Here is a 57,671-nt window from a genome sequence, read left to right as displayed (position 1 = left end):
CGCACCGCCGGGGTGCGGTGGGCGTTCTGCGCGAGCAGGGCGTAGAACTGGGGGATCTCGACGGCCGGTTCGGACAGCCGCAGCGGGCCGGCCGGCTGGCGCTCCAGACCCGTGGCGATCCGCCGCAGGTCGAGCCAGGGGATGCCGAGCCCGCCGCCGGGGGCGTGCGGGTTCAGCCAGAGACCGAAGTGGTCGGGGTAGAGGGTGCGGGCCACGTCGAGGCCGTCCACGACCTCGTACGAACGGTTCCAGCCGCTGGCCGAGAGCTCCTGGGCGGAGGTGACGCACGGCGCGTAGCCGTAGCCGTCGACCTCCATGTTCCCGTACTGGGCGTCGGGCGAGCCGGCCTGGCCGTGCCACAGCAGCATCCAGACCTGGCCGGAGGACGGGGTCGCGAGCGCGCGCAGCAGCGCCTCGTAGGCGTCGTAACGCCCGGGCGTCACCTGGCGCAGCATGTGCTCGACCTGCCCGGTCGCGGCAGTGCCGCTCGCGCTCACCCTTTACCGCCCCTTCGAGAAACGTGGCCTTGGATATGAAACCACCTTAGGCGGCGGAGTCGGCAACAGCCGCCCAGGAGTTCGCAGGTTGTTGCCCGGGGCCGGGACGGCCGGGGGACACCGGGGGCCGGTGGCCACTGGTCGGTGTCCGATGGCCGGTGGCCGGCGTCCGGTGTTCGAACCCGCGGTCAGTGGCCGCGCTGGTAGAACGGGCGGACCCGCTCCCGCATCCAGTCCGTCACCGGGTCCTCGACCACGTCGAGCAGGACGAGGTTCACCGGCCACCGGACGGCGGCCCGGGCCAGCGCCCGGCCGAGCGCGTCCATCGGCAGGACCCGCAGGTCGCCCTCCCACCGGGACAGCTCGACCCCGACGAACAGCACGGGCTCACCGGTCTCGACCTCGGCCAGACAGCGACGGGCCGTCAGGACGACCCCGGTGTCGGCGAACTCGGCCGAGGCCGCGGCGAGGAAGTCCACCGGGTCGTCCTGCCAGTCCGGCTCGAACAGCCGCACCCGGCCGCCGCTCGCGAACCCGTCCAGCGGGGTCCGCCCGCTGCGGCACAGTTCCGCCACGGCCTGCGGCGGCAGCGGGATGCCCACCACGCCGTCGGGGTTCACGATGAGGCCGGCCTGCGGCGGCAGCCCGCGGGCGAACTCCACCGCGGGCGCGACGGTGAACGACATGTGCGTGCCGACGACCTGGCGGAACTGCTCCTCGGAGCTGAAGACCGGCACGTACACCTGGCCCTCGATCTCCAGCGAGGGCAGGTCGAGGGGGCCGCTGTGCGGGCCGCCGCCGTTGGGCAGCGGCACCCAGACGAAGCTGCGGCCGAGGACCTCGAGGATCCGGCCGCCGGCCGTCGGGACGCCGAGCGAGGCGGAGAGCACCTCCTCCAGTTCGTTGCCGGGCCATCCGCCGTGCGGATGGGGGTGCGCCTGTGCGGGGAAGCCCGCGGGAAGGTCCGCGGGAAGGTCCGCCGGGAAGTCCATCTCTCTACCGCCTGCTGGGAACCGCTGCTGTGGCTGAAAGGCTAACCGGTACGGGCCCGCCCGGGATCGTCCCCGGGACGGATCGCCCCCGGGACCGGTCGACGGCGGCACCTGTCAGGGGGCGAAGTCGATCCGGCGCAGGACGTCCGCCGCGTCGCGGTCCAGCAGGATCGCCGAGGTGCAGCCCCCGGGCAGTGCGCCCTTCTCCACGGCGTGCAGCAGTCGGGCGGCCGCGCGGCGGTGGCGCAGGAAGGCGTAGCGCGACACACCGCGGCCCCGGTCGCGCTGGCCGGCCAGCGCCGCGGACGGGGTGACGTCGAGCAGCAGCAGGTGCAGGGTGCCGCCCCGGCGGCGGGCCGCGCGGGCCAGCCAGTCGCGCACCCAGGCCTGGGTGCCGCAGTCGTGCACGACGACTCCCCCGCCCGCGCGCAGGGCCCTGCGCAGTCCGGCGTAGTGGGCGAGGCGGACGAGCGGGCGGTAGACGGCGTACGGCAGGAAGCGCGGCGCCCGGTCGTCCCAGCGGTCGCGGGTGTCCTGGGAGTCGACGCCGACTCCCCGTACCGCCCGCCGCATCAGCGTGGACTTGCCGCTGCCGGGCAGGCCGGTGACCACGACCACGTCGTGGGGGCCGAAGACCAGTCCGTGCGGGCTGTGCCCGGAGCGCTCGCGCAGATCGCGGACGACCGGTGCGGGCCGCGGGGCGCGCGTCTCGACCGCCGGGGCAGCGGTCTGCTTGGGCAGCGCGGCGGCCGAGCCGGCCACGTACGCCGTGATCCTGTTCACCGTGATCGTCCTCCCCTGGGGTCAGGTAAGTCCTTTCCCCACTGAGCGTAAAGAGAAGGTAATGCGCGGCGCTTCGAAATTTCGTGCCCGTTCCGCCACAAGGCGGTCACAGCCGCCTCCCCGGCGGGCCCGCCCCCCGGGGAGGCGAGGCGGGCCTGCCCCCGGCGCGACGAGGCGTGCAATGATGTGCCCGCCAACTGCATACCGGCCGTTTGAATCCGCGCGGGAGAGTTCCCGGCAGCAGTGCTGCCCGGGGCGCCGAAGGAGCAAGTCCCTCCCTTGAATCTCTCAGGCACCGTTACCGCGTGGGCGAGGCACATCTGAAAAGCGGACCGTTGCGACAGCGGTCCCACCCAAGGTGCAAGTCGTGACCCCAGGTGGTCATGACGAACCTCTCAGGTTCCGATGACAGATGGGGAGGAACGACCTCGCCCTTCCCCGTGCTCGGATTCGCTCCCGCGCGGGGTACCCATCGCCCCGGGAGACGACCGTCCGATGAGCAGCAGCACGCCACCCCGTCACACCGCGCTCGACGCCCTGCACCGTTCGCTCGGCGCGACCATGACCGACTTCGCCGGCTGGGACATGCCCCTGCGCTACGGCTCCGAGCGTGACGAGCACACCGCGGTGCGCACGAGGGCAGGTCTGTTCGACCTCTCGCACATGGGTGAGATCACGGTGACCGGCCCGCAGGCCGCGCAGCTGCTGAACCACGCCCTGGTCGGCAACATCGCCTCCGTCGGCGTCGGGCGCGCCCGCTACACGATGATCTGCCGGGCCGACGGCGGCATCCTGGACGACCTGATCGTCTACCGGCTGGCCGAGACCGAGTACATGGTGGTCGCCAACGCCTCCAACGCGCAGATCGTGCTCGACGCGCTGGTGGAGCGCGCGGCCGGCTTCGACGCCGAGGTCCGCGACGACCGCGACGCCTACGCGCTGATCGCCGTCCAGGGCCCGGAGTCCCCCGGCATCCTCAAGTCCCTCACCGACGCCGACCTCGACGGCCTGAAGTACTACGCGGGCCTGCCCGGCACCGTCGCGGGCGTCCCCGCCCTCATCGCGCGCACCGGCTACACCGGCGAGGACGGCTTCGAGCTGTTCGTGGCCCCGGCCGACGCGGAGCGGCTGTGGCAGGCGCTGACCGAGGCGGGCGCGCCCGTCGGGCTGGTCCCGTGCGGCCTGTCCTGCCGGGACACGCTTCGTCTCGAGGCGGGCATGCCGCTGTACGGGCACGAGCTGACCACCTCCCTGACGCCCTTCGACGCCGGGCTCGGCCGGGTCGTGAAGTTCGAGAAGGAGGGCGACTTCGTGGGCCGCGAGGCGCTGACCGAGGCGGCCGCCCGCGCCCAGGACAACCCTCCGCGCGTCCTGGTCGGCCTGGTCGCCGAGGGCCGCCGCATCCCGCGCGCCGGGTTCGCGGTCGTCTCCGGCGGCGAGGTGATCGGCGAGGTCACCTCCGGCGCCCCGTCCCCCACGCTGGGCAAGCCGATCGCCATGGCGTACGTCGACGCGGCGCACGCGGTGCCGGGCACGGCCGGTGTCGGCGTGGACATCCGGGGCACTCACGAGCCCTACGAGGTCGTGGCACTGCCGTTCTACAAGCGCCAGAAGTAGACACTGAGCGCAGCCGCATGTGACACGGCGCACTTTCCGCTGCCCACCTGCGGTTTCTGTCGTCCCCCTTTCAGCAGCACTTCCCCGCGTACAGGAGAATTCAGGCCATGAGCAACCCCCAGCAGCTGCGCTACAGCAAGGAGCACGAGTGGCTGTCGGGCGCCGAGGACGGCGTCTCGACGGTCGGCATCACGGAGCACGCGGCCAACGCGCTCGGCGATGTCGTCTTCGTACAGCTCCCGGAGGTCGGTGACACGGTGGCCGCGGGCGAGACCTGCGGCGAGCTGGAGTCGACCAAGTCGGTCAGCGACCTGTACTCCCCGGTCGACGGCGAGATCACCGAGGTCAACGAGGACGTGGTGAACGACCCGTCGCTGGTGAACTCGGCGCCGTTCGAGGGCGGCTGGCTGTTCAAGGTGCGCGTCACGGGCGAGCCGGCCGACCTGCTCTCCGCCGACGAGTACACCGCCTTTTCCGCCGGCTGAGGAGTCACGGACACATGTCGCTCATGAACACCCCCCTGCACGAGCTCGACCCGGACGTCGCCGCCGCGGTCGACGCCGAGCTGCGCCGCCAGCAGTCCACCCTGGAGATGATCGCCTCCGAGAACTTCGCGCCGGTCGCGGTGATGGAGGCCCAGGGCTCGGTCCTGACCAACAAGTACGCCGAGGGCTACCCGGGCCGCCGCTACTACGGCGGCTGCGAGCACGTCGACGTCACCGAGCAGATCGCCATCGACCGGGTCAAGGAGCTGTTCGGCGCCGAGTACGCCAACGTGCAGCCCCACTCGGGCGCCTCCGCCAACCAGGCCGCGCTGTTCGCGCTGGCCCAGCCCGGGGACACCGTCCTCGGCCTGGACCTGGCCCACGGCGGCCACCTGACCCACGGGATGCGGCTGAACTTCTCCGGCAAGCAGTTCCACGTGGTCGCGTACCACGTGGACGAGGCCGGCCTGGTCGACATGGCCGAGGTCGAGCGGCTCGCCAAGGAGCACCGCCCGAAGGTGATCATCGCGGGCTGGTCGGCGTACCCGCGGCAGCTGGACTTCGCCGAGTTCCGCCGGATCGCGGACGAGGTCGAGGCCTACCTGTGGGTCGACATGGCGCACTTCGCGGGCCTGGTCGCGGCGGGTCTGCACCCGAACCCGGTCCCGTTCGCGGACGTGGTCACCTCCACCACGCACAAGACCCTCGGCGGCCCCCGCGGCGGCATCATCCTGGCGAAGAAGGAGTTCGCGAAGAAGCTGAACTCCTCGGTCTTCCCGGGCTTCCAGGGCGGTCCGCTGGAGCACGTGATCGCCGCCAAGGCGGTCTCCTTCAAGATCGCCGCGAGCGAGGAGTTCAAGGAGCGCCAGCAGCGCACGGTGGACGGCGCGCGGATCCTCGCCGAGCGGCTCACCGCGCCGGACGCCCGCGCGGCCGGCATGAACGTCCTGTCGGGCGGTACGGACGTCCACCTGATCCTGGTCGACCTGCGCGAGTCCGAGCTGGACGGCCAGCAGGCCGAGGACCGGCTGCACGAGGTCGGCATCACGGCCAACCGGAACGCGGTCCCCGACGACCCGCGCCCGCCGATGGTGACGTCGGGCCTGCGCATCGGTACGCCCGCCCTCGCCAGCCGCGGCTTCACGGCCGAGGACTTCGCCGAGGTCGCGGACGTGATCGCCGAGACGCTCAAGCCGTCGTACGACGCCGCGTCGCTGAAGGCCCGGGTCGAGGCCCTGGCCGCCAAGCGCCCGCTGTACCCCGCCCTGGGGAAGTAGTACCGCAATACGGGGCACCGCGCGCACACTGAAGTAGGTGAGCGCGGTGCCCCACGCCTTGTTCCACCCCCGTTCTGAGGAGTCACCGTGGCCGTCTCGGTCTTCGACCTGTTCTCGATCGGCATCGGCCCGTCCAGCTCCCACACGGTCGGTCCGATGCGCGCGGCGCGCATGTTCGCCCGTCGGCTGCGCGGCGACGGCCTGCTGGGCTCCGTCGCGTCCGTACGCGCCGAGCTGTACGGCTCGCTCGGCGCCACCGGCCACGGCCACGGCACCCCGAAGGCGGTGCTGCTCGGCCTGGAGGGCGACTCGCCACGCACGGTGGACGTGGAGCGGGCCGACGCCCGGGTGGAGGAGATCAAGGAGGCCGGACGGATCCGGCTCCTCGGTGAGCACGAGATCCCGTTCTCCTTCGACGACGACCTGGTCCTGCACCGCCGCGAGACCCTCGCGTACCACGCGAACGGCATGACGCTGTGGGCGTACGACGCCTCGGGCGCCGAGCTGCTGACGAAGACGTACTACTCGGTCGGCGGCGGTTTCGTCGTCGACGAGGAGGCGGTGGGCGCGGACCGCATCAAGCTCGACGACACGGTCCTGAAGTACCCCTTCCGTACCGGCGACGAGCTGCTGCGGCTGACGAAGGAGACCGGTCTGTCGATCTCCTCCCTGATGCTGGAGAACGAGCGCGCCTGGCGTACGGAGGAGGAGATCCGGGCCGGGCTGCTGGAGATCTGGCGGACGATGCAGGCGTGCGTGTCGCGCGGCATGTCCCGCGAGGGCATCCTGCCGGGCGGTCTGCGGGTGCGCCGCCGGGCGGCGAAGACGGCGCGTCAGCTGCGGGCGGCCGGCGACCCGTTGGCCCACTCCATGGAGTGGATCACTCTGTACGCGATGGCGGTGAACGAGGAGAACGCGGCCGGCGGCCGGGTGGTCACCGCCCCGACGAACGGCGCGGCCGGCATCATCCCCGCGGTGCTGCACTACTACATCAACTTCGTCCCGGGCGCGGACGAGGACGGCGTGGTCCGCTTCCTGCTCGCCGCCGGTGCGATCGGCATGCTGTTCAAGGAGAACGCCTCCATCTCCGGCGCCGAGGTCGGCTGCCAGGGCGAGGTCGGCTCGGCCTGTTCGATGGCGGCGGGCGCGCTGGCGGAGGTGTTCGGCGGCTCCCCCGAGCAGGTGGAGAACGCCGCCGAGATCGGCATGGAGCACAACCTCGGTCTGACCTGCGACCCGGTCGGCGGTCTCGTCCAGATCCCGTGCATCGAGCGCAACGGCATGGCCGCGGTGAAGGCGGTCACGGCCGCCCGGATGGCGATGCGCGGCGACGGCTCGCACCTGGTGTCCCTGGACAAGGTCATCAAGACGATGAAGGAGACCGGCGCCGACATGAGCGTCAAGTACAAGGAGACGGCCCGCGGCGGGCTCGCGGTGAACATCATCGAGTGTTGAGAAAGTAGGCCCTGCCCAGCGCGTTCTCATCCTTCAGCGCTGGGCAGGGCCTTCCCTGCTTACGCAGCGGAAAATCCCATGGCCCTTCGATGTGTCCGGCGTTTCGGTCGGCCAGATGCTCGGGCAGTCGGATCCGGCCCGGGTTCCGGTAGGTACGCAGCCGCTCCTTGTCGGTCTCGATCCCCCTGAGGACGAGGCAGGCGTAGATCACGACGTCGGGGTGGGTGTTGGACCACAGGTCCCGATACAGCCCCCCGGAGCCCCTGCCGTGCGATGGACCGGCACGTCTCCGCCGAGTCCTCTCGTCGGTGTCGACGAGCCGGAGGACCGGATCCAGACACACGATCCGCACGCCGAGAGCCAGGTCGCCTGACAGTGCTGCCATCAGGACGGCGGGCGACGGGTACCGCCGGCTCCTGCGGGAACGACTGGATCAGCGCGTGATTGTCGATGCGGAGAGCCCGCGTCTCTTCCTGGGATTGCGCCTCGGCGAGCAGTTTCAGGTCGTCGGCGAGGCGCGCGGCCGTTTTTCCGCATCCACACTCGAACACCGACCAGTCGTACCGGTCGATCTCCGCATCAATCAAATACAGCCGACCTCGGGCAGGCCTCTCCCATTCCGGGCGGGCGCCATGGTCATTCCGCGGCGGGCGGCCAGCCGAACTTGCGGCGAAACGAAGTCAGCGTCCGCCACTGCGAATCCTCTTCATTCAGTGTGAAGACACTCGAAACCTCGCCGTCCTCATTTCGCTCGGCCCGAGAGAGCAGGATTCCGTACTCGTAGCGCTCCTCCGACCGCAGGACACCGGCCTCGTCATAGACCACGTGCCTTCCGTGCAGGACGTTGTCCCGGTACTGAGTCTCCTCCCGCAGGCCGCCCTTCTCATCCCAACTCCGGGCATAGCCCTCCTGCTTGCCGTCCACATAGCTCACGGCGGAGATCCGACGGCCGCCCGACTCCTCGTACCCGACTCCCGTGAACGGGACTCCTCGGTACATATAGACGAGGTCCTCATCAAAATCGAGCTCGTCCTCGGGAATCTCATTCAATTTCCCGCACTCCGTCCGTCAGTTGCCTGCAGTTCGGGCAGCGGATGATGCGCAGCCCCTTCTCTGCCCCCTTGAGCCGAACATTGTATAGCGTGAACTCCTCGAGCGTGGCACCCGGCCGGGCATGCAGTCCCGCATTCAAGGCGTTTATCTCCGAATGACTTCCGGGCACCCCCTTGAATGGCTCACCCGGCCCTTCGAAGGAATCGAGGCGCTGCTGAAGAATATCGTGGAGATTGCTGGGAATTCCGGTGTTCTGGCCGAACGTCACTTCACCTGTCACGTTGTCCATCGCCCCGGTGAGCACGGGTCCCCGCTGCTTGTTGGTCTGGTAGTGGGGGCTGCCCTGAGTGGTGATCTCGTCGTATTTCGCGCGGACGGCGCTTCTCAGGCCTTCGTCGTCGACCGAGCCGGTCCGGGCTCCGCCGCTCGAGCCACTCTCGGATCTGGTGCCCGAGGCGCCCTTGGCGGGGGTGGACGGCACGGTGGAAGCGGCGTCCGCCTGTTCCGCTCGTGCCTGGGCGTTCGCGCGCTTGATAGCGGCGAGGTCCGCGGTGTCGGCTGCCGCTTCGTCGACGCCCTTCGCGGCTGCCCCGGCCGCTGCCGCCGCGTCGGCGTCGGCTCCGCCCCTGGCCGTGTTGACGAGCGCGCTCTCCCCCTCGCCCACGGCACCGCGCTCGAGAGCTCCGATGCCGCTGCCTTCCATCCCCCCGCCGGAGACGACGCCGCCGGCCATCTGGCAGGCCTGGTCGTGGTCGGCGCCGCCTCCCGTGAGCCAGAACTCGCAGACGGCCAGGGAGCGGATCGCCAGTCCGATGTCCTCGAAGCTGCTGTAGAGCAGGTCGGGGGCGGCGTTCGGGTCGGGCGGCGTCGCCGGAGGCGTGACCCCGGGAGACGGCTGCGCAGCAGAGCTGCCGGTGCCGCCGCTGGAGGTGCTGGTGGGGGCGGGCGCGGGGGACGGGGAGGGCGTCGGACCGCAATCGATGACGCATTTGTTCATCGACGGGTCGTTGTACCAGTCGTCGTATCCCGTCGGGTCGGAGCTGCTCGCCGGGTTGTCGGCGGCGTACGTGTACCCGCCCATCTGGTTCGGGTCGCCCGCCTGGAACAGCGGGTCGGGCGTGAGGAAGCGGCCCAGCGCCGGGTCGTAGTCGCGTGCGCCCAGCAGATCCAGGCCCGTCACCGAGTCGGCCGGCCGGCCCAGGAAACCGTGGTTCTCGTCCGCCGCCACCCACGTCGACGGCTTCGTGCCCCGTGGGTTGCCGTACGGGTCGTAGGAGCGTCGGGTGACGGCGAGAGTGGAGGCGTCGACGGCGGTCGTCGCCGTGCCCTGGGAGGTGGCCACCTGGTACGTGACGGATCCGGAGCTGGAGCGGGTGATGCTCGTCCCGTCCGGTCCCGTGTAGTACCGCAACGCCGTGCACGTCTTCGCCGTCACATCCAGCGTCAGCTGTTCCGCGCCGCCGAAGAGGTACAGGATCCGCGTCTTGTCGGTGCCGCCGACGGACGCGGTCTGTTCGAGCAGGTCACCGTCGGCGTCGTACACATAGGAGCTCGTGCGGGTCGTCGTGCCCGACGGCGTCGACACCGTGGCCGTACGGCCCTCCGCGTCGTAGGTGAACGTCTGCGTCTGGCCCGCCGGGAGCGCGCCCGTCATGACGGTCGACCAGGTCTGACCCTTGCCGCCGCAGGTAGCGGCCGTCAGCTGGGTGCCCTTGGTCGCGCTGGCGCTCGGGTCGGTCAGGCACAGGGTGCTCTTGGCCGCGTTGACCAGAGTGCCGGTCGACGTCACCCGCCACTTCTGGGTGGCGTCGGTCGAGCAGGTGTCGACGACGACCCCGGCGCCGGACGTGGTGGAGTTGGCCGCAGTGTCCAGGCAAAGGCTCGCCGCCCTGACCGTGCCGTCGGTGCCGATCGTCCATTTCTGGGCGGTGGAGGCGGAACTGCAGGTGTTCACCTCGGCCTTCGCGCCCGAGCCGGTCTCCTCCACGCACAGCTTTCCGCCGCCGGTGAGCGTGAAGCCGGTCGTGAGCGGGCCCGTCGTCCTTGTCGCGCGGGTGACCGTGTTGCCGGCGTCCTTGCCGGTCGTCGTGTCCGTGTAGGACGGGGTCTGCGTGGCCGTGCCCGTGCTCGGGTTGGTGGTGATGGTGGCGCCCGCCTGGTCGGGACGGGTGGCGGCGGTCGTACCGTCGACGCCGGGGTATGCCGTCGCCTGGGTCGTGTCCGCCAGGGCGTTGCCGGTGGTGTCGTGGTCCACCGTGCCGGTGCGGTCGCCGAGCAGGTCGTAGCTGTACGTCTGCCAGTACGGCGCCGGGCCGCCGACCGTCTTCGTCTTCACCGGCGCCACGCTGGTCTGCACGGACGCCGTGGCGCAGCCGCCCACCGCGCCTACCGGGGCGGTGCCCGAGCCGGTGATGCCCGCGGTGTCCGTCCAGGCGGCCGTCAACCGCTGGAAGGAGTCGTAGGTGAAGCACTGGGTGTCATGGGTGGTGTTGTTCTGGAGGTCGTCCGCCGCCGTGAGCTGGCCGGTCTGGTCGTAGCGGTAGTTGACGACGTCCAGGGCTGTGGTCGACGTCTGGAGCATGCTGGACGTCTGTGCGGTGCGACCGGTCGTGGCGTCGTACTGGGCGAAGGTCGCGAGTTCCTTGCCCGTGGGGCCGTAGTTGGTCTGCACGACGCGGCCGAAGGGGTCGTGGACCGTACCGTCCAGGTAGGAGGGGGTGTTGGCGGCGTTGATGTAGCCGCCGAAGCCGTCCAGCGCGCCCTGCTGGGTGTAGCCGTAGCCGATGCGCTCGAAGGGCAGGCCGCCGTCCGCCTGGTACTGGGTGGTCGCGAGCAGGCCCGTGGTGGGGGTGTAGGTCGCGGCCACGCTGTACGTGACCGTGCCGCTGTCCTTGCCTGCGGTGCCCGGGAAGCCGTCGGCGGACGGGATCGTGAGGGTCGAACCCAACGGCTGGTAGGCGGCGTTGTAGCCGGTCACTGCCTCGGTGTAGGCACTGCCGTTCGCGCCGCCCACATACCGGGTCGACGACGTCGGGTAACCCTTGACGAGGGTGTCGTAGACCCGGGAGGTCTGCTGCTTGGCGGGGTCGGGTGTGGCCGACCAGGGGGCCGCGTACGTCGCCGTGAGCCGGCTGTCCCAGTCGTAGGCGTACGACAGCACCTGGCCGCGGCCGTCGGTGGACTGGAGCAGGTTGCCGAGCACGTCGTACTTGTCGAAGCTCGTGGTCCCGGCGTTGGGGTCGGTCTGGGAGGTCTTCTCGCCGAGCGGGTCGTAGCTGTACGACCAAGTGTTGCCCGCGCTGTCCTTGATCGTGTCGATCTGTCCGGCGGGGGTGTAGGTGTAGCGGGTGGTGGCGTCGGCAGTGGGAACCCCACCCGCGGTGCCCTGCTTCCACAGCACGGCCGTGCCGTCGCTCGCGACGACGGCCAGGGTGGAGTCGGCGCGGACCTGAAGGGTGGCGCCGGTGGTGGCGGTCAGGCCGGTGGTCCACTTGGAGGCGCCGACGGTGCTGTACACGGCGAGGTTGCCGTCGGCGCCGAACTGGGCGTAGGCGCCCGGGTTTCCGCTGGTACCGGAGGACCAGACCGTCTTGCCGGTCGCCAGCGCACCGAGGACCAGGTTGCCGTCGTCCTGCATGGTCAGACGGACGCTGCCCGAGGTCAGCGAGGTGCCGGACGGGATGATGCTGCCGCCCTTGAGCGTGACCGTCGCGCTCGTGTTGCGCACCACCGACCTCGCCGTCCGGCCGAGGCCGTCGGTGTACACGGCGGTCACCCGGCCGCCGGCCGGCGGGGTGGAGTCGGTCTCGTCGGCACCGGGGTAGGTGGTGGAGGTACTCCACTGTTTGACGGCCTGGTGCCACAGGGTGCCGGTGATGGCGCGGCCCTGGCCGTCGTACGTCGTGGTGGTCTCGGCGGGGATCTCGTTCTCGTTGGCCGCGTACAGGGTGGCGGACGGGCCGTGGCCGGGCTCCGAGTAAGGAGCGTACGAGGCGCTGGGCCAGCCGTGGGAGTCGTAGAAGGTATCGGAGATGATCCGGCCGGAGTCGGAGTCGCCGTCTGCGGTCGCCTGGGCCTGGCGGGGCTGGAGCATCCCGTCGTAGATGCTGATCGACGTGGCGTACGTGCCGTCCTCGCGCAGCGTGCGCGTGGTGACGGAGGTCGGTTCGCCGGGCTGGGTGATGGTGCCGCCGGGGGCGGGGACCGCGCCCGGGTTGATGGAGTACGCGAACGTCATGTCCGCGCTCTGCGTCGCCTTGTCGCGGCCTGGCAGCCAGACGGCGGTGCGTCGGCCGAGGGCGTCGTACGTGATGTCGGTGACGCGGCCGTTGGCGTCGACGTTGCGCAGCGGCAGGCCACGCAGCGGGTCGAGCGTGGAGGTGACCTTCCACTGCTTCTGGTTGGTGGAGACGATGCTGGTGGGATTGGTGTTGCCGCCCGCGCTGTTCCACTCGGGCAGGTAGTCGGTGTGCGTGCCCGTGCCGGTGGCGTCGAGGGCGTCGGTGACACGGCCCGCCCCGTCGTAGGCGATGCCGCTGGTGGTACGCCAGTTCTCGGTGCCGTCGGTGGCGAAGCCGGTGGCGACCTTGGTGCCCGTGACATGCGGCTGGGCGACGGTTCCGTAGGTCCCAAGGGCGGTGACGGAGCCGTTACCGTCGTAGTAGACCTTCTTGTCGGAGAGCAGGGTGTCGGCGTCGGCCTTGGTGCCGCAGGGGCCGGAGACGGCGGTGATGCGGTCCGGGTAGGCGAGCAGCATGGCATTGCCGGCCGAGGAGGACGGCGTCGCATACTCCGTGGTGGTGCACCTCTCCTGCGCGGCGACGGAGACGTCGCCGTGTGCGTCGACCGTCTGAACGCGGCCCTGGTCGTCGTAGGCCGTGTCGGTGCGGGTGTGCCGCCAGGTGCCGTCTGCGAGCAGGGCGTAGCCATGCGTCTGGGCGGACTTGACCCGGCGGGCGGTGAGGTCGGGCAGGACGGCCTTGTCCGGCTCGGTCTCGCCCGGGTGGTCCTCCTGGGTCCAGGCGGTCCACGAGGTGCGGTCGGCGTGCGCCGTGGTGGTGAACGAAAACGGGCCGTTGACGGTGGAGGCGTTCACCGTGCCGCCGGAAGCGGTGTAGGTGTCCGACTGCAGTGCGGTGCCGGCGAACTGGTCGGCGTCGGTGACGGTCCCTACGGTCCTGCCGCCGACCGTGGCGTCCACGCTGACGGAGCGGCGGCTTCCGTCGGCCTTGTAGTCGCCGTCCATGCCCTGGAGGTAGGTGGTGGTCAGCTGGGTGACCGGCTCGGGCGCCTTCCCGGTGCGCACGGTGACGGTGCGGAAGCCACGGAACTGGTCCCAGGTGCGGTACTGGTCGTCCGTGAGAGCGGAGTCGTCGCGGTGCCAGGCGGCACCCGAATAGACGTACGTGTAGACGTGTGCCTCGGATCCCGCCGGGATCTTGGAGGCGTCCGGGGTGTACTGGGCGGCGATCGTCAGGTCGGCGGCGGTGACGCTGTGGACGGTGACCTTGTTGAACCAATCGGCGATCGGCTTGGAGGCACCGGGGACCGTCCAGTACACGGGGTAGCAGGAGTTGGTGTTGGAGTCGGCCGACTTGAAGTCGAGTGTCCTGCCCGCGCACGGGGTCGGGTTGTACTCGACGGTGATCGACTCGCCGGTCTCCGTCTGGACGTTGGAGATCCGCGGCCGGTACAGCGGGGGCGCGGACGGTGAGTCGTCGTCGACCCTGTTGTCGATCTCGGTTCCGGTGAACGACACCTGGTTCAGGGTGATGTCGCTGTTGCCGTTGCCGTAGGTGCCCTTCCCGGTGTGCTTGATGGACTGCAGCCACATCACGGCCTGGAGGGAGCCGGCGTCCTTGGGATCGACGGTGGTGCCGGTGACCGGGTCGACGGTGCCGCCCGCGTCGGAGTACACCTGCCCGAGGGCGTAGGAGTCGACCGGGACCAACTGGTCGGTGTCGCCCTCCTTGACACGCACCTTGGTGGTGATGGTGTCCAGCCGGGTCGTGGACCAGAAGGTCGGCGACGACACGATGCACACGTCGGTGGGGACCTTGGTGGCGTCGTCCGGCAACTTGGTCTTGTCGGTCGCGTCGCAGTGCAGGTCCCACGGCACGTCCGGCCAGTGCGGGGCCGTGTTGTCGTCCAGGTTCCCGGCCGAGCAGTCGGTGAACGAGGACGTGGTCTGGCAGCGCTGCTTGGAGGCGAACACCACCTGCGAGGACGGGGTGCGGCCCGCCTGCTCGTCGTCCAGCGTGTAGCCGTACGAGATGGAGGTGAGCGTTCCGCCGCGGGTGTACGAGGTGAGGGTGCCGGTGTCGTCACGATCGTCGGTCGCCGCCGTCTGGCCGCCGCCGAGGTCGTAGTAGCCGGTCTCGGCGGAGTAGTCGTAGCGCTGCACGAAGCCGTTCGGCGAGACGACGAAGTCCAGGTTCCAGCGCCAGCCCTCGGGCTTGTCGCAGCGCGACTTCTTGCCGTCGGAGTCGTTGTGGCAGGGGTCGGAGGATCGCGGGTGCAGGACGGGGACACCCCAGGCGGCGTGCGTGGAGCCGTCGCCTGAGTTCGAGGAACCCAGACCCTTGGTGCCGGGGCCGGTCGGCGAGTGGTCGGCACCGAAGTAGGCGGCGGTGCCGTCGGTGGTCAAGACCCGGAAGTAGGTGCCGTCGTACAGGCCGTTGGCGGCGCCGGACAGTTCCTGCACGACGGTGCCGTCGTCGCTCTGGAACCGGAACTCCCTTGTTTCGCCCGGCACTCCGGAGGTGGCGGTGGGAACGAGGACCCCGGAGTGGGAGCCGAAGGAGACGGTGGCGTTGCCGCCGCCCCAGCACTGGTCACCCGACCCCTTGAGGATCTTCTTCCCGTCGGAGTCGAGCAGCGAGCCGCAGGAACGGTACGTCCGCTGCACGAAGCCCGGCTGGTAGCCCCAGCCGTCGCCGATCCAGGACGCCTGCGAGTTGCGGGCCGAGGTCTCCCCGTCCACGGCTTGCGAGTCGTACGACAGGGCCACCCGTGGGCCGGTGTCGCCGAGTCCCGCCGGTACCTGGACGGGATACGAGTAGGTGTAGGCGCCGGTGCCGCTGGTCTGCCAGGTTCCTTCGGGGGTCAGCGAGGTCGCCGAGTAGTCGCCCTGCGAGCCCCGACTGCCCGACGTGACAGCGATCGCCGAGTCGGCGGTGGTGGTCACGGTGAGCTGATTGGCGGTGGCCCGGTTGACAGCCTTCAGCGGGGTGCCGGTACGGCACTCCGCACGCTGCGGGGTCGTCAGGGCGCAGGAGGGAAGCCGGGTGAGGGTGAGCCGTGAACCGTAGCCGCCGCCGTATGCCTTGGCGACGGCCGAGTAGTCGATGACGACACTCAGTTTGTCGGTACGGGACTTGGTGGCGCCAAGTCCGACGAGGAGACCGGCGTCGGCACCGGCCCGCAAGGCCTGGGCGCGAGAGGCGAGCCGGACGCCGACCCGGGGAGCGCTCCGCTTCCCGCCTGACGATGCCACCCACACTGGCAGCGAACCAGCCTTGCTGGGAGCGTCCTTGAGGGCGACCGTATCCGAACCAGGTTGTGGCCAGGCGGACTTGGCGGCAGCCGTGTAGCCAGTCAGCGGACGGTAGCCCTTGGGGCGAACCACCCTCGGACGGGCCAACTCGTGGTCGCCGACGGCGGGTGTCTCCGGCAGCGGCCTCGGCTTCCAGAAGTCGCCGTGGAAAACGTACGGTCCGATGCCGCCCTGCGCCACCGCCCCGGTCACCAGCAGCACCATCGCAGTGAAAAGGGCAGAGACGAGCGTCAGCGTTCTTCGCACACCCACCGTGTGAAGTCCCCCTGTATGAAACGGACATGGAGGTCCGTCGTCCGAACGGTCACGTGGTCGGCGTGATCCAGGACGGGAGGCTAGGAACCGAATTTGCCCAACCTCAAGACTTTTTGCCAAGGCAATGACAAATACGTGTTCGATTTTGGCTTTTGCTGTGTACGTTCTGTGCCGGGGGAGCGAACATCACCGCCGCACGCCCCGCCGCCGACGTCCTGACCACCGTCCGGCCGCGGGCCGCTTCGGGCGCGGATGGTCGCAGATCTCGCATCTGCTCTGTCCGCTGTGCGAAGGGGTTGTTCCGTGCTGTCGTCATCCGTCCGCAGACTGGCGCTGCTTCCCGTGGCAGGTGTGCTGCTCGGCGCGCTCACCGTCCCGGCCGACGCGGTCACCGCCGACGACCCGGCCGGCCCCACCGACCCGCTGCTCGTCGCCCAGGCGAAGGCGGTCACCGACGGCACGGCCGTCCCGGTCGAGGCGCTCACCAGCGAGACCGACACCGTGACCGCCCAGCCGGACGGCACCTTCACCACGACCTCGACCGTCCTTCCGGTGCGGGTGCAAAGGGATGGCGACTGGGTACCGGTGGACGCCACCCTCGTCCCCGGTGCCGACGGCACCTACTCCCCCAGGGCCACGCCCAACGGCGTACGCCTCTCCGATGGTGGCAGGGGGCCGCTGGCCACGCTCACCGATCCGGCCGGGCACAGCATGAGTCTGACCATGCCCTTCGCTCTGCCCGCCCCCCAGGTCAGCGGCGACACGGCGCTGTACGCCTCCGTGCTGCCCGGCGTCGACCTGTCGGTCTCGGTGACGGACCAGGGCGGCTTCAGCGACGTACTGATCGTTCACGACGCACAGGCCGCCGCCGATCCGCGCGTGCGCAGGCTCACGGTGGCGACGGACACCGACGGCCTCGACCTGGCGGCGACAGCGGCGGGCGGCATGACCGCCACCGCCATGGACGGCACGGTGTCGTACACCAGTCCACCCCCGCTGATGTGGGACTCCGGCACGTCTACCGCGTCGGACGCGCCGGCGGGCGTCAGACCCGCATCCTTCGTGCGGGCCGCCACCGACACCCCCGCCGTCCCCTCGGAAGCCTCCTCCGTCGCCGGCCCCGGGACCGGCGCCCAGGTCGGCCAGGTCCCCATGACCACGGTCACCGACGCCATCACCCTGGCCCCCGACACGTCGCTGCTCGACGACCCCGCCACGCACTACCCCGTGTACATCGACCCGTTCGAGAACCCGGTCGCCAGCAAGTCCGGCGCCTTCGACGAGGTGTACTCCAGCTCCGCCTGCTCCGACGCCCCGCAGTACAACAAGCCCCAGACCAACGGTGAGGGCGTCGGCTACCAGCGCTGGGGCGGCCCCTGCGGGGTCGGGCTCGAGCGGTCGTACTACGCGGTCAACACCAGCGGCCTCGACCCGTCGATGGTGGTGATCAAGGCCGAGGTGAAGGTCAGCACCACCTTCGCGGCCAGCTTCGACTGCTCGCACGACCAACCGATCACCCTGCACACCACGGGCGGCATCGACGCGAACACGGACTGGGAGCACCAGCCCGACACCCTCGACGACAACGGCTACCCAGCGGTGAAGACCACAGTCCCGAGCGGAGCCAACGGCAACAGCAGTTGCTCCAACAGCACGGCGTCCTTCCGCGTGGACAAGCAGATCCAGAAGATCGCCGACGGCAACAAGGGCACCTGGACCATCGGTCTCTTCGGCAACGAGTCGAAAACCGGCTCCAACGACGACTACCTGCGCATGTCGCAGGTCCTCACCCTCACCACCGTCTTCGACATCCCGCCGGACGTCCCCACCAAGCCGCGCACCACGCCCAAGCCGCTGGGCGCGGACGGCGACTGCGTCACGGGAGCCGGCGCGATCGGCTGGATCGGCGCCACGACGTACAGCGACGCGGGCAGCAACATCCAGCTGCACTCCATCGTCACCACGCACATCTCCGGTGAGCACGCCGAGGCGCACTACCACGTCTGGGACCGTACCGACCTCGACGCCGACGGCAACGCCGTGGACAAGGGCACCCCGGACAGCGGCATGGTGGCCTCCGGCCAAGACGCCGACGCACCGATCGGCTTCACCCTCCAGGACGGCCACGAGTACGGCTGGGACGTCTACGCCCAGGACAACTCCTCCATCAAACTGAAGTCCGCGATCAGCGACCACTGCTGGTTCGACACCGACTTCACCCCACCGCAGACGCCGACGATCGCCGACAACCCACACTTCCCGCCGGTGGGCAATGGCGTCGGCGACACCTACGCGGGCACCAAAGTCACCGCCGACTTCGCGGTCTCCGCCGCCGACAACACCCCGGCCGACACCTGCGACCCGGCCGGCTGCAAGGCGAGCGGCGTCGACCACTTCCTGTGGCAGCTGGACGGCCAGCCCACCGCCGCCACCGGCCACACCGCCAAGGTGACCTCGACGAGCGGCATCACCGCCTTCGGCACCGTCACCGCTCCTGTCAGCAACTGGGGCGTGCACACCCTGTACGTCGCCACGGTCGACCGGGCCGGGAACCTCTCCCAGAGCCCGGTCGGTTACACCTTCACCGCACCCTGGGACCCCAAAACCAAAATCGCGCCCGGAGACGTCACGGGCGACGGCAGCCCGGACCTGCTGGCCACCACCAGCACCGGCGACCTCGAACTCATCCCCGGTGACAGCGACCCCGCCCAGTCACCCGTCCCGGCTCAGGACGGTCCTGTCGCCGGCACCCCGCCCACGGTCACCGGCCCGGTCATCGTCTCGACCGCCGCAGGCGCACCCACCGGCACCTGGAGCGACTACTTGATCGCCCATCGCGGCAACCTGCACGGCGACACCCACGACGACCTGCTCGCGTACAACAAGAAGACGCAGGCTCTTTACGTCGTGAAGAACGACCTCGACCCCAAGGACGACGGCTCCTTCCCGCGCACGCCGTACTCCACCTTCCCCGGTTTCGTCGGCCGCCGCTACGACGTGGTGACCAAGGACGCCTGCGAGGCCACCGACACCGTCCCCGCCAACCGGTGCTCCGAGGCGGGCTACGACCCGGCCAAGCCCTGGAGCCTCTCCCAATTGGTGGTCGACGGGGACGTGTACGGCAACGCCGACCACCCCGCCGTGATCACGGTCGAGAACAAAAAGCTGTGGCTCTACCAGTCCTACGGCATCAACCACCTCGGCCACCCGGTTCTGCTCGGCGACGGTGACTGGTCAGGCCTGACCCTGATCGCGCCCGGCCGGGTCGGTGGCGCCTTCTCCGTCGACGACGACGGCAACGGCAAGCTCACCGGCGGCACACCCACCCTGTGGGCTCGCGACGACTCCTCGGGCACCGTCTACACCTTCCCGATCGACGTCGACGGCTCCGCCCTGCTGCCCCGGCTGCTTCACGCCCCCGTCCGCACGGCGCTCGTGGCAGGCGTGAAGACGTCGTCCGGCGGCTCGCTCTGTCTGGACGACGCGAACGCCGCGACCGCCGACCACACCAAGATCACGATCCACACCTGCAACGGCACGCCCGCCCAGCAGTGGGTCCTGCACGACGACGGCTCCCTGCGCGTCCTTGGCAAATGCCTCGACGTCACCGGCGGCAGCACTGCCGAAGGCACCCTGCTCCAGCTCTACAAGTGCAATGGCACCGGCTCCCAGAAGTGGACCACCGGCGCCTCGGGCAGCATGGTCAACCCTCAGTCCGGCAAGTGTCTGGACGACCCCCAGCAGAGCTCCGTCAACGGCACCCAGGTACAGCTCTTCACATGCCACGGCACCGCCGCCCAGAACTGGACCAGCGGCACTGCGGCGGGCTGGAACGCCCACCCCGCCACGGGCCTGGACGTCGTCCTGCCCCTCAAGCAGTACCCCACCGTCGCCTCCCCCGGTGACGTAAACAGCGCCACCAGCGGTCCTGACGGTAAACCCGACCTGTACGCCACCGACGCAGCCGGCCAGCTGACGGAGTACCCGGGCGCCGCACCCACCGGCACCACGGCCACCTTCTCGTCCCCGGTCTCCCTGGGCACGGTCACCGACACAGCCACCCACCGCTGGCCCCTCACGGACAGTGCCGGCACGACCGCCTCCGACACCGTTGGCGGCCTCCCGGCGACACTGCACGGCGCGACCTCTTGGACGACCGACGCGACACGCGGCCCAGTCCTGAACCTCACCGGCACCACGGGCTACGCCGACGCTGCAGGCCCCGGCGTGGACACCTCCCACGGCTTCACCGTCTCGGCATGGGTGAAGCTCAACTCCCTCGACGGAGGCAACTCCACCTTCGTCTCCCAGTCCGACGACCCGTCCGTGAACACGGCCACCGGCTTCCAGCTCTACTACTCCTCCGGCGGCGGTGTCTGGGCCTTCGGCCGGCGTACCGCAGACACGGCCACCGGCACTTGGACCGCCGCCTACGGTACGAAAGCTGTCGCAGGCAAATGGACCCGCCTGGTCGGCGTCTACGACCCGGACACCGACCGCCTGCTCCTGTACGTCAACGGCGCCCTCACCGCTACCAAGCCCTTCGCCTCCGCCTGGAACGCCACCGGCCCCGTCCAACTGGGCCGCCGCCTCTCTTCGGACACCTACGGCGAGTACGCCGACGCCGCGCTCAGCGATGTCCGCCTCTACCCCACGGCTCTGCCCCCCGCGGACGCGGCGGCACCAGGAGGCAACTCAAAGCTGACACAGCTCGGCTGACTCCAAGGAGGGTCCCGTTTCGACGGCCCGCGGCGGGCTCGCGGTGAACATCATCGAGTGCTAGAGCCCGTTTGACGGGCCTTGCCGGGGCCTGTCCGAAGGGCTGCGGTCAGCGGGGTGTCGAGGACGGGGGCGAGGGCCTCGGCGTAGGTCTCGGCCAGGTGGCCGGCGTCGCGGTAGACGAGCGTGTCGCCCACCAGGACCGGGCAGGTGCCGGCCGGGGCGCACAGCCAGGGCACGGGGTCGATCAGCGTGACGTGGGCCGACCGGGCCGCGTCCGTGACCGCCTGCCGCCGGGACGGGTCGCGGATCGCCTCGGGGAGCCGGTTCGCGCACCGCTCCAGGCGCAGCGGGTAGCGGGCCGCGCAGTCGACCGCGTCCGTCCTCGGCCAGGGCGTGTCGAGCAGTACGGCGACCCGGGCCCCGGACGCCGCGAGCGCGTCGAAGGTCGTACGGAAGCCGTCGCCCCACTGCCGGACCGGATCGGCCGCCGGACGGACGGAGGTGCCCGCCTCCGAGGACGAGACGAGCACCAGTGCGGGCCGCAGGGCCCTGATCCTGTCGATCGCCCGGTCGCGCCAGATGTCGCAGGACGTGTAAGGCCCCCCGTCATGGACGGTGGTCACCGCGGCGGTCTTGCACGACGACTTCGTCAGCGACACCAGCTTCCAGCGGTGGGCCCGCGCGAGCCGGTCCAGCGCCGGGAACCACTGGGCCGCGTGGGAGTCGCCGAAGAGCACGACGACGTGGGCCGAGGCGCGGTCCCCGTACACGCACGCCGGGATCCGGGTGCTGTCGTAGCCCACGTGGCAGCCGTCCCGGTAGAGCGCGGACCTCGTCCCCTTGATGTCGGCCAGGGCGGGCCGGAGGTTGCTGGGCAGGCTCGTGCCGGACGTCCCGAGCAACTGCCGTACCCGAAGCGCCGGATCCGCCGCCGCCGCGATCTCGTACCGGGTGTCGACCGCGTCCCGGCCGGAGTCGATCGACGGCGGGAACAGGGACGCCGTCAGGGCGAGCACCGCGGCGCCCGCCGACAGTCCGCCGCCGAGCGCCAGCGCGCGGCCCGGCCGGCCCCGCAGCGCCGGGTGGAACCGTACGGGGTTCTCCACCAGGCGCAGGGTCGCCCAGGCCAGGGGCAGCGCGAGCAGACAGAGCGCGAGCGCCCACGCGCCGTCCAGGGGGCGGCCCAGCGCCGCGGGCGCGATGACCAGCACCGGCCAGTGCCACAGGTACCAGCCGTACGACAGTCCGCCGAGCCGGACCAGGGGGCTGGTGGCCAGCAGCAGCCGGGCGTCGCCGCGCGCGGGTGCGCAGCCGCCGGCCAGGACGAGTCCGGCCCCCAGCACCGGCAGCAGCGCGTGGTGACCGGGGAAGGGGGTGGTGGTGTCGTAGCGGACGGCCGCCAGGACGACACAGGCCAGCCCGGCCCAGGTCAGGGGGGCGGCGACCGCGGCGGGCAGTCCGGTGAGCCGCTCGGCGGCCAGGGCGAGCAGGGCGCCGGCGCCGAGCTCCCAGAAGCGGGTGTGCGAACCGAAGTACGCCCAGGGCGGAGAGGACGCCGTCACCTCGACGCTCAGCCAGAAAGAGACGAGGCAGCACCCGGCCAGCGGGAGCGCGAGCCGTCCGCCGCGGCGGGACCACCTCCAGGTGACCAGGAGCAGCAGCGGCCAGAGCAGATAGAACTGCTCCTCGACGGCCAGCGACCAGAAGTGCTGGAACGGCGAGGGGGGACTTCCCTCGGCGAGGTAGTCGGTGCCGCCGACGGCCAGCCGGATGTTGACCGCGTACAGCGCGCCGGCGAGCGCGTCACCGGCGTACTCCTCGAAGCGGACCTTCGACAGGAACAGCCAGGAGCCGGTCAGGGTGGTGAGGACGACGAGGGTCGAGGCGGGGAGCAGTCGCAGGGCCCGGCGGGCATAGAACTTCCTGATCGATATGGCACCCGTGGTCGACAATTCGCGTAACAACAAAGAGGTGATGAGGAAACCCGAGATGACGAAAAAGACATCGACGCCGACATAACCGCCGCCGAACCCCCTTGCACCGGCGTGGGACAGGACGACGAGGGACACCGCCACGGCGCGCAGTCCCTGGATGTCGAGCCGCACCGGGTGCGGCGTCCGCGAGGTCTCCTCGATCGCGGGTCCGGTCTCCCGGGCCTCGCGGAATGGCGTCTTCACTTTGTTTCCCTGCGTCCGGCCGACCGAATTCGACGCTGCAACAGACCGTCGAATCGGGCCGACGGTTGCACCCGGCCGGATTTCGCGTCCCCGCGCCACCCGGCGCCACCCCGCACGGAGGTGAACGGAGTTCCGCCGGAGGCTACCGCGCAGTAACCCGATCCCCCTAGGCTGCCGTCAACTCTGCGACGACCAAGGGGACTTGACACATGCGCACGGTGAGACGAGTGGCCGCGCTGCTGGGCGCGGCGGCGATGCTGGCGGTGGTCCCGGCCCATGCCGAGGCCGCCTCGGCGACCCTCTCGGGGACCACGGCGATCGGCACGCACAACGCCTACGAGAAGGACAAGTACACCTACTTCGCGCAGGCGTTGGATTCGGGGGCCTCGCTCCTCGAACTCGACGTCTACACCGATCCGCTGAGCAGGCGGTGGCGGGTCAGCCACAGCAATCCGTTCGGCAACGACAACAACTGCGAGAAGGCCACCAGCCCCGGCCAGCTGTACGGGCAGAGCCGCAATCAGGATCTCGGCAGTTGCCTCGACAACATAGCCGCCTGGCACCGACTCCACCCGGACCACCGTCCGATCATCTTCAAGGTGGAGATGAAGAACGGATTCAACAACACCATCGGTCTCGGCCCGGACGAATTCGACACCCTGGTCGCGCAGAAGCTGGGCAGCATGGTCTACAAGCCGTCGGACCTGCTGGGCGGGACGTACCCGACGGCGGACGCGGCCGCGAAGGCCGACGCGTGGCCCTCCCGGGACGACCTCAAGGGCAAGGTGCTCTTCGAACTGATCCCCGGCACCGTGGAACAGGCGAACCCCTTCGACCACTACTGGACCGACCAGGAGTACGGCGACCACCTGCGCGACCTCGCCGCGGCCGGCACCCTCCCGGCGGCGCAGGCCTTCCCCGCGGTGCTCGGCGCGGCGAACGGCGACCCGCGCACCGGCCGCTACGACGCCTCCATCCGGCCCTGGTTCGTGTTCTTCGACGGTGACGCGGCGGCCTATGTGAACAACGCCTACGACACCTCGTTCTACTCGGCGAACCACTACGTCCTGATCATGACGGACGCGGCAGGCGTGTCACCGGCCATCTCGTCGACCGCGCCCACGGACGCGGAGGTGGCGGCCCGGCTGTCGCTGCTCGCCGCGGACCACGCGAGCGTCATCACCTCGGACTGGTCGACGAAGTCGGCCGCGGTGCTGGGGTCGGTGACCGGCCGGGGCTGAGTCCCGGCCCCGGCGACCCCGGCTAGGGATCGGCACTGCCGAAATGGGGCATAAATGAACTTCAACTCCTGTATCCCCACCGGCAGTCAAGGGAGTCCCTCACATGCTGCGCGGCATCGACGTGAGCGCGTACCAGCCCTCCTCGTACGACACGGACGGCCTCTCCTTCGTCTTCGTCAAGGCGTCGGAGGGCCGTTCCTACGTCAACCCCAAGCTCACCGCCCAGACCAAGTGCGGCCGCGACGCCGGACTGGTCGTCGGCTTCTACCACTTCCTCTGGCCCGGCGACATCACCGCCCAGGCGGCCTGGTTCGTCGCCAGGGCCCCGGAACGGGCGGGTGACATCCTCGCCGTCGACTGGGAGACGACCGGCGACGGCACCCACGCGAGCAACGCGGAGAAGGACCGGTTCATCCGCCGGGTGAAACAGCTGCGGCCGGACCACCGGGTCGTCCTGTACTGCAACCGCAACTTCTGGCTGAACATCGACACCACCTCGTACGCCGGTGACGGCCTGTGGATCGCGGACTACGTGACCGCGGGCAAGCCGCGGATCAAGGCGAAGTGGCTCTTCCACCAGTACACGGACGACCCGCACGACAAGGACGTGGCGGACTTCGCCGACCGGGGCGAGCTGCGCGAGTGGGCCGCGGGCGACTGACCGGGCCCGGCGCTCCCGGATCCACGGGCCGTGGGACCGGCGGGACCGGCCGGACACGCCGAAGGGGCGCCCCGCCGAGCCGGCCGGGCGCCCCTTCCCCACCGCGTCACTTGCTGAGGTGGGTCCAGAACTCGTCGAACGACAGAACCTTGTCGCCGTTGAGGTCACGGGTCTTGATGATGGCCTCCGCGACCGACTCCGTGACGTTCCAGTCGCCGCCCTGGGCGAGGGCGGCCTTGAACTCGGCGGCGGTGATGAAGCCGTCACCGTCCGTGTCGATCCGCTGGAATTCCTTGCGTGCTGCCTCGATGTCGGCCATCGGTCCGCCCCTTTTCGTCATACCTTGCTGTCGTCCTGACGCAGGTCAGATTAACGGCCCGCGCGAACGCGCAGAGCGGCGACCACCCAGGCGAACTCCTCCCGGTGCGTCGACGGGCATTCGACGCCGTTCACGACGGCCGACAGTTCGCGGTAGCGGGCGACCCTGGCGTTGGAGGCCGCGGTCAGCCGCTCCAGGACCGCGGGCCAGTCGGCGTCGCCGAGCACCTCGCGCAGTACGTCCTCGGCCTCCGGCGCCTCGGGCGCGATGCCCCGGCGCAGCGCCTCGCCCGCGAGCTGGACGAGCCGGCTCATGAACCACATGGAGGTGCCCGGCGGCACGTCCGGCCCCCGGTCCGCCGCGTTGAACTCGATCATGCGGCGCATCAGGGCGCGGAAGTCCGGGTCCTGGATCAGCTCGGCGAGCTCCACCCAGGCGTCGACCTGCTCGGGCGTGGGGTCCTCGGGCAGCTCCGCCGCGGCGAACCGCAGTCTGCGGCGGATGTCGGGGTCGGCCGTGTCGATCCCCTCGAAGATCTCCGCCATGAAGTCCTCGACGATCCGCCCGCGTTCGGCGGCCGACAGTCGTGCCAGCTTGTTCATCAGGGTCATCTCCTCGGCGGTCGAGCCGCGTCGCGCCACGGTCGACAGCACCGCGCGGGTCACCCGCAGCGATCCGATCTGCGCGTCCAGCGCCTTCACGTGCGCGGCGGCGACCTGGGCGACGGTCGTCTCACCGGTCAGCACCCGGTGGACGTCGCTCATCCCGAGGCCCAGTTCGCGCAGGGTGCGGACCAGCTCCAGGCGGGCCACGGACGCGGCGTCGTAGAGGCGGTAGCCGCCCGCGGAGCGGCCCACCGGGGGCAGGGCGCCCTCGTCGGACCAGTAGCGGATGGTGCGCACGCTCAGGCCGGTCGCTCGGGCCAGCTCACCGATGGTGAGAAGGCCGGTGCCGTCTTCGATCATGTCTGCGAGTCTGGGCCTTCCAGTGGGTGGAGACTCAAGAGGGGGAGAGGGACTCGATGACGCGGAGCCTGCGGGACATTCTGGAGGCGGCGGCCCGGGGGGTGTTCCCCGCGGCGGACGGCGGTACGACGGTGGTGCCCCAGCACTCCCCCCGGGACGCCGGGGTGATCGCCTTCACCGCGCACTCCGTGGTGTTCACCGACGAGGATCCGCGGTGGGTGCGCGAGACGCTGGCCGCGGTGGACTGCGACGCGCTCGCCGCGTCCATGAACGCCCGGTTCCTGGCGGCTCTGCTGGAGCGTACGGGCCGCCGCCACGACACGATCGACCTGCTCCTGGTCGGCTCCCCGCTGCCGGGCGGACCGGCGCTGCCCCTCACCGAGATCGACGACCCGGACCATCCCCGGGTCGTCGCCTCCCGCAGGCGCCGGGACGGCGTGCGGGTGTGGACCGCCGAGGGGGGTGTGCTGGTGCTGGGGCGCGGGGTCGCCGGGCGGCTGGAGGTCGCGGTCGAGGTGACCGAGGAGCTACGGCACCGGGGGCTGGGCCGGCGCCTGGTGACGGCGGCGCGGCAGCTCGGCGGGGGCGAACCGGTGTGGGCCCAGGTCTCGCCGGGCAACGCCCGCAGTCTGCGGGCGTTCCAGGCGGCCGGTTACGTTCCGGTGGGGTCGGAGGCGCTGCTGGGGCCCCGCTGACGGCCTCGGGGCGCCCGGTGACGGGACCGGCGTCAGCGGAAGACCCCGGTGTGGCCGAGCGAGTAGCGGCCGGGCTGGGGGTAGACCGCGAGGCCGTGCGGGCCGTGGCCGACCTTGATCCGGGCCAGTTGCCGGCCGGTGGCGGTGTCGATGGCGTACACCTCGGAGTTGTACCGGCCCGACAGCCACAGCACCTTGCCGTCGGCGGAGACGCCGCCCATGTCGGGGCTGCCGCCGTTCGGCAGGTGCCACTTCTCGGTCAGCGCCTTCTTGCGGAAGTCGAAGACGGAGACGGTGCCCTCGCCGCGGTTGGAGATGTACATCTCGTGGGAGTCGCGGCTGACGTACAGGCCGTGGCAGCCCTTGCCGGTGGGCAGCAGGGTCGGCCGGGTGAACCGGTCGCCGTCCAGGACCCACACGCCGTCGGCCTTCATGTCGGCGATGTAGAAGGTCTTGCCGTCCGGGGAGATCTTGACGTCCTGCGGCATCGCACCCTCGTAGGGGAGCTTCTCCTGCCCGATCACCTCCATCTTCGCGGTGTCGACCTTGAGCAGTTCGCCGCTGAACTCGCAGGACACGATGAAGTACCGGCCGTCGGTGGAGAAGTCGGCGTGGTTGACGCCGTAGCAGGTCACCGGCAGGGACTTGATCCGCTTCATGGTGTGCGGGTCGCGGAAGACGAGTTCGCGGTCCTGGGAGGCCATGACGACGGCGTACTTGCCGTCGGGCGTGAAGTAGAGGTTGTACGGGTCGTGTACCTCGACGGGCTTGCCCGCGGTGCCGGTCCTCGGGTCGATGGGGGTGAGGGTGTTGCCGAGGTCGTTGTTGACCCACAGGGTCTTCAGGTCCCAGGAGGGCACGACGTGCTGGGGCTGGTGGCCTACCGGGATCGTCTCGATGACCCGGTACGTCTTCGGGTCGATGACGGTGACGGTGTCGGACTGGGTGTTGGGGACGTAGACGCGGGAGGGGAAGTCCTTGACCACCGGGGAGAGCTGGTTCGGGCGGTCGGCGGCGTAGACGTCCTTCGGGTCGAGGACGGGGGGCATGCCGGGCAGGCTCCGGTCGTCGGCCTGCCGCTTGGGCCGGGGCTCCCGGACCGCCGCGGCCTTGGTGGCGGCGCTCTCGTGCGCCCGGTCCCCGGAGCCGGAGCCGCAGGCGGCGAGAAGGGTGACGGGGACGAGGGCGGCGACGGTCAGGAGGGCGCGCCCGAGCGGTTTCGCGTGCATCAGCTGAACAGCTCCGTGGTGGTGACCGCGTGCAGTCCGCGGCGGCCGAGTTCGTCGAGTACGGCGGGGAGCGCGGCGACCGTGCCCGGGTAGCCGAAGTGCAGGCTGACCACGGATCCGTTGCGGATCTCGCCGAGCACCTTGCGGGTGACGGCGGCCGCGCCGGGCTCGGTGAAGTCGAGGGAGTCGACGTCGTAGGAGAGGACGTGCGGGTATCCGGCGCGGGCCGCCAGCCGTTCGACGAGCGGCGAGGCGCGCGGGGAGCGGGAGGGGCGGAACCAGGTGCCAATGGAGCCGGTGAGGCGCTTGAGCCGGTCGGCGCAGGCGCGGATCTCGGCCCGCGCCGCGGACTCGGACATCGTGTTGATGTCCAGGTGGCGGTGGGTGTGGTTGCCGAGGTCGTGACCGCCGTCGAGGATGCGGCGGGCGATGTCGGGGTGGTCGTCGAGCCAGGTGCCGACGGCGAGGACGGTCAGCCGGGCGCCGCGCTTCTCCGCCGTGGTGAGCAGGGAGCGGGCGATGCCCGGGTCGCCCTGGCCGTGGAAGGTGAGGGCCACGCGGGGACGGTCGCGCGGCCCGTGGGTGAGCTCGGAGGGCTGACCCGGCAGTCGGCGCGGGGCCGGGGCGACGGCCGGGACGGGGGTGGCGGCGCGCGCGGAGGCGGGACGCGCGGGCGCGGCGCCGGTGGGAGTGGTGCTCGCGGGTGCGGGGTGGGCGGCGGCACCGGTCGTGGCGCATCCGGCGGCCAGTGCTCCGCCGGTCACCAGCCCGGCGCCCGCCCGCAGTGCCGTGCGGCGGTCGGTATGGGTCATCCGCACCATTTAAAGGGGGCATTGTAAGAAAAGGAGCGATTGGCTCCCCCGGTGGCCGGCGCGGGTCGCGGGGCCGTACCGGCCGAAGCGGCCGTACGGGCCGAAGCGGTCACACGGGCCGAGGCGGTCCCACGGACCGAAGCGGTCGCCCGGGCCTCAGCGTTCGGCCACTCTCATCTCGAACCAGGTCGTCTTGCCCCGCGGCAGGAGGTCGACCCCCCAGCGGTCGGAGAGCTTGTCGACGAGGAACAGGCCCCGGCCGCTGATGTCCATCTCCTGGACCGGCATCAGACAGGGCAGGCCCCTGGAGGGGTCGCGGACCTCGACCCGGATCCAGCCGCGGCGGCGGCGCATCCGTAAGCCGAAGACCCGGGCGCCGGTGTGGCGTACGGCGTTGCCGACGAGTTCGGAGACCAGCAGGACCGCGTCCTCGGCCATCTTGGGGGTCAGGCCCCACTGGCGCAGGACCACCACCTGGGCCAGCCGGCGTGCCGTCGCGGCGGACTCGGGGCGGGACGGCAGCGGGACCTCCGCCTCCGTCGGATTGCCGAACAGCTCCAGGGCCTTCAGCGCTCGTTCGTCCTCGACCGCAGGCGACCAGCGCGCCGCCGTCGGACGGCCCTGTCCCCGCGGCTGTTCGATGCCCTCCAGCCCCGCCATGCCCCCCATCATGGCCGCCCGTACGGTCCTCCGGGGTCGTTCTGGAGGAATACGTCCCCCGGAACACAATATTCCGCCCGATTCGATCGGCATATGCCAGCGGCAGTTCGGCGTCCGAGACAGCCCTTCCGACCTGCGCCGGAGGCACGATCCGAGGCAATCGACAGGTCGCCCCGACAAGGCGGGCTTAAGGCCTGCTTAAGGTTTCCATAAACCGCCCCGTCGAGGGACCCGGGATCAGACACCGCGTCAATTGCAAGTGGTTCGGGAGAGTTTCACCGGACCGGTTTCACCGAGCAGCTCTCACCGGAACCTCACCCTGCGTCCGGCGCGCCGTCACTGGAACTTGGCCTTGCCGGGCCCTTCCTCCACGAAGCTGCGCATGCCGCGCTCGCGGTCCTCGGTGGCGAACAGGCCCGCGAACCAGGTGCGTTCCACGGCCAGTCCGGTCTCGATGTCCGTCTCCAGGCCGGTGTCGACCGACTCCTTCGCCGCGCGCAGCGCGAGCGCCGGGCCCTGGGCCAGCTTCGCCGCCCAGGCGTGCGCCTGCGAGTAGACCTCGGCGGCCGGGACGACCCGGTCCACCAGGCCCAGCGCCAGCGCCTCCTCGGCCTTCACCATGCGGCCCGTGAAGATCAGGTCCTTGGCCCGGGAGGGGCCGATCAGACGGGCCAGGCGCTGGGTGCCGCCCGCGCCCGGGATCAGGCCGAGCAGGATCTCCGGCTGGCCGAGCTTGGCGTTGTCCGCCGCGATGCGGTAGTCCGCGCACAGCGCCAGCTCGCAGCCGCCGCCCAGGGCGTAGCCGGTGACGGCCGCCACCACGGGCTTGGGGATGCGGGCCACGGCCGTGAACGAGTCCTGCAGGGCGCGCGAGCGCAGGACCATCGCCGTGTGGTCCATCGCCTGCATCTCCTTGATGTCCGCGCCCGCCGCGAACACCTTCTCCCCGCCGTACAGCACCACCGCGCGGATGTCCTCGCGGCGGGCGGCCTCCTCGGCCAGCTCCTTGATGCGGTCCTGGACGGCGACGTCCAGCGCGTTCATCGGCGGGCGGTCCAGACGGATGGTGCCCACGCCTTCGGCGACTTCAAGATGCACAGTCATGAGGGCAGGTTAACGGGGACTAACGCCGACGGCCCCGGTGCGGTACCTCACACCGGGGCCGTACGGTCGGTCGGCGCTCAGGCCTTCCACTTCTCCCACGACATGTTCCAGCCGTTGAGGCCGTTGGCCGGGTCGACCACCGGGTCGGTGGAGTGCTTGACCTCCACCACGTCACCGACCATCGAGTGGTTGAAGAACCAGGCGGCCGGCACCCCGCTGTCGTAGCCGCCGCGCACGTCGCGCAGGCCGACACAGCCGTGGCTGGCGTTGTAGTTGCCGAACGCGTCGCCGCCCCAGTAGTTGCCGTGCACGAAGGTGCCCGAGTCGGTCAGGCGCATGGCGTGCGGGACGTCCTTGATGTCGTACTCGCCGTCGTAGCCGACGGTGTCGCCGTTCATCCGGGTGACCTTGAACTTCTCGCTGATGACCATGCTGCCGTTCCAGGTCGCGTAGCCGGCCTTGCCGGTGGTGACCGGGATGGTCCTGACGGTCTTGCCGTCCTGCATGACCTTCATCGTGTGCTTCTTGGCGTCCACGACGGACACCTGGTTGCGGCCGATGGTGAAGGAGACGGTCTTGGACTGCTTGCCGTAGACGCCCTTGCGGCCCTCGACACCGTCGAGGTTCAGCTTGACGGTGACCTTGGTGCCGGACTTCCAGTACTCCTCGGGGCGGAAGTCCAGGCGGTCGTTGCCGAACCAGTGGCCCTCGACGTCCACGGCGGGCTCGGTCGTGATCTCGATGGCCTTCTTCACGTCGTCCGGCTTGGTGATGCCGCGCGTGAAGCGGACCGAGAACGGCATGCCGACACCGACGGTGGAGCCGTCCTCGGGGGTGAAGGTGCCGATGAAGGTGTTCTTCGGGCTGAGCGTGGTGAAGGAGGAGTCCTCCGCGGCCGTACGGCCCGCGGCGTCCTTGGCGACCGCGTGCACCTCGTACTTGGTGGAGGCCGCCAGGTGCGTGGTGGGCGTCCAGCCGGCACCGTCCGCCGAGATGGTGCCGTCGACCTTCGTACCCTTGGCGTCCTTGACGGTGACCTCGGTCAGCTTGCCCTTGGTGGCGCTGACCTTGAGGACGCCGCTCGTGTCGACCTCCTTGGCGCCGGTCTTGGGGGCGATGGTGACGACCGCCTCCGACTGCGCGCTCTGGGTCGCGGACGCCTGCTTGCCCTTGTCCTTGCCGTCGCCGGACCCGGCGTCCGCCCCGCCGCCGCAGGCGGTGACGGAGACCAGCAGCACGCCGAGGGCGGCTGCCATCAGTCCGCCCCGGCCCCGCTTCCGCGTCCCGCCCGCGCGCGCGTCAACCGACGCCCCCGATATCGGTCGCACGTTCAACTCTTCTCCCCTCGCCGGACCCCGGCCCGGCCACCCCAGCGCATCCCATGCGCTCTCTGGCGCATATTAACCACATGATCAGTGCGGTCGATGCCCGCCGATTGTCACCGTTCAGTCCCAACTGAGGTCCCTCCTCCGTCGTCCGGTCCCGCGTCCCGCCCGGTCACTTGTCCGCGCTCCCCTTCTTCCACTCCTTCCACCCCATGTTCCAGCCGCCGAGCCCGTTGTCGGGGGCGACCTTCTTGTCGTCGCTGTGGACGACCTCGATGACGTCACCGACCAGGCTGCGGTCGAAGAACCAGCCCGCGGGGGTGTCCGAGGCGCCGCCCTTCACGTCCCGCAGTCCCACGCATCCGTGGCTGACGTTGGCCTTCCCCGGGGCGTCGGGCGCCCAGTAGTTGCCGTGCAGGAAGGTGCCCGAGCTCGTCAACTGCATGGCGTGCGGCACGTCCGGGATGTCGTACTCGCCGCCGAAGCCGACCGTGCGGCTGTTCATCCGGGTGACCTCCAGCATGTCCATCACCACCATCTTCCCGTTGTAGGTGGTGGTCTTGGGGGCGCCCGCGGTGATGGGCACGGTGGCCACCAGTGCGCCGTCGCGCCGCACCTGCATGGTGTGCTTCGCCGCGTCGACCAGCGAGACCTGGCTGCGGCCGACGGTGAAGGAGACCGTCCGGTACTGGAGTCCGTAGACCCCGCGCGCCCCCTCGACGTCCCGCAGCCGCAGGCCGACGGTGACCTTGGTGCCGGGCTTCCAGTACGCCTCGGGGCGGAAGTCCAGACGGTCCTTGCCGAACCAGTGCGGGCGGATCTCGACCGCCGGCTGCGCGGTGACGCTGACGGCCCGCTCGACGGCTGCCCGGTCGTCGATCTTCCGGCTGAACGTCAGCGAAACGATCATCCCGGTGCCGACCGTGGAACGGTTCTCCGGGGTCACGTACCCGATGAACCGCTCGGCGGGGACGAAGGTGGTGAAGGTGGTGTGCCGCGCCGAGCGGCGGCCGTCGCCGTCGACGGCGACCACGTCGACCGTGTACTTCGCCGCGAGCGCCAGCGGCTCCGTGGGCTCCCAGCGCCGCCGGTCCGGGGAGAGGCGGCCGGGTACCGGGGTCACCTGCGCGTCCTGCGACTTGACGACCCGCACCGACTCCAGGCGCCCGTCGGTCACCAGGACCCCCAGCGCCCGGCCGGGGCGGACCTCCTTGCTGCCGTCGTCCGGCGAGATCCGGATGACGTCCTCGGGGGCCGGCGCTCTGCCGAGCGCCCCGTCGGCGCCGATCACCCCCGTCGGGTCCGTGTCGCAGCCGGCGGCGCCCGCAAGCAGCCCTGCCCATGTCAGTACGGCGGCCAGCGTGGCCCCCGCGCGCCGTGCGCGCCCGTGTACGTGCCTCACATGGACCCCAACGACCGGCCCGCCCCCGGGAAACGTGAGTGCGAGCCATGAGCTGGGCAGAACAGTGGGGAGGACGACGCGACAGGTGACCGCGGCCGGGACGCCGCGGGCCCGTCACCCGTTGTTCCACGTCGTGCCATGAGCCGCGGGAGGCCGAACCGTGTCCAGCGCAGCCGAGCAGGAGGCGGTGGCGGAAGAGCGCGCCACCGGGGACGGGCGTCCGGTCGCCGCCGCCAACGGCGCACGGCGCAGGACGCCCGCGGTGCCGGTGTGGCCGGGTGCGCCGACACCGCTGGGGGCCCGCTTCCGGGTCGGCCCGGACGGGGTGGCGGGCACCAACTTCGCGCTGTGGGCGGGCGGGGCCGAGGCGGTGGAGCTGTGCCTGTTCGACGGGCGCGGCCCGGACAGCAGGGAGACCCGCGCCCGGCTGACCGAACTGACGCACGAGATCTGGCACGGGTTCGTCCCGGGGGTGATGCCTGGTCAGCGGTACGGCTTCCGGGTGCACGGCCGCTGGGACCCGTGGACCGGCGCGCGCTGGAACCCGGCGAAGCTGCTCCTCGACCCGTACGCGCGCGCGGTGGACGGCGACTTCCGGCTGCCGCCCGAGGTGTACGGGCATGTCCGCGACTGGCCCCAGCAGCAGGTCGCCGACACCGTGCGCGACGACCGGGACTCGGCGCCGTACGTCCCCAAGGGTGTGGTCGTGCACGACGACGCGCCGGGCGACGAGTGGACGGACGACCGCCGCCCGAAGACGCCCTGGGCCGACTCGGTGATCTACGAGCTGCACGTCAGGGGCTTCACCAAGCTGCACCCCGGCATCCCGCCGGAGCTGCGCGGCACCTACGCGGGCCTCGCGCACCCGGCGGCGATCGAGCATCTGGTGAAGCTGGGCGTGACGGCCGTGGAGCTGCTGCCGGTGCACCAGTTCGCGCACGAGGACCATCTGCTGCGGCGGGGGCTGCGCAACTACTGGGGCTACAACTCGATCGGCTACTTCGCCCCGCACGCCGGGTACGCCGCCTCCGGTACGACCGGCCAACAGGTCGGCGAGTTCAAGGACATGGTCCGGGCGCTGCACGCGGCCGGCATCGAGGTCATCCTCGACGTGGTCTACAACCACACCGCGGAGGCCGGCGAGCTGGGCCCGACGCTCTCCCTCAAGGGCATCGACAACCACGGCTACTACCGGCTCCAGTCGGACGCCCGCCGCTACGCCGACTACACCGGCTGCGGCAACACCCTGCACGTGGTCCAGCCGCAGGTGCTGCGCCTGATCACCGACTCGCTGCGCTACTGGGTGACGGAGATGGGCGTCGACGGCTTCCGTTTCGACCTCGCGGCCGCGCTGGCCCGCTCCATGCACGACGTCGACATGCTCTCCCCGTTCCTGGCCGTGATCGCCCAGGACCCGGTGCTGCGCCGGGTGAAGCTCATCGCCGAACCGTGGGACGTCGGCTCCGGCGGCTACCAGGTCGGCGCGTTCCCGCCGCTGTGGACCGAGTGGAACGACCGCTACCGCAACGCCGTGCGGGACTTCTGGCGGCACGCCCTGCCGGACGTCCGCGAGATGGGCTACCGGCTGTCGGGGTCGAGCGACCTGTACGCCTGGGGCGGGCGGCGGCCGTACGCCTCGGTCAACTTCGTCACCGCGCACGACGGTTTCACCCTGCGCGACCTGGTGTCGTACGAGCGCAAGCACAACGAGGCCAACGGCGAGGGCAACCGGGACGGCACGGACGACAACCGGTCGTGGAACGGCGGCGCGGAGGGCGAGAGCGAGGACGAGCGGGTACGGGAGCTGCGGCGGCGCCAGCTGCGCAACCTGCTGACCACCCTGCTGCTGTCCACGGGGGTGCCGATGCTGGTCGCGGGCGACGAGTTCGGGCGCACCCAGCACGGCAACAACAACGCCTACTGCCAGGACAACGAGATCGGCTGGCTGGACTGGAGCCTGCTGGAGGAGCCCGGCTGGCGCGCCCTGTCCGAGCTGACGTCACGGCTGATCGCGCTGCGCCACCGCCATCCGGTGCTGCGCCGCCGGGCGTTCTTCTCCGGACGGGCGCACTCTGCGGACGGGCTGCGGGACCTGGCCTGGTTCACCGCGCGGGGCGCGGAGATGACGGAACGGGACTGGTACGCGCCCGCCGCCACGCTCGGCATGTACCTCTCCGGGCGGGACATCCCGGGCCGCGACGAGCGGGGCGCGCCGATCGTCGACGACAGCTTCCTGGCCGTGCTGCACGCCGGGGACCGGCCGGTGAGCTTCGTGCTGCCGGGGCCGCCGTGGGCGGAGCGCTACGAGGTGGTCGTGGACACCTCGCGGGAGGAGCAGGCGCAGCCGCCGGAGGTGACGCACCGGGCGGGGGCGGCGATCACGGTGCCGGCCCGGTCCGTGCTCCTGCTGAAGGTCGGCTGAGCGACGCGGACCGCGCGGTCGAGGACGGGCCCGCGGGGAGCGTGCGGGTCAGCCGCCGGGCACGCGGGTCAGCCGCCGGGAGCGCGCGGGTCAGCCGAGGATCCCGCGCTCGTACGCCGTCGCCACCGCGGCCGCCCGGTCCTTGACGCCGAGCTTGGCGTACAGGTGGGTGAGGTGGGTCTTCACGGTCGCCTCGCTGATGAACAGCTCCCGGGCTATCTCGCGGTTCGGGGTGCCCCGGGCGACCAGGGCCAGGACCTCCCGCTCGCGGGCGGACAGCGGCTCGCCGCCTGGCGCCCGCACGGCGCTGACCAACCGGGAGGCGACGGCCGGGGAGAGGACCGTACGGCCCTCGGCGGCGGCCCGGACGGCGGTGAACAGCTCGTCGCGGGGCGCGTCCTTCAGCAGGTACCCGGTCGCGCCCGCCTCGATCGCGGGCAGGGTGTCGGAGTCGGTGTCGTAGGTGGTCAGCACGAGGACCCTGGCGCGGGCCCGGCGGCGGGTCAGTTCGGCGATGGCGTCCACTCCCCCGCCGCCCGGCATCCGCAGGTCCATCAGGATCACGTCCGGGTCGAGGGCGGCGGCCAGTTCGACGGCCTCCACCCCGTTCACCGCCTCGCCGACGACCGTGAAACCGGGCGCGGAGTCGAACATGCCGCGCAGGCCGTCGCGTACGACGGGATGGTCGTCGACGATCAGCAGCGAGATAGCGGCGGTGTCATCGGTCATGGCGCACCAACGGTACGCGAGCCGACAGCGCGGTGCCGTGGCCCGGTTCGGACTCCACGGTGAGGGAGCCGGCGATGCGTTCGGCGCGGGCGCGCATCCCGTCGAGGCCGAACCCGCCGGTGCGGGTGCGCCGCGGCAGGCTCTCGGGGTCGAAGCCGGTGCCGTCGTCGCGGACGTCGAGGGTGACCTCGTCGCCCATGAAGCTCAGGGTGACGCCGACGCGGGTGGCGGACGCGTGCCGGGCCGCGTTGGACAGGGCCTCCTGGGCGATCCGCAGCAGGGTGGCGGAGACCTCGTCGTGCAACTGCTCCGCGGTGCCGGTGACGGTGAACCCGGCGCGCAGACCCGTGCGTTCACCCCATTCGGCGACCGTCTTCTTCAGCGCCTCCGGCAGCCCGTCGTCGGCCAGCGCGACGGGGGCGAGGTTGTGCACGCTGCGGCGGGCCTCGCCGAGGCTGTGCCGGGCCAGGTCGGCGGCCCGGCCCAGGTGGGTGCGGGCCACGTCCAGGTCGGGGGCGCTCGCCACGACCTGGAGCTGGGCGATGATGCCGGTCAGGCCCTGGGCGATGGTGTCGTGGATCTCGGCGGCCAGCCGTCGGCGCTCGTCGGCGACCCCGGCCTCCCGCGCCTGGACGAGGAGTTGGGCGTGCAGCGCGGCGTTCTCGTCGAGGGCCCGCTGCAACGCGGCGTTGGCGCGGCCGAGTTCGGCGATGGTCTCGGCCTGGGTGCGGGCGTGCGCCTGCTCCTGCACGTTGAACCGGTTGAAGAGGGCGACCAGTCCGAGGTTGGCGCCGAACACCACGAGGAAGCCGAGCCACCACAGCAGACCGCGCGGCGGCATGCCGCCGATCTCGCTGCCCGCCATGGTGACGGCGGTCAGGAAGAGCCCCGGCAGCATCAGCCGCCGGGTCAGCTGGCGGGCGGCGCTGTAGTAGCCGGTGACGGCGTAGAAGGCGAAGAACGGGTTGAGCCAGGTGAGCATGAAACCGAGGGCCCAGCGGACGAAGTACAGCGTCGCGCTCGTCCGGTTGGGCCCCGACCACCTCCGGGCCGCCCGTCCCCAGCACAGCTGGAGCAGTAACGACGCGGCCACCAGCACGCCGGCCGCCCACATCGCGGCCGGTGTCATCCCGACCGCCCGGGCCGAACCGGCCGCGGTCAACACGCCCACCGCGAGCAGGGCGTAGGGCCCCCAGAGGTCGAAGAAGGCCCTGCGCTCCGGGTGTTCGGCCTGCGTCATGCAGCCAGTGTCCGGCACGGCCGGCTCACTCCCACCGGAACCAGCGCGCCGCGCCCGCCGTCAGCAGCACCGTCCAGACCGTGAGCACGCCCAGGTGGTCCCAGCCGGGCCAGTGTCCGGCGGCGGCCTGGTCCAGGGCGCGGGCCGCCGCGCCGAACGGGGTCAGCGTCACCCCCCGGGCCAGCGCGTCCGGCATCGCCCGCACCGGGATCCACACGCCCGCGCAGAACATCATCGGGAAGAACACCGCCGAGCCGATCGCGCCCGCGATCCTCGTGGTGCGCGACAGCGCCGAGACGACCGCGCCGAGGGCGAGGGCCGCAGCGGCCGCGAGCAGCAGCGCCAGCAGGTACCCGGCGGGCCGTCCGGGCAGCCGTACGTCGAAGGCGAGCCGGCCGACGGCGAGCGCGAGCAGCGCCGAGCCCAGCGCCACCGCGCCCTGCACGGTCATCTGCGCGGTCAGCAGGGCGGTGGGCCGCACGGGGGTGACCCGCATCCGGCGCAGGATGCCGCGCTCCCGGTAGCCGGTCAGCGCCTGGGGCAGGATCTGCACCCCGGACATGATCAGGGCGATCAGTACGGCGATGGGCACGTAGGCGTCGACCGGCCGCAGCCCGCCCAGGGAGTCGTCGGCGTCCCGGAACGACGGGATCGAGCCGAGGATCACCAGGAGCAGGGTCGGGAACAGGAGGACCCAGAAGACGGCGCCGGGTTCGCGGCGGAACAGCCGGAACTCGGCGCGCAGGACCGCGGTGTTCACAGCGACTTCTCCTTCTCCTCGGTGAGATCGAGGAACGCGTCGTCGAGCGTGGCGTCGGTGACGCGCAACTGGTGGGCGGTGACCCGGTGGCGGGCGAGCAGGGTGATGACGGCGTCGACCGTCTCGTCGGTGCCGGAGAGCGTGACGCGGCCGTCCTTGTGCTCGACGGACGCGAGCGCGGGGAGCGCGTCCAGTTCCCGGTCGTCCAGCGGGGCGGACGGGGTGAAGCTGATGACGGTGGCGCCCGCGGAGCGCCGGATCAGTCCGGCCGGGGTGTCCAGGGCGGCCACCCGGCCCCTGTCGATCACCGCGATCCGGTCGCAGAGCCGTTGGGCCTCCTCCATGAAGTGGGTGACCAGCAGGACGGTGACCCCGCCCGCCCGTACGTCCTCGATGAGCTGCCAGGTGTCCCGGCGGGCCCTGGGGTCCAGGCCGGTGGTCAGTTCGTCCAGGACGACGATCCGCGGGTTGCCGATCAGGGCGAGCGCGATGGACAGGCGCTGCTTCTGGCCGCCGGAGAGCTTCCCGAACCGGGTGGTGAGCCGGTCGGTCAGGCCCAGCCGCTCGGCGAGCGGCCGCCAGTCCAGCGGGTCGGGGTAGAAGGCGGCGTACAGCTCCAGGGCCTCGCGGACGGTCAGTTTCGCCTGGAGCTCGCTCTCCTGGAGCTGGGCGCCCAGGACGCGGGCGACCCGTTCGTGGTCGGCGACCGGGTCGAGGCCGGTGACCCGGACCCGGCCGGCGTCGGGCACGCGCAGGCCCTCGACGCACTCGACGGTGGTGGTCTTGCCGGCGCCGTTCGGGCCGAGGACGCCGAAGATCTCGCCCTCCTCCACGGCGAAGGAGACACCGTCGACGACGGCGCGGCCCCCGTAGACCTTGCGCAGGTCGTTCACCTCTATGACGGACATGCGTCGAGCGTGCCGCGGGGAGCGCCGCGGGCACATCGGCCGTTTCGCTCGATCGGGCATCGGCCGATCGGATGATGCGGGGGTACGACCCTGCCGAACCCCCAGGTCGTAGGACCTTCGCCCGAGCCGGGTCCGGCCAAAACTCGGTGGGCGATGTCAGTTGCGATCCGTAGGCTCGCTCCTGATGTCCACTACACCTGCCGCCGCCGAGAACCGCTCCGCCGTGCGCACCCTGCTACGGCTGTGGCCGTACGTGCGCCCGGTGCGGGTGCGTCTGTTCACCGCCGCCTTCGTCGCGATCGTCGCCTCCTGTGTGGGGCTGGTGATACCGCTGGTGCTGAAGTGGATGGTCGACGGGCCCATCGCCGCCCGGGACTCCGGGGGCGTGTGGCGGGGCGCGCTGTACCTGCTGCTGCTCGGGGTCGCCGAGGCGCTGCTGTTCGGGCTGCGGCGCTGGCTGGTGGCGCGGCCGCTGTCGCATGTCGAGGCGTCGATGCGGGCGCGGCTGTACCGGCACCTCCAGCGGCTGCCGGTGGCCTTCCACGACCGGTGGGCCTCCGGACAGCTGCTTTCACGGGCGACCACCGACCTGATGCTGGTCCGGATGTTCCTCGCCTTCCCGCTGACGTTCCTGCTGGTCAACGGGGTGACGATTGTCATCGGCGTGGTCATCATGCTGCTCCAGGACTGGACGCTCGGCCTGGTGATCCTGGGCCCGACGGTGCCCCTGGTGGTCATGTGCGTGGTCTTCGAGGAGCGGTACGCGCACGCGGCGCGGCTCGCGCAGGACCAGGTCGGCGATCTGACCACGGTCGTCGAGGAGAGCGTGCTCGGCATCCGCATCGTCAAGGGGTTCGGGCGCCACCGCAGTCAGGCGCGGGCCTTCCGCGAGCTGGCGCGGACGCTGCGGGGCACGGAACTGCGCAAGGCGCGGCTGCTGGCGGCGATCTGGGCGGTGATCGTGACGCTGCCGGAGCTGGCCATCGGGGCGGCGCTGGTGGTCGGGGCGGTACAGGTCGCGGACGGCGCGCTGTCGGCGGGCACGCTGGTGGCCTTCCTGTCGACGGCGCTGGCGCTGCGCTGGCCGGTGGAGTCCATCGGCTTCCTGCTGGCGATGAGCCAGGAGGCGTCGACGGCGACGGAGCGGTTCTTCGAGGTGATGGACGCGCCGCCGGAGTCGTCCGCCCCGGATGCCCCGCCCGCCGGGGACGCCTCGCCCGCCGAGGACGGCGGACCGCGCACCCCCGTACCCGCCGAGGACGGCGGGCTGCGCTTCCACGGCGTCCGGTTCCGCTATCCGGACGCCCCGCCGGACTCCCCGCCGCTGCTCGACCACATCGAACTGCACGTCCGTCCCGGTGAGTCGATGGCCCTGGTCGGCGCCACCGGAAGCGGCAAGACCACGCTCACCGCGCTGGTCCCCCGGCTGCACGAGGTGACGTCCGGACGGATCACCCTGGACGGCGAGGACATCACCGCGATGCCCCGCGAGGAACTGCGCGCGAAGGTCGCGGTCGCCTTCGAGGAACCCACGCTGTTCTCGGCGAGCGTCGGGGACAACGTCCTGATGGGCGCCGACGGCGACGCCGGCCCGCCGGAGCTGGAGCGGGCCCTGAGCGTCGCCCAGGCGGCCGACTTCGTGCACGCGCTGCCGCAGGGGACGCTGACCCAGGTCGGCGAACAGGGTCTGAGCCTGTCCGGCGGCCAGCGGCAGCGCCTCGCGCTGGCGCGGGCGGTGGTCGGCCGGCCGCGGTTCCTGGTGCTCGACGACCCGCTGTCGGCCCTGGACGTGCACACCGAGGCCGCCGTCGAGGCCGCCCTGCGCCGGGTGCTGGTGGACACCACGGCCCTGATCGTCGCCCACCGGCCGTCCACGGTCCTGCTCGCCGACCGGGTCGCCCTGCTCGCCGACGGACGCATCCAGGCCGTCGGCACCCACCAGGAACTGCTGCGCACCAGCACGGAGTACGCCCGGCTGATGTCCGGGGACGATCCCGCAGAGCCGTCCGGCCACGAGGAGGGCGACCGATGACCGCCGCCACGACGTCCGCCGCCGTCACCGAGGGGGAGGACGAACCGGGCCGCCCCGAGCAGGCCGCCGACCCCTTCGACCGCGACGTACTGCCCACCCCGCCCGGTGCCACGTCAGCGCTGCTGCGCTCGCTGCTGGCCCCGATGAGGGGGCGGGTGGCGCTGACCACGGCCCTGCTGCTGCTCCAGCAGGCTGCGGTGCAGGCGGGTCCGCTGCTGGTCGCGTACGCCATCGACCGGGCCGTACCGGCGCTGCGCGACGGCGACCGCGGGCCGCTGATCGCGGTGGCCGTCGCCTATCTGCTGTGCGCGCTGGCGTCGGGCGGGCTGCAGTACGCGTTCACCGTGGTCTCCGCCCGGGTGAACCAGGACGCCCTGCTCGATCTGCGCGGCCGGATCTTCCGCCACGCCCAGGCGCTCAGCGTGGACTTCCACGAGCGCTACACCTCGGGCCGGCTGATCTCCCGCTCCACGACGGACGTCGAGTCGCTGCGCGAGCTGCTCAACGAGGGCTTGCAGGAGCTGGTGACGGTCCTGCTGTCGTTCGTGTACATCGGGGCGATGCTGCTCTGGCTGGACCTCGGGATCGGCGCGGTCGCGGTGGCCTCGGCCGTGCCGCTGTACCTGCTCGTACGGCTGTACCAGCGGCGCGCGGGCGAGGTGTACCGGGAACGGTCCACGGCGATCGCGGCGGTGATCGTGAAGTTCGTGGAGACGATGAACGGCATCCGGCCGGTGCGCTCCTTCCGCCGCGAGGCCGCCAACGACGCCGAGTTCGCCGTCCTCAACGGGCGGCACGAGCGCACCAACGGCGACGCGCTGCTGGAGATGGCCCGCTATGTCGTCGGCTCCCGGCTGGTGTCCAGCACCGCCCTGGCCCTGACCGTGCTGTGGGGCGCCTGGCGAGTGGCGGACGACTCGCTGGCGCTGGGCGTGCTGGCGGCGGCGGTGCTGTACCTGCGGCGGCTGTACGACCCCATCGACCGGCTCGGCATGTTCCTCAACTCCTACCAGTCGGCGGCCGCCTCGCTGGAGAAGATCGCGGGCCTGCTGGCGCAGACGCCGTCCGTGCCCGAGGCCGCCAGGCCCCGGGAGCTGCCCGCGCGCGAGAGCGACCACCCGGGCCGCACGGTCGTCTTCGACGGCGTCCGGTTCGCCTACCGCACCGGCGGCGAGATCCTGCCCCGCTTCGACCTGACCCTGCCGGCCGGGCAGACGGTCGCGGTCGTCGGCTCCACCGGCGCCGGCAAGTCCACCCTGGCCAAGCTGCTGGCCCGCTTCTACGACCCCACCGCGGGCCGCGTCACGCTGGACGGGGTCGACCTGCGCGACCTCGCGCTGCCCGAACTGCGGCGCGGGGTGGTCATGGTGACCCAGGAGGCGTTCCTGTTCTCCGGCACGGTCGCCGAGAACATCGCGATCGGCCGCCCGGACGCGAGCCGGGAGGAGATCGAGCGGGCGGCGAAGGCGATCGGCGCGCACGAGTTCATCAGCGCCCTGCCGGACGGCTACGACACGGACGTCCGCAAGCGGGGCGGCCGGATCTCCGCCGGTCAGCGGCAACTCGTGGCCTTCGCCCGGGCGTTGCTCGCCGACCCGGCGGTGCTGATCCTCGACGAGGCGACCAGCTCACTGGACGTCCCCGGGGAGCGGGCGGTGCAGCAGGCGATGACGACGGTGCTGCGCGGCCGTACCGCGGTGGTGATCGCGCACCGGCTGTCGACCGTCGAGATCGCCGACCGGGTGCTGGTCATGGAGCACGGACGGATCGTGGAGGACGGCAGTCCGGCCGAACTGACCGCGGGCACCGGCAGGTTCTCCGACCTGCACCGGGCCTGGCGGGACAGTCTGGTCTGAGCGGGGGACCCCGGAAGTGATCGACGCGTACGAGGACCCCGGCACGCCCGACGGCCGCGGCGGCCGGCGTTATCTGTGGTGGCTGGTGACCCGGCAGCCCTGGCGGTCCGTCGCCGGGGCGGTGATCGCCAGTGTCTGGATGGTGCTCGGGGCGGCGACGCCGTATCTGATGTCCCGGGCGATCGACGACGGTCTCCAGCCGGGCGACCCGGTCGCGCTCGCCGGGTGGACGGCCGCGCTGCTGGCGGTCGGCGCGTTCAACGCCTGGCTGGGCATCATGCGGCACCGCACGATGACCCGGGTGCGGATGGACGCCAACTTCCGCACGGTCAAGGTGGTCGTCGGGCACACGGTGCGGCTGGGGGCCTCGCTGGCCCGCCGGACCGGGGCCGGCGAGGTGGTCACGATCGGCGTGGGCGACGTGCAGACGATCAGCACGTCCCTCACGGTGGTCGGGCCCGGCGTCGGCGCGCTCGTCGCCTACACCGCGGTCGCCGGGCTGCTGCTGTCGGTCTCGGCGCGGCTGGCCGTGGTGGTGCTCCTCGGGGTGCCGGTGATCGTCGTACTGGTGGGGCCGCTGCTGGGGCGGCTGCAGGGCGCGGAGTCGGAGTACCGGGAGCGGCAGGGCGTGCTGACCGCGCGCGTCGGCGATCTGGCGGGCGGTCTGCGGGTCCTCAACGGCCTGGGCGGCAAGGAGCTGTTCGCGGACGCCTTCCGCCGGGACTCGCGGCGGCTGCGCGAGCAGGGCTACCGGGTCGGCGCGGTGACGAGCTGGATGCAGGCGCTCGGGGTCGGGCTGCCGACGCTGTTCCTCGGCGTGGTGACCTGGCTCGCGGCCCGGTCGGCCGCCCAGGGCGAGATCACCGTGGGCGAGCTGGTGGCGGTGTACGGCTATGTCGCGGTCCTGGTGGGCCCGGTGGCGTTCCTGGTCGAGTTCGGCCACCAGCTCGCCCGGGGCGTGGTGGCCGCCCGGCGGGTGGTGGGGCTGCTGCGGCTGGAGCCCGAGCCGGACGGCGGTGCGTGCGCCGCCCCGGCCGAACCGGCGGTGCTGTACGACCCGGAGTCCGGGGTGCGGGTGGCACCGGGACGACTGACCGCGCTGGCCGGGGCGCGGCCCGCCGACACGGCGGCCGTCCTCGACCGGCTCGGCCGGTACGCGCCGTCGGCGGCGACCTGGGGCGACACGCGCCTGGACGAGATCCCGCTGGCGCAGGTCCGGGCGCGGATCCTGGTCGCCGACCACGAGGCCGAGCTGTTCGCGGGCACGCTGCGGGAGCTGGTCGGCGGCCGCCGGGAGCCGGCCGAACAGAACATCTGGCGGGCGGTGCACTCGGCGGTGGCCGACGACATCGTGCAGGGTCTGCCTGACGGGCTCGACTCGGCGATCGACGCGCGGGCCCGCAATCTGTCCGGCGGGCAGCGCCAGCGGGTCCGGCTGGTGCGGGCGCTGCTGGCCGACCCCGAGGTACTGCTGGCGGTGGAGCCGACGTCGGCGCTCGACGCGCACACCGAGGCGGCGGTGGCGGCCCGGCTGCGGCCGGCCCGCAGCGGCCGTACCACCGTGCTGACCACCACCTCCCCGCTCGTCCTCGACCACGCCGACACCGTGCACTTCGTGGTGGACGGCAAGGTCGCCGCGACGGGCACGCACCGGGAGCTGCTGGCCCGGGAGCCGGGCTACCGGGCCCTGGTCGCGCGGGGCGCCGACGCGGGCGCGGACACCGGGACGGGTGCAGGCAGCGGCACGGACGCGGACACCAAGACGAGTGCGGACAGCGGGACGGGCGCGGGTGCCGGCACCGGCGCCGGTGCCGAGGAGGTCGTGGCATGAGCCGAGGGCAGCTTCCCGTCGCCGGACCCGCCGAGGTGCGGCGGGCGGCGGTGCGGCTGGTGCGGGCCGACGGGCGTGGGTTCTGGGCCGTGCTGGCGCTGAACGCGGCGGCCGCCGGGGCCGGGCTGGCCGGTCCCTGGCTGCTGGGGCGGATCATCGACGCGGTGCGGGCCGGGGACGGGGTCGCGGCGGTGGACCGGCTCGCGGCCGCCCTCGTGCTGTGCGCGCTCGGACAGCTGCTGCTGGCGCGCTGGGCCCGGTACGCGGGGCACCGGTTCGGGGAGCGGACGCTGGCGCGGGTGCGCGAGGAGTTCGTCGACCGGGCGCTGGCGCTGCCCGCGTCCGTGGTGGAGCGGGCCGGCACCGGCGATCTGACGGCGCGCGGCACGGCGGACGTGACGACCGTCGGCACCACCCTGCGCGACGCCGGGCCCGAGCTGCTGATCAACTCCGTGCAGGCGCTGTTCCTGCTGGGCGCGGTCTTCGCGCTCGACCCGCTGCTCGGCCTGGTCGGGGTGGCCTGCCTGGCCCCGATCGGGGTGGTGCTGCGCTGGTATCTGCGCCGGGCCCGGGAGGGCTATCTGGCGGAGGGCGCGGCCGGTTCGCAGGTCGCCGAGATCCTCGGGGCGACCGCGTCCGGGGCGCGTACCGTCGAGGCTTTCCACCTCGGCGGGCGACGGATCACGGCCAGCCGCGAGGCACTGGAGGTCTCCCGGCGCAGACGGCTGTACACGCTGTTCCTGCGGACGGTGTTCTTCCCGGCGGTGGAGGTCTCGTACGTCCTGCCGGTGGCCGGGGTGCTGCTGGTCGGCGGTCTGCTGCACGGCCACGGGGGGATGAGCCTGGGCGCGGTGGTGGCGGGCGCGCTGTATCTGAAGCAGCTCGGCACACCGCTGGACGAGGTCCTCATGCGGGTGGAGATGCTCCAGAGCAGCGGGGCGTCGTTCGCGCGGGTGGAGGGGCTGGCGCGGGCCGCGCGCCCGGACGCCGCCGGGCGGTACGCGCTGCCCTCGGACGACCGCATCGACGTGACCGGTGTGCGGTACGCCTACGACCGCGGCGGCGAGGTGCTGCGCGGCGTCGACCTGACCGTGCGGCCCGGGGAACGGCTGGCGGTGGTCGGTCCGTCCGGCGCCGGCAAGACCACGCTGAGCCGGCTGCTGGCGGGCGTCGACGCGCCGAGCGCCGGTGCGGTGACGGTGGGCGGGGTGCCGGTCGCGGAGCTCGGGCCGGAGCGGCTGCGCCGCCAGGTCGTGCTCGTCACCCAGGAGCACCACGTCTTCCTGGGAACGGTCCGCGACAATCTGCGGATCGCCGAACCGTCCGCCGGGGACGCGCAGTTGTGGGCCGCGCTGGCGACGGTCGGCGCCGAGGCATGGGTGCGCGCACTGCCCGACGGCCTGGACACCGAGCTCGGCGAGGGCGGTCTGGGCACCGACGGCTCCCAGGCGCAGCAACTCGCCCTGGCGCGCGTGGTGCTGGCCGATCCGCACACGCTCATCCTCGACGAGGCCACCGCGCTGCTGGACCCGACGACCGCCCGGCACACCGAGCGGGCCCTGGCCGCGGTGCTGCGCGGCCGTACGGTCATCGCCATCGCGCACCGGCTGCACACCGCGCACGACGCCGACCGGGTGGCCGTGATGGAGGACGGCCGTCTCACCGAACTCGGCACGCACGAGGAGCTGGTGGCGGCCGGCGGGGCGTACGCGGCGCTGTGGGCGACCTGGCACGGCGACCCGGCGGACGGCTCCGCCCCCGCCTGACCGCCCGGCCTCCTGGAGAGGTCGCACCCGACCCGTCGACCAATACTCCGTATATCGAACACGAACTCCCGGACAACGAACCGTTTCCGGCCAACTTCATGACGCGCTCCTGACATTTCGCGCATCTCCTGCGACGCTGCACACAGCCCGCTCACAGCAACCCCACAGGTTCGCGACTGTGCCGGGCCCAGCTCTCACGCACCTGGTTCTGCGTACCGCCTTGTTCTGCCCGGACGGCCGGCCAGCCGTCCGGTCTCCCCTGGCCGCGCGATCCGCGGCCGTGCAGAAGGAGTCAGTGTTGAGCAGCAGTTCCTCTCACAGACGCACCTCCCACACCCCGTACCGCAAAGCCGCCGCCGTCGCCCTCGTCGGCGTCTCGGCGCTGATCGCCGCGGCCGTGCAGTCCGGCGCCGCGTCCGCCGCCCCCGACCGGACCCCGGCGGCACCCGTGTCGGGCCAGGTCAGGCCGGGCGCCGAGTCGGTCCGGCTGACGCCCGCGCAGCGCGCCGCGCTGATCCGCGAGGCCGACGCCGCCAAGGCGGACACCGCCCGGCACCTGGGCCTGGGCGCCAAGGAGAAGCTCGTCGTCCGGGACGTCCTCAAGGACGCCGACGGCACCGTGCACACCCGCTACGAGCGGACCTACGACGGCCTTCCGGTGCTCGGCGGCGACCTGGTCGTCGACACCACCGGCTCCGGTGCCACCGCGTCCGTCACCAGGGCCACCCGGTCCGCCCTCGCGGTCGCCTCGCTCACCGCCGCCGTCCCCGCCGCGCAGGCCGAGCGCCAGGCCCTGTCCCTCGCGAAGGACGCCGGCGCCGCACGGGCCACGGCCGACCGGGCACCGCGCAAGGTCGTCTGGGCCGCGAGCGGCACGCCGGTCCTCGCCTACGAGACCGTCGTCGGCGGTCTCCAGGAGGACGGCACCCCCAACCAGCTGCACGTGATCACGGACGCGGCCACCGGCAAGAAGCTCTTCGAGTACCAGGGCATCGAGACCGGCACCGGCAACACGATGTACAGCGGCACGGTCACGCTCGGCAGCGCGCAGTCGGGGTCGACGTACAACCTGACGGACACCGCCCGCGGCAACCACAAGACGTACAACCTCAACCACGGCACCTCCGGCACCGGCACCCTCTTCTCGGGCTCCGACGACACCTGGGGCAACGGCAGCGCCTCCAACCTGGAGACCGCCGCCGCCGACGCGCACTACGGGGCGGCGGTGACGTGGGACTACTACAAGAACGTGCACGGGCGGTCCGGCATCCGCGGTGACGGGGTGGGCGCGTACTCCCGGGTCCACTACGGCAACAACTACGTCAACGCGTTCTGGGACGACAGCTGCTTCTGCATGACCTACGGCGACGGCTCGGGCAACACCCACCCGCTCACCGCGATCGACGTGGCCGGCCACGAGATGAGCCACGGCGTCACCTCCAACACCGCGGGCCTCAACTACAGCGGTGAGTCCGGCGGGTTGAACGAGGCCACCTCCGACATCTTCGGCACGGCGGTCGAGTTCTACGCGGCGAACGCCACCGACGTCGGCGACTACCTCATCGGCGAGAAGATCAACATCAACGGCGACGGCACCCCGCTGCGCTACATGGACAAGCCCAGCAAGGACGGCGCGTCCAAGGACAGCTGGTACTCCGGCATCGGCTCGGTCGACGTGCACTACTCCTCGGGCCCCGCGAACCACTTCTTCTACCTGCTGAGCGAGGGCAGCGGCGCCAAGGTCATCAACGGCGTCAGCTACAACTCGCCGACCGCCGACGGGCTCGCGGTCACCGGCATCGGCCGCGCCAAGGCGGAGAAGATCTGGTTCCGCGCGCTCACCACGAAGTTCACCTCGACCACCAACTACGCGGCGGCCCGTACCGGCACGCTGGCGGCGGCGGGCGACCTGTACGGTACGACGAGCGCCGAGTACAAGGCGGTGCAGGACGCCTGGGCGGGCGTCGCGGTCGGCTCGCGCTCGGGTGGCGGCGGTGGCGGCGGCACCTCCTTCGAGAACACCGCCGACGTATCGATTCCGGACAACGGAGCGGCCGTCACGTCGTCGATCACGGTCTCCGGACGGACCGGCAACGCCCCCTCGAACCTTCAGGTCTCGGTCGACATCGTGCACACCTGGCGCGGTGACCTCGTGATCGACCTGGTGGCCCCGGACGGGTCGGCGTACCGCCTGAAGAACTTCAGCTCCTCCGACTCGGCGGACAACGTGAACGCCACCTACACCGTCAACGCGTCCTCCGAGGTCGCCAACGGTACGTGGAAGCTGAGGGTCCAGGACCAGGCGGCCCAGGACACCGGTTACATCAACAGCTGGAAGCTCACCTTCCCGTAGGCCGCGGGCCGTACCCGGCACCCGCGGACAGGGCGCCGCCCCGGTGGTTCGACTCCCCGGGGCGGCGCCCGCTTTTTGCCATGAGCATGCCTGCTCCTGGTTGGCCCGTTACCCGGCCCGACTCCTTTTACATTCCCGCAACGTTCACCCGGTGGTCGACTTTCGGTCAACATCACAAGAGGGTCCTGACATGTACGCGACCTCGATGTCAGGCTTCCCCCAACCGCCGCAGCACAGCTACTTCACATCACCTCCGGACAGGACCCCACCCCGTCCGGACTCCCCCACCAAGGAGCTTGCGTGAGCCCCCTCTACGCGCGTCACAAGCGCACCACCCTGGCCATCGCCACCGCGGTCGCGACCGGAGCCCTGCTCACCACCGGCCTCGCGAGCGGCACCGCCGTCGCGCAGTCCCCGGCGGACTCCACCAAGGCGGCACCGCTCGCTGCGGCCCCCCTCCAGCTCTCCGCCGCCGCCCGCACCACGCTGATCCAGCAGCAGCAGGCCGACGCGCCCGAGACCGCCACCGCGATAGGCCTCGGCACGCAGGAGAAGCTGGTCGTCAAGGACGTCGTGAAGGACGTCGACGGCACGGTGCACACCCGCTACGAGCGCACCTACGCGGGCCTGCCGGTGCTCGGCGGCGACCTGATCGTCCACCAGTCGGCCTCCGGCGCGACCAAGGGCGTGACCAAGGGCCTCAAGACCGGCTTCAAGGTCGCCTCCGTCAAGCCGCAGATCGCCGCCGCCACGGCGGAGAAGCAGGCGCTGACCGCGGCGCAGGCGGCCGGCTCGGCGAAGACCGCGGCGGACGCCGCGCCCCGCAAGGTGATCTGGGCGGGCAACGGCACCCCGGTCCTCGCCTACGAGACGGTCGTCGGCGGCTTCCAGGACGACGGCACCCCCAACCAGCTGCACGTCATCACCGACGCGGCCAGCGGCAAGAAGCTCTTCGAGTACCAGGGCATCGAGACCGCGTCGACCGGCACCGGCAAGACGCTGTACTCCGGCACCGTCAGCCTGACCACCAACCTGTCGGGCTCGACGTACCAGCTGTACGACACCACGCGCGGCGGCCACAAGACGTACAACCTGGCTCACGGCACCTCCGGCACCGGCACGCTGTTCACCGACGCGGACAACGTCTGGGGCACCGGCGCCGCCTCCAGCTCCTCCACCGACCAGACCGCGGCCGCCGACGCCGCCTACGGCGCCCAGGAGACCTGGGACTTCTACAAGAGCACCTTCGGCCGCAACGGCATCAAGAACAACGGTGTCGGCGCCTACTCCCGCGTCCACTACAGCAGCGCCTACGTCAACGCGTTCTGGGACGACAGCTGCTTCTGCATGACCTACGGCGACGGCTCCGGCAACACCCACCCGCTGACCTCGCTGGACGTGGCCGGCCACGAGATGAGCCACGGCGTCACCTCCAACACCGCGGGCCTGAACTACTCGGGCGAGTCCGGCGGCCTGAACGAGGCCACCTCCGACATCTTCGGCACGGGCGTGGAGTTCTACGCGGCGAACTCCTCCGACGTCGGCGACTACCTCATCGGCGAGAAGATCAACATCAACGGCGACGGCACCCCGCTGCGCTACATGGACAAGCCCAGCAAGGACGGCGGCTCGGCGGACTACTGGTCCTCCTCCGTCGGCAGCAAGGACGTCCACTACTCGTCCGGTGTCGCGAACCACTTCTTCTACCTCCTCTCGGAGGGCAGCGGTTCGAAGACCATCAACGGCGTCACCTACAACTCCCCCACCTACAACGGCGCCACGCTCACCGGCATCGGCCGGGCCGCGGCGCTCCAGATCTGGTACAAGGCGCTGACGACGTACATGACGTCGACGACGAAGTACTCGGGCGCCCGTACGGCGACCCTGTCGGCCGCGTCCGCGCTGTACGGCTCCAGCAGCACCCAGTACGCCGCGGTCGCGGCGGCCTGGACCGCGGTCAACGTCAGCTGACCCAAGGGCAGTCCACAGGGCGGTACCCCGGGACTTCGGCGTCCCGGGGTACCGCCCTACCCTTGCTTCCCATGTCCTTCACGTACGCGGACGTCGGCGCGACCCGCGAGCACGCCGGTTTCTGTCCCCCCGGCTTCCACCCCCTGCACATACGCACCCGGCTCGGCGAGGGCGAGGAGCTCTTCCGCCGGGCCGCCGAAGCCGTCCTCACCTGGGAGATGCACCGCGCGCTCGGCGTCGGCGTCACCACGAAGGCCGACCGGGCCGAGCCCGGCGCGGACGTCACCATCACCCTGGCCGGCCTGATCAAGGCCCCCTGCCGGGTGGTCTGGGCGGTCGAGGAGCACCGCCGGGCCGGCTGGGCCTACGGCACGCTGCCCGGCCACCCCGAGTGCGGCGAGGAGTCCTTCGTCGTCCACCGCACCGGCGACGGCACGGTCTGGTTCACCGTCTCCGCCTTCAGCCGCCCGGCCAAGTGGTACGCCCGGGCCGGCGGCGCGGCCACCCGGACCCTGCAACACGCCTACGCCCGCCGCTGCGGGACGGTGCTGCGCCGCCTGTGCGCACCGCACGACGAGGCCTGAACCCGCCGCGCCCGCGTGGACGGGTCCGTCACCCCCGCCCCGGAAGGGACAAAAGACCCTTCCGGGGAGATAGCGCGCCCTCCTAGTCTCGATAGTGGCTCCACCGGTCCACTGCCTCCACGCGACAAGGGACGCCCATGCCCGTCGACAAGACCTCACGCCGTGCCCTGGTGATCGGCGCCGCGGCCACCGCGCTCGCACTCACCGCCGGTGTCGGCATCGGGCTGGCCGCCGACGGCGACTCCGGGCGGGGTGCCCCGGAGACGGCGAAGCTCGTCGTCCCGGCGCACACCACCGGGAAGGACGGCACGGTGATCACGTACGGGAAGGCGAGCGCCCCCGTCACCGTGAGCGTCTACGAGGACATGCGCTGCCCCTACTGCGCGAGCTTCGAGCGCGACCTGGGCGCGACCCTCACCTCCCTCGCCGACTCCGGCGAGGTGAAGGTCGAGTTCCACATGGCCACCTTCCTGGACAAGCGCCTCGACGGAAAGGGCTCCCGGACCGCGCTGGGCGCGCTCGGCGCGGCCCTGAACGAGAGTCCCGCCCTGTTCAAGCAGTTCCACACCGCCCTGTACGACGCCCAGCCGAAGGAGGAGACCACGGACACCTTCGGCAGCACCTCCGAGCTGCTGGAGATCGCCGGGAAGGTGCCCGGTCTGCGCACGCACGCCTTCAACAAGGCCGTCAAGGAGGGCACCTATCTCGCCTGGGCCGACAAGGTCGGCGAGGCCTTCTACGACAGCGACGTCACCGGCACCCCGGCGGTCAAGGCCGACGGCCGGGACATCACGGTGCTCGACGCCGACGGCAAGCCCGTCGACGCCCGGAAGCTCACCGAGGAGATCGAGGCCGCCGCCGCTCGGCGGTGACGCCCGGCCTCCCCGGCGCCCGGCGGTGTCGGCCTACCGCATCAGCACCCCCGCCCCCGCCCCCGGTTCCTCCGAGGGCACCGCCACCAGGCCCAGCTCCGCGCCGGAGGCGAGCAGCCGGTGGGTCGGCAGGATGCGGACCGTGTAGCCGTAGGGCCCGGTGCGGTCCAGGGACAGCGGGCCCTCGTAGACCCAGCGCCCTTCCAGGTCCGGACCGCCCGTCGGCTTCAGCGGGACCGTCGCCGCGTCGGTGATGCGGTCCTCGGAGTCCACCCGGCCGGAGACCGCCTGGACCTCGACGTCGTCGGCGGCCAGGTCGCCGAGGCCGACCCGGACCCGCAGGACCAGGGTGGTGCCGAGTTCCGCGCTGGCCGTGGCGGTGGCCGTCTCCACATGGTCGACGCTCACCCCGTGCCAGGCGGCGCGCACCCGGGTCTTCCAGGCGGCGAGTTCACCCGCGGTGGCCGGGGTCATCGCGCGGTGCGCGTGCGCGGCCGGGGTGTACAGGCGCTCGACGTACTCGCGGACCATGCGCCCGGCCAGCACCTTCGGGCCGAGCAGGGCGAGGGTCTCGCGGACCATCTCGATCCAGCGGTCGGGCAGGCCGTGCTGGCCCCGCTCGTAGAACCGGGGCGCCACCCGCTGTTCGAGGAGCTCGTAGAGCGCGGCCGCCTCGATGTCGTCGCGGTGGTCGGGGTCCGTGCCGGAGCCGTCCGCCGTGGGGATCGCCCAGCCGAAGTCCGGCTGGAACCACTCGTCCCACCAGCCGTCCAGGACGGAGAGGTTGAGACAGCCGTTGAGGGCCGCCTTCATCCCGGAGGTGCCGCAGGCCTCCAGCGGGCGCAGCGGGTTGTTGAGCCAGATGTCGCAGCCCGGGTAGAGCTTCTGCGCCATCGCCATGCCGTAGTCGGGGAGGAAGACGATGCGGTGGCGCACCCGCGGGTCGTCGGCGAAGCGCACCAGTTCCTGCACCAGCCGCTTGCCGCCGTCGTCCGCCGGGTGCGCCTTGCCCGCGACCACGATCTGGATCGGATGCTCGGGGTGCAGCAGCAGGTCCATCAGCCGGTCGCGGTCGCGCAGCATCAGCGTCAGCCGCTTGTACGACGGGACCCGGCGGGCGAAGCCGATGGTCAGCACGTCCGGGTCGAGGACCCCGTCGATCCAGCCCAGCTCGGCCGCACCGGCGCCGCGCTGCCGCCAGGAGGCGTGCAGCCGGCGCCGCACCTCCACGACCAGCTGCTCGCGCAGGTCCCGGCGCAGGTCCCAGACCTCCTGGTCGGAGATGCCGCGCACCGCGTCCCAGCGGTCCGAGCCGCCGACCGTCAGCGCGTCCTCGGCGCGCTGGGCGCCGATCTCGCGGGCGCCGAGCCGCAGCACCTCCGGGGCCACCCAGGTCGGGGCGTGCACCCCGTTCGTGACGGAGGTGATCGGCACCTCCTCGGGGTCGAAGCCCGGCCAGAGCCCGGCGAACATCTCCCGGCTTACCTGGCCGTGCAGCAGCGACACCCCGTTGGCGCGCTGGGCCAGGCGCAGCCCCATCACGGCCATGTTGAACAGGTTGGGCTCTCCGCCGGGGTAGCTCTCCATGCCCAGCCGCAGGACGCGTTCGACGTCGATGCGCGGGAGTTCGGCCTCGGGGCCGAAGTGGCGGGCGACCAGCTCGCGGTCGAAGCGGTCGATGCCGGCCGGGACGGGCGTGTGGGTGGTGAAGACGGTCGCCGCGCGGACCGCCTCCAGGGCGGCGTCGAACTCCAGCCCCCGCTCGCCCAGCTCCGCGATGCGCTCCAGACCGAGGAAGCCCGCGTGGCCCTCGTTGGTGTGGAACACCTCCGGCTCGGGGTGGCCGGTCAGCCGGCAGTACGTGCGTACCGCCCGGACACCTCCTATACCCAGCAGCATCTCCTGGAGCAGCCGGTGCTCGCTGCCGCCGCCGTAGAGCCGGTCGGTCACGCCGCGTTCGCCGAGGTCGTTCTCCTCGACGTCCGAGTCGAGCATCAGCAGCGGCACCCGGCCGACCTGCGCCAGCCAGATCCGGGCGCGCAGCGAGCGGCCGCCGGGCAGCGCGAGGGAGACCTGCGCCGGGGTGCCGTCGGCCTCCTTGAGCTGGACGACCGGCAGCTCGTTGGGATCGAGGACGGGGTAGTGCTCCTGCTGCCAGCCGTCCCGGGACAGGCTCTGGCGGAAGTAGCCGTGCCGGTAGAGCAGTCCGACCCCGATGAGCGGCACCCCGAGGTCGCTGGCCGCCTTGAGATGGTCGCCGGCCAGGATGCCGAGGCCGCCGGAGTACTGGGGCAGGGCGGCCGTGATGCCGAACTCGGGAGAGAAGTAGGCGACGGCGGACGGGAGTTCGGCGGACTGAGCCTGGTACCAACGGGCGCCGGTCACATAGTCGTTGAGGTCGCCGGCGGCCGCGTCGAGGCGGCGCAGGAAGCGGCGGTCGCCCGCCAGTTCGGTGAGCCTCGCGGGCGGCACGCTGCCCAGCAGGCGTACCGGGTCGCCGCCGGAGGCGGCCCAGCACTCGGGGTCGACGGACTGGAAGAGGTCGCGGGTCTCGGCATGCCAGGACCAGCGCAGATTGCGGGCCAGATCACTGAGCGGCCGGAGGGAGTCGGGGAGAACGGGACGGACGGTGAATCGACGGATCGCCTTCACATTCCACCTCGGCACATGTCGCTGTGCGGACGCACGGCGGTGTGCGTCTCGTCGTCAGTCGACGGTACCGGCGTCGGTGGCGCCGCCGCTGGGAGCTTCGCCCGCAGACCCCCCGTTCGGCCGGAACCGACACCTCCCGGCCGATATGGCCGATTCCACCACCATAGGCCTTCTTGTGGTGCTTCACGTGGCACGGAAAGCTGCCAGTGGCGGACCGGCCGGCGCCGGGGCACCCGGCGTCGCGGCCGCCGTACGCCCGAGTCGAGGAGGGGAACTCGGACCATGGCACGGACGCGCGAACGGCGTCTGCGCCGGGCGGCTGGCCTGACCGCGGTCATCACGGCCGCGGTGCTCTCGGCCACCGCGCTGCCCGCGCACGCCGTACCGGAGGGGCGGATACTCGGCGCCGGCGATCCCGGCTCCGTCGGCGGAAGTTACCTGGTGGTGCTGAAGGGGGGCACACGGGCTCCGTCGACGGCCGACCGGGACCTGGCCGCGCGGTACGGGGTGAGAATCAGCCACACCTACGGCGCGGTGATGAACGGTTACGCCATACGGGCCGACGAGAGACAGGCGCGCCGTCTGGCGGCGGACTCCCGGGTCGCCTCGGTCGTCCAGGACACCCGGGTGGGCCTGGAGCGCACCCAGACGAACCCGCCGTCCTGGGGCCTGGACCGTCTCGACCGGCCGGGGCCGGTGCTGGACCGGAGCTTCACCGCGCCGGATTCGGCGGGGGCCGGGGTGACGGTGTACGTCATCGACACCGGGGTCCGGATCACCCACCGGGACTTCGGCGGACGCGCCGTCTACGGCTGGGACTTCGTCGACGGCGACGCCACGGCCGCCGACGGCAACGGCCACGGCACGCACATCGCGGGCATCGCCGCCGGCGCGTCGTACGGCGTGGCCAAGAAGGCGGACGTGGTCGCCGTACGGGTGCTCGACGACAGGGGGGCGGGCACCACGGCCCGGGTCATCGCGGGCATCGACTGGGTCACCCGGCACGCGCACCGGCCCGCGGTGGCCAACCTCAGTCTGGGCGGTGTGCACAACGCCCAGCTCGACGCGGCCGTCCGGGCCTCCATCGCCTCGGGCGTCACGTACACGGTCGCGGCGGGCAACGACGCGCGCGCGGCCGCCCTGTACTCGCCCGCGGACGTGCCGGAGGCCGTCACGGTCGGCGCGACCGACCGCGGCGACGCGCGGGCGCCGTTCTCCAACTACGGTTCGGCCCTCGACCTGTTCGCGCCGGGGGTGTCGATCACGTCGGCGTCCCGCACGAGCGACACCGGCGGCACGACGTACTCCGGTACGTCGACGGCGGCGCCGCACGCGGCGGGCGCGGCCGCGCTCTATCTGGCCGACCATCCGCGGGCGACGCCCGCCCAGGTGGCCGCGGCGCTGGTCGCGCGGGCCGCGCAGGGCCGGGTGTCCGACCGGGGGGCGGGCTCGCCGGACCGGATCCTCCAGGTGCCGGCGGGGTAAGCGCTCCGAACAGAAGTGGGGACCGATCCTCGCAGAGTCCCGGGCCGATGGTGGCGCAGTCCCGGCACCGGCCCCGTTCCCCGCGAACGGGGCCGGACTTGTGTGTAGACATACGCGTGAGTAGTTACCAAAGTGCCGGATTGCCCACTCGAATAGGGTGGGAAGGCTTCCTCGGTACGCCCACGGGTACACCACGCAGGTGGACCCCGGGTTCGCAGGACCCACCTCCCCACAGCCATCCGCCCACCCACGTTGACGCGGACAGGAGCGGTCATGCCCGCCACGCACCACTCGTCACCACCCCCGACACCCCGTACCGGCGCACCCCCCGTACGCACCGCCGCGGCAGGACCGCCGGCCCCGGAGCCACCCTCCGCGGGCGAGGCCACCGCCGTCGGGCGCATACCCGTCCTGGACGTCCGTCCGCTGGTCCAGCTCGGCCGCAGGCCCGCCAAGGCCGTGACCGGCGAACCCTTCGAGGTCTCGGCCACCGTGTTCCGCGAGGGCCACGACGCCGTCGCCGCCAACGTCGTCCTGCGGGACCCCGAGGGCCGCCCCGGCCCCTGGACCCCGATGCGTGAACTCGCCCCGGGCACCGACCGCTGGGGGGCCACCGTCACCGCGGACACGCCCGGCCACTGGACCTTCACGGTGGAGGCGTGGGGGGATCCGGTCACCACCTGGCGGCACCTCGCGCGCATCAAGATCCCGGCCGGCCTCGACACGGATCTGGTCCTGGAGGAGGGCGCGCGGCTGTACGAGCGGGCGCGGGCCGGGGTGCCGAAGGGCACCGGGCAGCGGTCGGTGCTGCGGGCCGCCGTGGCCGCCCTGCGTGACGAGTCGCTGCCGGTGGCGGCGCGGCTGGCGGCGGCGTCGACGCCGGAGGTGGACGAGGTACTGGCCCGTCATCCGCTGCGTGAACTGCTCAC

The 57,671-nt window shown here is 71.8% G+C and carries 39 protein-coding genes and 2 riboswitches (1 of these 41 running past the window's edge); of the genes, 19 read left to right on the top strand and 20 right to left on the bottom strand.

The window, feature by feature from the left end:
- The 3 genes from ACZ60B_RS23225 to ACZ60B_RS23215 form a co-directional block, all read right to left on the bottom strand.
- Positions 1–497, bottom strand: the 5' portion of a protein-coding gene (locus ACZ60B_RS23225; RefSeq protein ID WP_469389873.1) for an enhanced serine sensitivity protein SseB C-terminal domain-containing protein. 292 nt of this gene lie to the left of the window's left edge; only the first 497 of its 789 coding nucleotides appear in the window; its start codon is at positions 495–497; its stop codon lies off the left edge, out of view.
- Between the two features lie 188 nt (positions 498–685).
- Entirely contained in the window at positions 686–1,489 is an 804-nt protein-coding gene (locus tag ACZ60B_RS23220; protein WP_469389871.1) for an enhanced serine sensitivity protein SseB, read from the bottom strand.
- Between the two features lie 114 nt (positions 1,490–1,603).
- Positions 1,604–2,278, bottom strand: a complete 675-nt coding sequence (locus ACZ60B_RS23215) for an AAA family ATPase (RefSeq protein WP_469389978.1) — start codon at positions 2,276–2,278, stop codon at positions 1,604–1,606.
- Between the two features lie 207 nt (positions 2,279–2,485).
- A riboswitch (glycine riboswitch) is annotated at positions 2,486–2,586 on the top strand.
- A riboswitch (glycine riboswitch) is annotated at positions 2,587–2,694 on the top strand. It abuts the riboswitch before it with no gap.
- A gap of 73 nt (positions 2,695–2,767) precedes the next feature.
- On the opposite strand from ACZ60B_RS23215, the gene gcvT reads away from it, so the two are divergent.
- From gcvT to ACZ60B_RS23195, 4 genes are all read left to right on the top strand, one after another.
- Positions 2,768–3,889 carry a glycine cleavage system aminomethyltransferase GcvT gene (gene gcvT / locus ACZ60B_RS23210; RefSeq protein WP_469389869.1) on the top strand — a complete coding sequence of 374 codons (1,122 nt, stop codon included), beginning with the start codon at positions 2,768–2,770 and terminating at the stop codon, positions 3,887–3,889.
- A gap of 107 nt (positions 3,890–3,996) precedes the next feature.
- Positions 3,997–4,374: a glycine cleavage system protein GcvH gene (gene gcvH / locus ACZ60B_RS23205; RefSeq protein WP_385527997.1), complete on the top strand. Its 378-nt coding sequence runs from the start codon at positions 3,997–3,999 to the stop codon at positions 4,372–4,374.
- 14 nt (positions 4,375–4,388) lie between these two features.
- Positions 4,389–5,651, top strand: a complete 1,263-nt coding sequence (locus tag ACZ60B_RS23200) for a serine hydroxymethyltransferase (RefSeq protein ID WP_469389866.1) — start codon at positions 4,389–4,391, stop codon at positions 5,649–5,651.
- A gap of 87 nt (positions 5,652–5,738) precedes the next feature.
- Positions 5,739–7,106 carry an L-serine ammonia-lyase gene (locus ACZ60B_RS23195; protein ID WP_450661777.1) on the top strand — a complete coding sequence of 456 codons (1,368 nt, stop codon included), beginning with the start codon at positions 5,739–5,741 and terminating at the stop codon, positions 7,104–7,106.
- On the opposite strand, the gene ACZ60B_RS23190 is transcribed toward ACZ60B_RS23195, so the two are convergent.
- The 3 genes from ACZ60B_RS23190 to ACZ60B_RS23180 form a co-directional block, all read right to left on the bottom strand.
- On the bottom strand, positions 7,093–7,317 hold the full coding sequence (locus ACZ60B_RS23190; RefSeq protein WP_469389864.1) for a hypothetical protein: 225 nt from the start codon (positions 7,315–7,317) through the stop codon (positions 7,093–7,095). The two genes, ACZ60B_RS23195 and ACZ60B_RS23190, sit on opposite strands and share 14 nt — an antisense overlap.
- Positions 7,318–7,742: 425 nt before the next feature.
- A complete protein-coding gene (locus tag ACZ60B_RS23185; RefSeq protein ID WP_469389862.1) occupies positions 7,743–8,156 on the bottom strand; it encodes a toxin-antitoxin system YwqK family antitoxin in 414 nt (137 codons plus the stop codon).
- A complete protein-coding gene (locus ACZ60B_RS23180) occupies positions 8,149–15,918 on the bottom strand; it encodes a ricin-type beta-trefoil lectin domain protein (protein WP_469389860.1) in 7,770 nt (2,589 codons plus the stop codon). Before ACZ60B_RS23180 ends, ACZ60B_RS23185 begins: the two co-directional genes overlap by 8 nt.
- 354 nt (positions 15,919–16,272) lie before the next feature.
- Between ACZ60B_RS23180 and ACZ60B_RS23175 the strand changes: the two genes are divergently transcribed.
- The gene (locus ACZ60B_RS23175) at positions 16,273–20,688 is read left to right on the top strand and encodes a ricin-type beta-trefoil lectin domain protein (protein WP_469389858.1); all 4,416 of its coding nucleotides are present in this window, start codon (positions 16,273–16,275) and stop codon (positions 20,686–20,688) included.
- A 50-nt stretch (positions 20,689–20,738) separates the two neighbouring features.
- On the opposite strand, the gene ACZ60B_RS23170 is transcribed toward ACZ60B_RS23175, so the two are convergent.
- Positions 20,739–22,868, bottom strand: a complete 2,130-nt coding sequence (locus ACZ60B_RS23170; protein WP_469389856.1) for an acyltransferase family protein — start codon at positions 22,866–22,868, stop codon at positions 20,739–20,741.
- A gap of 209 nt (positions 22,869–23,077) precedes the next feature.
- On the opposite strand from ACZ60B_RS23170, the gene ACZ60B_RS23165 reads away from it, so the two are divergent.
- Together ACZ60B_RS23165 and ACZ60B_RS23160 are read left to right on the top strand one after the other, a co-directional pair.
- The gene (locus tag ACZ60B_RS23165) at positions 23,078–24,109 is read left to right on the top strand and encodes a phosphatidylinositol-specific phospholipase C domain-containing protein (RefSeq protein WP_469389854.1); all 1,032 of its coding nucleotides are present in this window, start codon (positions 23,078–23,080) and stop codon (positions 24,107–24,109) included.
- Positions 24,110–24,212: 103 nt separating this feature from the next.
- The gene (locus ACZ60B_RS23160) at positions 24,213–24,770 is read left to right on the top strand and encodes a glycoside hydrolase family 25 protein (RefSeq protein ID WP_469389852.1); all 558 of its coding nucleotides are present in this window, start codon (positions 24,213–24,215) and stop codon (positions 24,768–24,770) included.
- Positions 24,771–24,876: 106 nt separating this feature from the next.
- On the opposite strand, the gene ACZ60B_RS23155 is transcribed toward ACZ60B_RS23160, so the two are convergent.
- Positions 24,877–25,089: an EF-hand domain-containing protein gene (locus tag ACZ60B_RS23155; RefSeq protein ID WP_469389850.1), complete on the bottom strand. Its 213-nt coding sequence runs from the start codon at positions 25,087–25,089 to the stop codon at positions 24,877–24,879.
- 50 nt (positions 25,090–25,139) lie between these two features.
- A complete protein-coding gene (locus ACZ60B_RS23150) occupies positions 25,140–26,054 on the bottom strand; it encodes a helix-turn-helix domain-containing protein (protein WP_469389848.1) in 915 nt (304 codons plus the stop codon).
- A gap of 56 nt (positions 26,055–26,110) precedes the next feature.
- Here ACZ60B_RS23150 and ACZ60B_RS23145 point away from each other — a divergent pair, with 56 nt between their 5' ends.
- Positions 26,111–26,749: a GNAT family N-acetyltransferase gene (locus ACZ60B_RS23145; protein WP_469389846.1), complete on the top strand. Its 639-nt coding sequence runs from the start codon at positions 26,111–26,113 to the stop codon at positions 26,747–26,749.
- A 32-nt stretch (positions 26,750–26,781) separates the two neighbouring features.
- Here the strand turns inward: ACZ60B_RS23145 and ACZ60B_RS23140 are convergent, their stop codons facing one another.
- The 6 genes from ACZ60B_RS23140 to ACZ60B_RS23115 form a co-directional block, all read right to left on the bottom strand.
- Positions 26,782–27,978, bottom strand: a complete 1,197-nt coding sequence (locus tag ACZ60B_RS23140) for a YVTN family beta-propeller repeat protein (protein WP_469389844.1) — start codon at positions 27,976–27,978, stop codon at positions 26,782–26,784.
- The gene (locus ACZ60B_RS23135; RefSeq protein WP_469389842.1) at positions 27,978–28,790 is read right to left on the bottom strand and encodes a polysaccharide deacetylase family protein; all 813 of its coding nucleotides are present in this window, start codon (positions 28,788–28,790) and stop codon (positions 27,978–27,980) included. The genes ACZ60B_RS23140 and ACZ60B_RS23135 overlap by 1 nt, the downstream gene beginning before the upstream one ends.
- 156 nt (positions 28,791–28,946) lie before the next feature.
- Positions 28,947–29,450 carry an ATP-binding protein gene (locus tag ACZ60B_RS23130; RefSeq protein ID WP_450661768.1) on the bottom strand — a complete coding sequence of 168 codons (504 nt, stop codon included), beginning with the start codon at positions 29,448–29,450 and terminating at the stop codon, positions 28,947–28,949.
- A 336-nt stretch (positions 29,451–29,786) separates the two neighbouring features.
- Positions 29,787–30,554 (bottom strand): enoyl-CoA hydratase/isomerase family protein, encoded by a 768-nt coding sequence (locus ACZ60B_RS23125; protein ID WP_450661767.1) that lies wholly within the window; start codon positions 30,552–30,554, stop codon positions 29,787–29,789.
- Between the two features lie 77 nt (positions 30,555–30,631).
- Positions 30,632–31,888 carry a L,D-transpeptidase gene (locus ACZ60B_RS23120; protein ID WP_469389839.1) on the bottom strand — a complete coding sequence of 419 codons (1,257 nt, stop codon included), beginning with the start codon at positions 31,886–31,888 and terminating at the stop codon, positions 30,632–30,634.
- A gap of 163 nt (positions 31,889–32,051) precedes the next feature.
- Positions 32,052–33,281, bottom strand: coding sequence for a L,D-transpeptidase (locus ACZ60B_RS23115; RefSeq protein WP_469389837.1), 1,230 nt, complete (start codon positions 33,279–33,281; stop codon positions 32,052–32,054).
- A gap of 160 nt (positions 33,282–33,441) precedes the next feature.
- Here ACZ60B_RS23115 and glgX point away from each other — a divergent pair, with 160 nt between their 5' ends.
- Complete coding sequence (glgX, locus tag ACZ60B_RS23110; protein ID WP_469389835.1) at positions 33,442–35,703, top strand: glycogen debranching protein GlgX; 2,262 nt, start codon at positions 33,442–33,444, stop codon at positions 35,701–35,703.
- A gap of 90 nt (positions 35,704–35,793) precedes the next feature.
- Here the strand turns inward: glgX and ACZ60B_RS23105 are convergent, their stop codons facing one another.
- From ACZ60B_RS23105 to ACZ60B_RS23090, 4 genes are read right to left on the bottom strand one after another with little or no spacing between them, the layout of a single operon-like run.
- Positions 35,794–36,432, bottom strand: coding sequence for a response regulator (locus ACZ60B_RS23105; protein WP_469389832.1), 639 nt, complete (start codon positions 36,430–36,432; stop codon positions 35,794–35,796).
- Positions 36,422–37,672: a sensor histidine kinase gene (locus ACZ60B_RS23100; protein ID WP_469389830.1), complete on the bottom strand. Its 1,251-nt coding sequence runs from the start codon at positions 37,670–37,672 to the stop codon at positions 36,422–36,424. Before ACZ60B_RS23100 ends, ACZ60B_RS23105 begins: the two co-directional genes overlap by 11 nt.
- A 25-nt stretch (positions 37,673–37,697) precedes the next feature.
- Positions 37,698–38,432 (bottom strand): ABC transporter permease, encoded by a 735-nt coding sequence (locus ACZ60B_RS23095; RefSeq protein ID WP_469389828.1) that lies wholly within the window; start codon positions 38,430–38,432, stop codon positions 37,698–37,700.
- Positions 38,429–39,340 carry an ABC transporter ATP-binding protein gene (locus tag ACZ60B_RS23090; RefSeq protein ID WP_469389826.1) on the bottom strand — a complete coding sequence of 304 codons (912 nt, stop codon included), beginning with the start codon at positions 39,338–39,340 and terminating at the stop codon, positions 38,429–38,431. Before ACZ60B_RS23090 ends, ACZ60B_RS23095 begins: the two co-directional genes overlap by 4 nt.
- A gap of 184 nt (positions 39,341–39,524) precedes the next feature.
- Between ACZ60B_RS23090 and ACZ60B_RS23085 the strand changes: the two genes are divergently transcribed.
- The 8 genes from ACZ60B_RS23085 to ACZ60B_RS23050 all read left to right on the top strand — a co-directional run bounded on the left by ACZ60B_RS23085 (position 39,525) and on the right by ACZ60B_RS23050 (position 52,605).
- The gene (locus tag ACZ60B_RS23085; RefSeq protein ID WP_469389824.1) at positions 39,525–41,372 is read left to right on the top strand and encodes an ABC transporter ATP-binding protein; all 1,848 of its coding nucleotides are present in this window, start codon (positions 39,525–39,527) and stop codon (positions 41,370–41,372) included.
- Positions 41,369–43,228, top strand: a complete 1,860-nt coding sequence (locus ACZ60B_RS23080; RefSeq protein ID WP_469389822.1) for an ABC transporter ATP-binding protein — start codon at positions 41,369–41,371, stop codon at positions 43,226–43,228. The genes ACZ60B_RS23085 and ACZ60B_RS23080 overlap by 4 nt, the downstream gene beginning before the upstream one ends.
- Positions 43,229–43,244: 16 nt before the next feature.
- The gene (locus ACZ60B_RS23075) at positions 43,245–45,059 is read left to right on the top strand and encodes an ABC transporter ATP-binding protein (protein ID WP_469389820.1); all 1,815 of its coding nucleotides are present in this window, start codon (positions 43,245–43,247) and stop codon (positions 45,057–45,059) included.
- Positions 45,056–46,825, top strand: coding sequence for an ABC transporter ATP-binding protein (locus ACZ60B_RS23070; RefSeq protein ID WP_469389818.1), 1,770 nt, complete (start codon positions 45,056–45,058; stop codon positions 46,823–46,825). The genes ACZ60B_RS23075 and ACZ60B_RS23070 overlap by 4 nt, the downstream gene beginning before the upstream one ends.
- A gap of 298 nt (positions 46,826–47,123) precedes the next feature.
- Positions 47,124–49,178 (top strand): M4 family metallopeptidase, encoded by a 2,055-nt coding sequence (locus ACZ60B_RS23065; protein WP_469389815.1) that lies wholly within the window; start codon positions 47,124–47,126, stop codon positions 49,176–49,178.
- Between the two features lie 300 nt (positions 49,179–49,478).
- Entirely contained in the window at positions 49,479–51,149 is a 1,671-nt protein-coding gene (locus ACZ60B_RS23060) for a M4 family metallopeptidase (protein ID WP_469389813.1), read from the top strand.
- 71 nt (positions 51,150–51,220) lie between these two features.
- Complete coding sequence (locus ACZ60B_RS23055) at positions 51,221–51,733, top strand: DUF1990 family protein (RefSeq protein ID WP_469389811.1); 513 nt, start codon at positions 51,221–51,223, stop codon at positions 51,731–51,733.
- 137 nt (positions 51,734–51,870) lie between these two features.
- Complete coding sequence (locus ACZ60B_RS23050) at positions 51,871–52,605, top strand: thioredoxin domain-containing protein (RefSeq protein ID WP_469389809.1); 735 nt, start codon at positions 51,871–51,873, stop codon at positions 52,603–52,605.
- A gap of 33 nt (positions 52,606–52,638) precedes the next feature.
- On the opposite strand, the gene ACZ60B_RS23045 is transcribed toward ACZ60B_RS23050, so the two are convergent.
- Positions 52,639–55,257 (bottom strand): glycosyltransferase family 1 protein, encoded by a 2,619-nt coding sequence (locus tag ACZ60B_RS23045; RefSeq protein WP_469389807.1) that lies wholly within the window; start codon positions 55,255–55,257, stop codon positions 52,639–52,641.
- A gap of 282 nt (positions 55,258–55,539) precedes the next feature.
- On the opposite strand from ACZ60B_RS23045, the gene ACZ60B_RS23040 reads away from it, so the two are divergent.
- Positions 55,540–56,742: a S8 family peptidase gene (locus tag ACZ60B_RS23040; protein ID WP_469389805.1), complete on the top strand. Its 1,203-nt coding sequence runs from the start codon at positions 55,540–55,542 to the stop codon at positions 56,740–56,742.
- A 273-nt stretch (positions 56,743–57,015) separates the two neighbouring features.
- Positions 57,016–57,671 (top strand): maltotransferase domain-containing protein (locus ACZ60B_RS23035; RefSeq protein ID WP_469389803.1); only part of this gene is annotated, 656 nt, incomplete at its 3' end.

The sequence above is a fragment of the Streptomyces sp. NPDC104096 genome (assembly GCF_055584385.1).
This window is presented reverse-complemented; position numbering and strand designations above follow the sequence as displayed.

Excerpts from the sequence above, each read along its gene's own strand:
- ACZ60B_RS23220 (WP_469389871.1), bottom strand. The coding sequence starts at position 1,489 with ATGGACTTCCCGGCGGACCTTCCCGCGGACCTTCCCGCGGGCTTCCCC.
- gcvT (WP_469389869.1), top strand. The coding sequence starts at position 2,768 with ATGAGCAGCAGCACGCCACCCCGTCACACCGCGCTCGACGCCCTGCAC.
- gcvH (WP_385527997.1), top strand. The coding sequence starts at position 3,997 with ATGAGCAACCCCCAGCAGCTGCGCTACAGCAAGGAGCACGAGTGGCTG.
- ACZ60B_RS23200 (WP_469389866.1), top strand. The coding sequence starts at position 4,389 with ATGTCGCTCATGAACACCCCCCTGCACGAGCTCGACCCGGACGTCGCC.
- ACZ60B_RS23180 (WP_469389860.1), bottom strand. The coding sequence starts at position 15,918 with ATGGTGCTGCTGGTGACCGGGGCGGTGGCGCAGGGCGGCATCGGACCG.
- ACZ60B_RS23165 (WP_469389854.1), top strand. The coding sequence starts at position 23,078 with ATGCGCACGGTGAGACGAGTGGCCGCGCTGCTGGGCGCGGCGGCGATG.
- ACZ60B_RS23160 (WP_469389852.1), top strand. The coding sequence starts at position 24,213 with ATGCTGCGCGGCATCGACGTGAGCGCGTACCAGCCCTCCTCGTACGAC.
- ACZ60B_RS23155 (WP_469389850.1), bottom strand. The coding sequence starts at position 25,089 with ATGGCCGACATCGAGGCAGCACGCAAGGAATTCCAGCGGATCGACACG.
- ACZ60B_RS23150 (WP_469389848.1), bottom strand. The coding sequence starts at position 26,054 with ATGATCGAAGACGGCACCGGCCTTCTCACCATCGGTGAGCTGGCCCGA.
- ACZ60B_RS23145 (WP_469389846.1), top strand. The coding sequence starts at position 26,111 with ATGACGCGGAGCCTGCGGGACATTCTGGAGGCGGCGGCCCGGGGGGTG.
- ACZ60B_RS23140 (WP_469389844.1), bottom strand. The coding sequence starts at position 27,978 with ATGCACGCGAAACCGCTCGGGCGCGCCCTCCTGACCGTCGCCGCCCTC.
- ACZ60B_RS23135 (WP_469389842.1), bottom strand. The coding sequence starts at position 28,790 with ATGACCCATACCGACCGCCGCACGGCACTGCGGGCGGGCGCCGGGCTG.
- ACZ60B_RS23130 (WP_450661768.1), bottom strand. The coding sequence starts at position 29,450 with ATGGCGGGGCTGGAGGGCATCGAACAGCCGCGGGGACAGGGCCGTCCG.
- ACZ60B_RS23125 (WP_450661767.1), bottom strand. The coding sequence starts at position 30,554 with ATGACTGTGCATCTTGAAGTCGCCGAAGGCGTGGGCACCATCCGTCTG.
- ACZ60B_RS23105 (WP_469389832.1), bottom strand. The coding sequence starts at position 36,432 with ATGACCGATGACACCGCCGCTATCTCGCTGCTGATCGTCGACGACCAT.
- ACZ60B_RS23100 (WP_469389830.1), bottom strand. The coding sequence starts at position 37,672 with ATGACGCAGGCCGAACACCCGGAGCGCAGGGCCTTCTTCGACCTCTGG.
- ACZ60B_RS23090 (WP_469389826.1), bottom strand. The coding sequence starts at position 39,340 with ATGTCCGTCATAGAGGTGAACGACCTGCGCAAGGTCTACGGGGGCCGC.
- ACZ60B_RS23085 (WP_469389824.1), top strand. The coding sequence starts at position 39,525 with ATGTCCACTACACCTGCCGCCGCCGAGAACCGCTCCGCCGTGCGCACC.
- ACZ60B_RS23080 (WP_469389822.1), top strand. The coding sequence starts at position 41,369 with ATGACCGCCGCCACGACGTCCGCCGCCGTCACCGAGGGGGAGGACGAA.
- ACZ60B_RS23070 (WP_469389818.1), top strand. The coding sequence starts at position 45,056 with ATGAGCCGAGGGCAGCTTCCCGTCGCCGGACCCGCCGAGGTGCGGCGG.
- ACZ60B_RS23055 (WP_469389811.1), top strand. The coding sequence starts at position 51,221 with ATGTCCTTCACGTACGCGGACGTCGGCGCGACCCGCGAGCACGCCGGT.
- ACZ60B_RS23050 (WP_469389809.1), top strand. The coding sequence starts at position 51,871 with ATGCCCGTCGACAAGACCTCACGCCGTGCCCTGGTGATCGGCGCCGCG.
- ACZ60B_RS23040 (WP_469389805.1), top strand. The coding sequence starts at position 55,540 with ATGGCACGGACGCGCGAACGGCGTCTGCGCCGGGCGGCTGGCCTGACC.